The sequence below is a fragment of the Salinactinospora qingdaonensis genome, assembly GCF_039539445.1.
GTDB lineage: Bacteria > Actinomycetota > Actinomycetes > Streptosporangiales > Streptosporangiaceae > Salinactinospora > Salinactinospora qingdaonensis.
Genome location: NZ_BAABDD010000002.1, coordinates 1 through 57671, shown reverse-complemented (window position 1 = coordinate 57671; position 57671 = coordinate 1). Strand labels below are relative to the sequence as shown.

At 67.9% G+C, this 57671-nt stretch carries 48 protein-coding genes and 1 rRNA gene (1 of these 49 running past the window's edge); 16 read left to right on the top strand and 33 right to left on the bottom strand.

Translation table 11 applies throughout. The features are described 5' to 3' along the window. The 6 genes from tkt to pgl form a co-directional block, all read left to right on the top strand. Positions 1–1275, top strand: partial view of a transketolase gene (gene tkt / locus ABD848_RS02475; protein WP_344966827.1) — the 3' portion only. It extends 846 nt beyond the left edge of the window; the window shows 1275 of its 2121 coding nt (coding positions 847–2121); its start codon lies beyond the left edge, outside the window; its stop codon occupies positions 1273–1275. 194 nt (positions 1276–1469) lie between these two features. After that, a complete protein-coding gene (gene tal, locus ABD848_RS02470) occupies positions 1470–2573 on the top strand; it encodes a transaldolase (protein WP_344966825.1) in 1104 nt (367 codons plus the stop codon). A 179-nt stretch (positions 2574–2752) separates the two neighbouring features. Then, complete coding sequence (locus ABD848_RS02465) at positions 2753–4399, top strand: glucose-6-phosphate isomerase (RefSeq protein ID WP_344966823.1); 1647 nt, start codon at positions 2753–2755, stop codon at positions 4397–4399. Between the two features lie 137 nt (positions 4400–4536). After that, positions 4537–6066, top strand: a complete 1530-nt coding sequence (gene zwf / locus ABD848_RS02460; RefSeq protein ID WP_344967302.1) for a glucose-6-phosphate dehydrogenase — start codon at positions 4537–4539, stop codon at positions 6064–6066. 156 nt (positions 6067–6222) lie between these two features. After that, positions 6223–7158 (top strand): glucose-6-phosphate dehydrogenase assembly protein OpcA, encoded by a 936-nt coding sequence (locus ABD848_RS02455; RefSeq protein WP_344966821.1) that lies wholly within the window; start codon positions 6223–6225, stop codon positions 7156–7158. Beyond that, positions 7155–7931 (top strand): 6-phosphogluconolactonase, encoded by a 777-nt coding sequence (gene pgl, locus ABD848_RS02450; RefSeq protein WP_344966819.1) that lies wholly within the window; start codon positions 7155–7157, stop codon positions 7929–7931. Before ABD848_RS02455 ends, pgl begins: the two co-directional genes overlap by 4 nt. An 87-nt stretch (positions 7932–8018) precedes the next feature. Here the strand turns inward: pgl and ABD848_RS02445 are convergent, their stop codons facing one another. Further along, entirely contained in the window at positions 8019–10271 is a 2253-nt protein-coding gene (locus ABD848_RS02445; protein WP_344966817.1) for a rhamnogalacturonan lyase family protein, read from the bottom strand. Positions 10272–10908: 637 nt separating this feature from the next. Here ABD848_RS02445 and ABD848_RS02440 point away from each other — a divergent pair. Further along, positions 10909–11193, top strand: a complete 285-nt coding sequence (locus tag ABD848_RS02440) for a TFIIB-type zinc ribbon-containing protein (RefSeq protein ID WP_344966815.1) — start codon at positions 10909–10911, stop codon at positions 11191–11193. 555 nt (positions 11194–11748) lie between these two features. On the opposite strand, the gene ABD848_RS02435 is transcribed toward ABD848_RS02440, so the two are convergent. Next, entirely contained in the window at positions 11749–12423 is a 675-nt protein-coding gene (locus ABD848_RS02435; protein ID WP_344966813.1) for a haloacid dehalogenase type II, read from the bottom strand. A gap of 85 nt (positions 12424–12508) precedes the next feature. Here ABD848_RS02435 and ABD848_RS02430 point away from each other — a divergent pair, with 85 nt between their 5' ends. Beyond that, positions 12509–13102 carry a TetR/AcrR family transcriptional regulator gene (locus ABD848_RS02430; RefSeq protein ID WP_344966811.1) on the top strand — a complete coding sequence of 198 codons (594 nt, stop codon included), beginning with the start codon at positions 12509–12511 and terminating at the stop codon, positions 13100–13102. Between the two features lie 628 nt (positions 13103–13730). Here the strand turns inward: ABD848_RS02430 and ABD848_RS02425 are convergent. After that, positions 13731–15323, bottom strand: coding sequence for an alkaline phosphatase D family protein (locus ABD848_RS02425; RefSeq protein ID WP_344966809.1), 1593 nt, complete (start codon positions 15321–15323; stop codon positions 13731–13733). 202 nt (positions 15324–15525) lie between these two features. Beyond that, positions 15526–15984, bottom strand: coding sequence for a DoxX family protein (locus ABD848_RS02420; RefSeq protein WP_344966807.1), 459 nt, complete (start codon positions 15982–15984; stop codon positions 15526–15528). Positions 15985–16486: 502 nt separating this feature from the next. Here ABD848_RS02420 and ABD848_RS02415 point away from each other — a divergent pair. After that, positions 16487–16771, top strand: a complete 285-nt coding sequence (locus ABD848_RS02415; RefSeq protein WP_344967300.1) for a hypothetical protein — start codon at positions 16487–16489, stop codon at positions 16769–16771. Positions 16772–17064: 293 nt separating this feature from the next. Here the strand turns inward: ABD848_RS02415 and ABD848_RS02410 are convergent, their stop codons facing one another. From ABD848_RS02410 to uvrC, 12 genes are all read right to left on the bottom strand, one after another. Further along, positions 17065–18177: a GNAT family N-acetyltransferase gene (locus ABD848_RS02410; RefSeq protein WP_344966805.1), complete on the bottom strand. Its 1113-nt coding sequence runs from the start codon at positions 18175–18177 to the stop codon at positions 17065–17067. Positions 18178–18474: 297 nt separating this feature from the next. Continuing rightward, positions 18475–19134, bottom strand: a complete 660-nt coding sequence (locus ABD848_RS02405) for an alpha/beta hydrolase (protein ID WP_344966803.1) — start codon at positions 19132–19134, stop codon at positions 18475–18477. Then, positions 19121–20101 carry a ring-cleaving dioxygenase gene (locus ABD848_RS02400; RefSeq protein ID WP_344966801.1) on the bottom strand — a complete coding sequence of 327 codons (981 nt, stop codon included), beginning with the start codon at positions 20099–20101 and terminating at the stop codon, positions 19121–19123. The genes ABD848_RS02405 and ABD848_RS02400 overlap by 14 nt, the downstream gene beginning before the upstream one ends. Before the next feature lie 367 nt (positions 20102–20468). Then, entirely contained in the window at positions 20469–20831 is a 363-nt protein-coding gene (locus ABD848_RS02395) for an RNA polymerase-binding protein RbpA (protein WP_344966799.1), read from the bottom strand. 64 nt (positions 20832–20895) lie between these two features. Then, positions 20896–21132: a preprotein translocase subunit SecG gene (gene secG, locus ABD848_RS02390; RefSeq protein WP_344966797.1), complete on the bottom strand. Its 237-nt coding sequence runs from the start codon at positions 21130–21132 to the stop codon at positions 20896–20898. Between the two features lie 320 nt (positions 21133–21452). Continuing rightward, a complete protein-coding gene (tpiA, locus tag ABD848_RS02385) occupies positions 21453–22238 on the bottom strand; it encodes a triose-phosphate isomerase (protein WP_344966794.1) in 786 nt (261 codons plus the stop codon). 9 nt (positions 22239–22247) lie between these two features. Beyond that, positions 22248–23435: a phosphoglycerate kinase gene (locus ABD848_RS02380; protein WP_344966792.1), complete on the bottom strand. Its 1188-nt coding sequence runs from the start codon at positions 23433–23435 to the stop codon at positions 22248–22250. A 97-nt stretch (positions 23436–23532) separates the two neighbouring features. Next, positions 23533–24543: a type I glyceraldehyde-3-phosphate dehydrogenase gene (gene gap, locus ABD848_RS02375; RefSeq protein ID WP_344966790.1), complete on the bottom strand. Its 1011-nt coding sequence runs from the start codon at positions 24541–24543 to the stop codon at positions 23533–23535. A gap of 265 nt (positions 24544–24808) precedes the next feature. Then, positions 24809–25789: a DNA-binding protein WhiA gene (whiA, locus tag ABD848_RS02370; RefSeq protein ID WP_344966788.1), complete on the bottom strand. Its 981-nt coding sequence runs from the start codon at positions 25787–25789 to the stop codon at positions 24809–24811. A 310-nt stretch (positions 25790–26099) separates the two neighbouring features. Then, positions 26100–27092: a gluconeogenesis factor YvcK family protein gene (locus ABD848_RS02365; RefSeq protein ID WP_344966786.1), complete on the bottom strand. Its 993-nt coding sequence runs from the start codon at positions 27090–27092 to the stop codon at positions 26100–26102. A gap of 190 nt (positions 27093–27282) precedes the next feature. Next, the gene (rapZ, locus tag ABD848_RS02360; protein WP_425567390.1) at positions 27283–28167 is read right to left on the bottom strand and encodes an RNase adapter RapZ; all 885 of its coding nucleotides are present in this window, start codon (positions 28165–28167) and stop codon (positions 27283–27285) included. Beyond that, a complete protein-coding gene (gene uvrC, locus ABD848_RS02355; RefSeq protein ID WP_344966782.1) occupies positions 28148–30259 on the bottom strand; it encodes an excinuclease ABC subunit UvrC in 2112 nt (703 codons plus the stop codon). The genes rapZ and uvrC overlap by 20 nt, the downstream gene beginning before the upstream one ends. A gap of 225 nt (positions 30260–30484) precedes the next feature. Here uvrC and ABD848_RS02350 point away from each other — a divergent pair, with 225 nt between their 5' ends. Further along, the gene (locus ABD848_RS02350; protein WP_425567389.1) at positions 30485–31615 is read left to right on the top strand and encodes a mechanosensitive ion channel family protein; all 1131 of its coding nucleotides are present in this window, start codon (positions 30485–30487) and stop codon (positions 31613–31615) included. Positions 31616–31661: 46 nt separating this feature from the next. Here ABD848_RS02350 and ABD848_RS02345 read toward each other — a convergent pair whose 3' ends face one another. From ABD848_RS02345 to ABD848_RS02290, 12 genes are all read right to left on the bottom strand, one after another. Further along, complete coding sequence (locus tag ABD848_RS02345; protein ID WP_344967298.1) at positions 31662–32048, bottom strand: Rieske (2Fe-2S) protein; 387 nt, start codon at positions 32046–32048, stop codon at positions 31662–31664. 142 nt (positions 32049–32190) lie between these two features. Then, the gene (locus ABD848_RS02340) at positions 32191–32829 is read right to left on the bottom strand and encodes an RDD family protein (protein ID WP_344966777.1); all 639 of its coding nucleotides are present in this window, start codon (positions 32827–32829) and stop codon (positions 32191–32193) included. Positions 32830–32964: 135 nt separating this feature from the next. Next, complete coding sequence (gene uvrA, locus ABD848_RS02335) at positions 32965–35799, bottom strand: excinuclease ABC subunit UvrA (RefSeq protein WP_344966775.1); 2835 nt, start codon at positions 35797–35799, stop codon at positions 32965–32967. A gap of 261 nt (positions 35800–36060) precedes the next feature. Next, a complete protein-coding gene (locus tag ABD848_RS02330) occupies positions 36061–37080 on the bottom strand; it encodes a TerC family protein (protein ID WP_344966773.1) in 1020 nt (339 codons plus the stop codon). Between the two features lie 353 nt (positions 37081–37433). Next, entirely contained in the window at positions 37434–38531 is a 1098-nt protein-coding gene (locus ABD848_RS02325; RefSeq protein WP_344967296.1) for a glycosyltransferase family 4 protein, read from the bottom strand. 30 nt (positions 38532–38561) lie between these two features. Then, a complete protein-coding gene (gene murJ / locus ABD848_RS02320) occupies positions 38562–40253 on the bottom strand; it encodes a murein biosynthesis integral membrane protein MurJ (protein WP_344966771.1) in 1692 nt (563 codons plus the stop codon). An 87-nt stretch (positions 40254–40340) separates the two neighbouring features. Beyond that, the gene (locus ABD848_RS02315; RefSeq protein ID WP_344966769.1) at positions 40341–41165 is read right to left on the bottom strand and encodes a hypothetical protein; all 825 of its coding nucleotides are present in this window, start codon (positions 41163–41165) and stop codon (positions 40341–40343) included. Positions 41166–41344: 179 nt separating this feature from the next. Further along, a complete protein-coding gene (locus ABD848_RS02310) occupies positions 41345–42403 on the bottom strand; it encodes a copper transporter (protein ID WP_344966767.1) in 1059 nt (352 codons plus the stop codon). Beyond that, complete coding sequence (steA, locus tag ABD848_RS02305; protein ID WP_344966765.1) at positions 42361–43566, bottom strand: putative cytokinetic ring protein SteA; 1206 nt, start codon at positions 43564–43566, stop codon at positions 42361–42363. The genes ABD848_RS02310 and steA overlap by 43 nt, the downstream gene beginning before the upstream one ends. A gap of 890 nt (positions 43567–44456) precedes the next feature. Beyond that, positions 44457–46157: a DNA repair protein RecN gene (recN, locus tag ABD848_RS02300; RefSeq protein ID WP_344966763.1), complete on the bottom strand. Its 1701-nt coding sequence runs from the start codon at positions 46155–46157 to the stop codon at positions 44457–44459. Between the two features lie 67 nt (positions 46158–46224). After that, a complete protein-coding gene (locus tag ABD848_RS02295; protein ID WP_344966761.1) occupies positions 46225–47211 on the bottom strand; it encodes an NAD kinase in 987 nt (328 codons plus the stop codon). Between the two features lie 364 nt (positions 47212–47575). After that, entirely contained in the window at positions 47576–48376 is an 801-nt protein-coding gene (locus ABD848_RS02290) for a TlyA family RNA methyltransferase (protein ID WP_344966759.1), read from the bottom strand. Between the two features lie 145 nt (positions 48377–48521). Between ABD848_RS02290 and ABD848_RS02285 the strand changes: the two genes are divergently transcribed. After that, entirely contained in the window at positions 48522–48668 is a 147-nt protein-coding gene (locus ABD848_RS02285) for a hypothetical protein (RefSeq protein WP_344966757.1), read from the top strand. A 115-nt stretch (positions 48669–48783) separates the two neighbouring features. After that, on the top strand, positions 48784–49071 hold the full coding sequence (locus tag ABD848_RS24965; protein ID WP_425567387.1) for a hypothetical protein: 288 nt from the start codon (positions 48784–48786) through the stop codon (positions 49069–49071). A gap of 190 nt (positions 49072–49261) precedes the next feature. Here the strand turns inward: ABD848_RS24965 and ABD848_RS02275 are convergent, their stop codons facing one another. Next, positions 49262–50197 carry a hypothetical protein gene (locus tag ABD848_RS02275; RefSeq protein WP_344966755.1) on the bottom strand — a complete coding sequence of 312 codons (936 nt, stop codon included), beginning with the start codon at positions 50195–50197 and terminating at the stop codon, positions 49262–49264. A gap of 354 nt (positions 50198–50551) precedes the next feature. Here ABD848_RS02275 and ABD848_RS02270 point away from each other — a divergent pair, with 354 nt between their 5' ends. The 3 genes from ABD848_RS02270 to ABD848_RS02260 all read left to right on the top strand — a co-directional run bounded on the left by ABD848_RS02270 (position 50552) and on the right by ABD848_RS02260 (position 53445). Continuing rightward, complete coding sequence (locus ABD848_RS02270) at positions 50552–50902, top strand: SCP2 sterol-binding domain-containing protein (RefSeq protein WP_344966753.1); 351 nt, start codon at positions 50552–50554, stop codon at positions 50900–50902. 60 nt (positions 50903–50962) lie between these two features. Continuing rightward, on the top strand, positions 50963–52300 hold the full coding sequence (locus ABD848_RS02265) for a DUF1015 domain-containing protein (RefSeq protein WP_344966751.1): 1338 nt from the start codon (positions 50963–50965) through the stop codon (positions 52298–52300). 140 nt (positions 52301–52440) lie between these two features. Continuing rightward, positions 52441–53445, top strand: coding sequence for an HAD-IIA family hydrolase (locus tag ABD848_RS02260; RefSeq protein ID WP_344967292.1), 1005 nt, complete (start codon positions 52441–52443; stop codon positions 53443–53445). Here ABD848_RS02260 and ABD848_RS02255 read toward each other — a convergent pair. Further along, positions 53430–53789 carry a single-stranded DNA-binding protein gene (locus ABD848_RS02255; protein WP_425567386.1) on the bottom strand — a complete coding sequence of 120 codons (360 nt, stop codon included), beginning with the start codon at positions 53787–53789 and terminating at the stop codon, positions 53430–53432. The genes ABD848_RS02260 and ABD848_RS02255 overlap by 16 nt on opposite strands. Before the next feature lie 455 nt (positions 53790–54244). Between ABD848_RS02255 and ABD848_RS02250 the strand changes: the two genes are divergently transcribed. Further along, complete coding sequence (locus tag ABD848_RS02250) at positions 54245–55234, top strand: MBL fold metallo-hydrolase (protein ID WP_344966747.1); 990 nt, start codon at positions 54245–54247, stop codon at positions 55232–55234. 120 nt (positions 55235–55354) lie between these two features. On the opposite strand, the gene ABD848_RS02245 is transcribed toward ABD848_RS02250, so the two are convergent. The 3 genes from ABD848_RS02245 to rrf form a co-directional block, all read right to left on the bottom strand. Then, positions 55355–55795 (bottom strand): NUDIX domain-containing protein, encoded by a 441-nt coding sequence (locus ABD848_RS02245; protein ID WP_344966745.1) that lies wholly within the window; start codon positions 55793–55795, stop codon positions 55355–55357. A gap of 166 nt (positions 55796–55961) precedes the next feature. Then, the gene (locus tag ABD848_RS02240; protein WP_344966743.1) at positions 55962–56675 is read right to left on the bottom strand and encodes a tetratricopeptide repeat protein; all 714 of its coding nucleotides are present in this window, start codon (positions 56673–56675) and stop codon (positions 55962–55964) included. Between the two features lie 882 nt (positions 56676–57557). Then, positions 57558–57671: ribosomal RNA gene (gene rrf, locus ABD848_RS02235) — 5S ribosomal RNA — on the bottom strand; the annotation flags it as partial.

Below are 57671 nucleotides of genomic sequence, written 5' to 3'. Positions count from 1 at the left end.
GCCGCGCTGGGTGCCGAGGAGGTCGCCGCGACCAAGCAGGTGCTGGGGCTGGACCCCCAAGCGCGCTTCGACGTGCCCGAGGACGTGCTCACCCACACCCGTGGAGCCGTCGAGCGTGGCCGAGAGATGCACGCGGCCTGGGAGCAACTGCTGGACTCCTGGCGCGGCGGTGCGGGCGAGCGCGCCGAACTGTTCGACCGGCTGTCGTCGGGCAAGCTGCCTGAGGACTGGGAGCAGGCGCTGCCCACCTTCGAGGCCAGTGAGAAGGGCGTCGCGACCCGCAAGGCCTCGGGGGAGATCCTGACCGCGATGGCTTCGGTGCTGCCCGAGGTGTGGGGTGGCTCGGCCGACCTGGCCGGCTCCAACAACACCACTCCCAAGGGCGAGCCCTCGTTCCTGCCGCAGGAGCGCTCCACCAAGCAGTTCTCCGGCCACAAGTACGGCCGGGTGATGCACTTCGGCGTGCGCGAGCACGGGATGGGGGCGATCCTCAACGGCATCGCGCTGCACGGGCCCACCCGCCCCTACGGCGGCACGTTCCTGGTGTTCAGCGACTACATGCGTCCGGCGGTCCGGTTGGCCGCGCTCATGCGGCTACCCGTCACCTACGTGTGGACCCACGACTCCATCGGTTTGGGGGAGGACGGCCCCACCCACCAGCCCATCGAGCACCTGTGGGCGTTGCGGGCCATCCCCGGCCTGGATGTGATCCGCCCCGCTGACGCCAATGAGACCGCTGTCGTCTGGCGCACCCTCATCCACAACGACGACCGTCCGGCAGCGTTGGCACTGACCCGCCAAAACGTGCCCACGCTGGACCGCCAGACCTACGCATCGGCCGAAGGCGCCTCCCGGGGCGGCTACGTGCTGGCCGAGGCCAGCACCTCGACACCGACGGCCATCATCATCGCCACGGGCAGCGAGGTCGCCATCGCGCTGTCCGCCCGCGAGCAACTGGAGGCCGAGGGCACCCCCACGCGCGTGGTGTCGATGCCCAGTGTCGAGTGGTTCGCCGCACAGGAGGAGTCCTACCGGCACAGCGTGCTGCCGCCCGCGGTGCGCGCCCGGGTGTCGGTGGAGGCCGGCGTTGCCCTGGGGTGGCGCGAGTTCGTCGGCGACGCCGGAGAGTCGGTGAGCCTGGAGCACTTCGGCGCCTCGGCGCCCTACCAGACGTTGTACGAGAAGTTCGGCATCACGCCCGACCACGTAGTGAGCGCGGTGCGCGCGAGTATCGCGCGAGCCGGCGGCGAGCAGTCAACAACCTCGGAAAGCTGACCGGTCAGGCAAAGGGTCCTCCACCAGGGCGCGGAGGGCCCTTTCGCTCGTCGGGGGCGAGGCGCATCGCGGGGCTGGCGGTGCCCGCCGGCGGCAGAGCGGGGTTTCGCCCTCTGTGTGCGCGGCAGTGACTATGGAGGAGAGTGCGCGGCCGGCTCCTGGTATCGACGACAACGAGGAGATGACGAAACACCATGGTGAACCCGCTGAAGAAGCTCTCCGACGAAGGTGTGGCCGTCTGGATCGACGACATCAGCCGCGAGGCGCTGCGTAGGGGCGAACTCGCCGAGATGATCCGTGACCGCCACGTCGTCGGGGTGACCTCCAACCCCACGATTTTCGAGAAGGCCCTCAAGGAGGGCGAGGCCTACGACGCCCAGGTACGCGACCTCAGACGACGAGGAGTCTCGGTGGAGGAGGCCGCGCGGGCCATCACCACCTACGACATCCGGTGGGGCGCCGACGTGCTGCGAGACGTCTACGAGGCCACCGGTGGGCGCGACGGCCGGATCTCGCTGGAGGTCGACCCGCGCCTGGCCCGCGACACCGAGCGCACCATCGCCGAGGCTCGTGCGCTGTGGTGGCTGGTGGATCGGCCGAATCTGTTCATCAAGATCCCCGCGACCGTGGAGGGGCTGCCGGCGATCACTGCGGCGCTGGCCGAGGGCATCAGCGTCAACGTCACGCTGATCTTTTCGTTGGAGCGCTACCGCGCGGTCATGGACGCTTTCCTCGCCGGGTTGGAGCAGGCCCGCGACAACGGGCACGACCTGAGCACGATCGCCTCCGTGGCCTCCTTCTTCGTCAGCCGGGTCGACACCGAGATCGACAAGCGGCTGGAGAAGATCGGCACCGACGAGGCCAAGGAGCTGCGCGGGCGCGCCGCGATCGCCAACGCCCGCCTGGCCTACGCCGCTTTCGAGGAGGTTGTGGCCACCGAGCGCTGGCGCTCCCTGGAGCGCTCCGGCGCCCAGGTGCAGCGGCCCTTGTGGGCCTCTACGGGCGTCAAAGACCCCTCTTATGACGACACCCGCTACGTGACCGGCCTGGTGGCGCCCGACACCGTCAACACGATGCCCGGCGCCACGCTGGCCGCGGTGGCCGACCACGGCGAAATCACCGGCGACACGGTGCGCGGCAGCTACGAGCAAGCGCGCGCTGACCTGGCCGCGCTGGCCGAGGTCGGGATCGACTACGACGACGTGGTGGCGGTCCTGGAGGACGAGGGCGTCGAGAAGTTCGAGAAATCTTGGGAAGGGCTGCTCTCCGGTGTCTCACAGCAGCTCGACGCTTCCTGAGCCGATATTGCGCCCAGCGGCGAGCGCCGGCTCGCCGATTCGGGTAGAAGAGGAACATGAGTGCCGGCCGGCACGCGCCATCGGCCGTGACAATGGGCCGGCGGGCAACGGTGCCCCTCCGGCGCGCCGTGCCGTCCGGCTTTCCATCACGGGTGCGAACCACGGAAGGATCAGCCGCTTTGAGCAGTGAGCAGGTAAACGCCGCGAACCTCACGGTCACGCTGCGTGCCACGGTAGGAGACGCCGTTAGTGCCGCGTTGCGGACGCTGCGAGGCGAGGGCGTGGCCGCGAAGCTGGCGGCCAAAGATGCGTCGCTGTGGGGGCCGCAGGCCCAATCCGAGGCGGCGATCCGGTTGGGATGGGTGGATCTGGCTCGCTCCTCGCGCGAGCTGCTTCCCGAGATCGAGCGCATCGTCGCGCGGAAACGGGCGGCCGGCCTCGATCACGTCGTGCTGGCGGGCATGGGCGGCTCCTCACTGGCGCCCGAGGTCATCGTAGCCAGCCGTGGCGGGGAACTGACCACGCTCGACACCACCGACCCGCACCAGGTGCGCCGGGCCATGGCCGACCGTTTGGACCGCACCGTGCTCGTGGTCTCTTCCAAGAGCGGTACCACGGTCGAGACCGACAGCCACCGCCGCGCCTATGAGCAGGCGTTCCGCGAGGCCGGCATTGACCCGGCCGACCGGGTGGTGGTGGTCACCGACCCCGGTTCCCCGTTGGCCGATCTGGCGGCCGAGCACGGCTACCCCACGGTGCTGGCCGACCCCAACGTCGGTGGCCGCTACAGCGCGCTCACCGCGTTCGGGCTGGTTCCCAGCGCCCTTGCCGGAGTCGACGTGGCGGCGCTGCTGGACGAGGCCGCGGCGCTGAGCGAAACGCTGGCCGGTGACTCCGACAACCCCGCGCTCGAATTGGGCGCGGCGTTGGGAGGGTTCAGCGGTCACGACAAGATCGTGCTCGCCGGGGAGACGCCGGTGGGCATGGGTGACTGGATCGAACAGCTCGTGGCCGAGTCCACCGGAAAGGAGGGCACGGGGCTGCTGCCGGTCGTGGTCGAAAGCGCCGAGGCCGCTGGTTTCGCGCCGGGACCCGACGCCCACCTCGTGGCCTTCGACGAGAACGCCACCCCCGACGTGCCGCTGGCCGACACGTTGGTCGCCGGCCCGCTGGGCGCGCAGTTCCTGGCGTGGGAGTACGCGACCGCCGTTGCGGGCCGACTGCTGGGGATCAACCCGTTCGACCAGCCCAACGTCCAAGAGTCCAAGGACAACACTAAGGCGCTGCTTGAAAAGTCGCTGGCGGCCGGAGACAGCGACGACCCGCTGGCGGGCGGCGCGCCCCTGCTGGTCGACGGGGCGGTCGAGGTGCACTGCGCCGACGCCGCACTGTTCGCCGACGCCAAAGACCTCACCGAGGTGCTGCAACGGCTGGTGCGCGCGGTTCCCGAAGCCGGCTACCTGGCGGTCATGGCCTACCTGGACCGCTATGGGGACGCCTCGGCGGCGGCGCTGCGGCCGATGTTGGCGTCACTGACCCCCTGCCCGGTCACGTTCGGCTGGGGACCGCGGTTCTTGCACTCCACCGGCCAGTACCACAAGGGAGGGCCGGCCAACGGCGTCTTCCTACAACTCACCGGCGAGGTCACCGAGGATCTCGATGTCCCCGGCCGGGCCTACTCCTTCGGACGGCTACAACTGGCCCAAGCCCTCGGCGACTTCGGCGCGCTCGGGGATCGCGGTCGCCCCGCGGTGCGGCTGCACCTGCGGGAGCGCTCCGCCGGCCTGGCACGGCTCCACGAGGCTCTGGAGCGCGTGGAGCCCTGACACCGCGCTCGTGCGGCCGGCGTCGTGACGGACGCGCCCCACCGTCGCCCCGCCTGGGCGGGGCGACGGTGTCCCTCCACCTATCGGCATAGGACTCACCGCGACGAAGCAGGGAGCACAACGTGAAAGAACCGGTGATGCCCGGGGCGGTGCCCAATCCGCTGCGCAACACGCTGGACCGGCGGCTGCCGCGCATCGCCGGCCCCAGCGTGCTCGTGCTGTTCGGGGTCACAGGCGATCTGGCCCGCAAGAAACTGCTGCCGGCTATCTACGACTTGGCCAACCGTGGCCTGCTGCCTCCCGGGTTCGGCCTGGTGGGGTTCGCGCGTCGGGAGTGGGAACACGAGGACTTCGCCCAAGTCGCCCACGACGCTGTGCGCGAGCACGCCCGGACGCCGTTCCGTGAGGACGTGTGGCGTCAGCTCAGTGAAGGGGTGCGCTTCGTTCCCGGCGAACTGGACGATGACGCGGCCTTCGACCGGCTCGCCGCGACCGTCCGCGACCTCGACGCCCAGCGCGGCACCGGCGGCAACTACGCCTTCTACCTTTCGCTGCCGCCCAAGCTGTTCCCGACCGTGGTTAAACAGCTCAAGCGCTCGGGGCTAGCCGAGTCCACCGAGGACGGTTGGCGACGTGTGGTCATCGAGAAGCCCTTCGGCCACGATCTGGAGAGCGCCCAGGAGCTCAACGCCGTCGTCGACGAAGTTTTTCCGCCCCAGTCGGTGTTTCGCATCGATCACTACCTGGGCAAGGAGACGGTGCAAAACACGATGGCGCTGCGGTTCGCCAACACCTTGTTCGAACCGCTGTGGAACCGCAGCTACGTCGACCACGTGCAGATCACGATGGCCGAGGACATCGGCGTGGGGGGAAGGGCCGGCTACTACGACGGCATCGGGGCCGCCCGCGACGTCATCCAAAACCACCTGCTGCAACTGCTGGCGCTCGTGGCGATGGAGGAACCGGTGTCGTTCAACGCCGACGCCATCCGCGCCGAGAAGGAGAAGGTGCTTTCCGCGGTGCGGCTGCCCTCCGATCTGGCCACCGGGACCGCCCGAGGCCAGTACGCGGCGGGGTGGCAAGGCGGCGCCGAGGTCGTGGGTTACCTGGAGGAGGACGGGATTCCCGCCGATTCCGACACCGAAACCTACGCCGCGGTGAAGCTGGAGGTCAACACCCGACGCTGGGCGGGAGTGCCGTTCTACCTGCGCACGGGCAAGCGGCTCGGGCGGCGGGTCACCGAGGTGGCGCTGGTGTTCCAACGGGCTCCGCACCAGGTGTTCAGCCAAACCGAGACCGAGGAGTTGGGGCAGAACGCACTGGTGCTGCGGATTCAACCCAACGAGGGCGTGACGCTGCGGTTCGGCTCCAAGGTGCCGGGAGCGGCCATGGAGGTGCGCGACGTGAGCATGGACTTCACCTACGCCCAGTCTTTCACCGAGTCCAGCCCGGAAGCCTACGAGCGGCTCATTCTCGACGTCCTCATCGGGGACCCACCGCTGTTCCCCCGGCAGGAGGAAGTGGAGCTGTCGTGGCGCATCCTCGACCCGATCGAGGAGTTCTGGGCCAAACAGGGGCAGCCCGAACAGTACGAGTCGGGCGGGTGGGGGCCGCAGTCGGCCCACGATCTGCTGGCGCGCGACGGTCGACAGTGGCGACGCCCGTGACCGCGAGCGCACCGTCCACCCGGCGCACCGGCCCCGGCAGGCGCGCCCATATCCGCCGGCGCCGCCCCGCGCGCCACGGCGAGTAGGCCCGGACCTCACGAAAGGAGGCGGGCGCGGTCCCGTCGCCGCGAACCGGCGGGAGCGCCCAACGATTCGATGACGCTGTACCTTCCGCGCACCACCACCTCCGAAATCACTGAAGCGTTGGCTGCCGAGCGCCACAGCATGGGCGGCGGCGCGATGAACATGGTCCTGACGTTGGTCATCGTCACCGACGAGGCCGACCACTACGACGCGGTGCGCGCCGCCACCGAAGCGGGCCACGAGCACCCTAGCCGGGTCCTGGTGCTCATCCGCCGTGACGCCGACGCCGAACCCAGCATCGACGCCGAGATCCGCAGCCCCGGAACCTCAGGGCCGGGCGAGGCGGTGCTGCTGCGCCTCTACGGGCCGCTGCGCGACCACCCCGACTCGGTCGTCACTCCTCTGCTGGCACCCGACGCGCCGGTCGTGGCGTGGTGGCCTGGCGTGGGGCCGACGAACCCGGCGGGCGATCCGGTGGGGCGGCTGGCCCAGCGCCGGATCACCGACGCGCTACGTGCCGCGGACCCGGTGCGTGACCTGCTCGCACGGATCTCGCACTACCGGCCGGGCGATACCGACCTCACCTGGACCCGGCTCACGCCATGGCGCTCGCTTTTGGCCTCGACCATGGACCAGCCGTGCGGATGGGTGAGCGCGGCCGAGGTCACCGCCGAACCCTACTACCCCAGCGCCGACCTGCTCGTAGCCTGGCTGTCGGAACAGTTGGAGGTACCCGTGGAGCGGCGCGAGTCCAACGGTCCCGGCATCACCAGCGCCACACTCGTCACCGAAGGGGGCGACATCACCATCAACCGTCTCGACGGACGGGTGGCCACCCTCTCGCGGCCGGACCGGCCCAGCCAGGCCGTGGCGCTGGCGCGGCGGCGCGCCAGCGAAGCGCTGTCGGAGGAGTTGGGCCGCCTCGACCCAGACCAGATCTACGAGAGCACCGCCAAGCACATGGGCACGCTGCTCAAGCAGGCGAACCAAGCGGGAGTAGGGGGTTGAGCGCCCCCGCCGTGGTGGTCCACCGCGACGCCGACCTGCTGGCCAAGGCAACAGCGGCGCGCGTGATCACCACCCTCGTCGACGCCCAGGCCGCCCGAGGCCACGCCGCGATCGCGCTCACCGGTGGCACGATCGGCATCGCGGTGCTGGACCAGGTGCGCCGCGAGCCCGCCCGCGACGCGGTCGACTGGCGGCGCCTGGACGTGTGGTGGGGCGACGAGCGTTTCCTGCCCAGCGGAGACCGCGAACGCAACGAGACCCAGGCACGCGAGGCGCTCCTGGACCACCTGGAGCTCGACCCGGCGCGGGTGCACCCGATGCCCGCCGCCGACAGCGCCGCCGACACTCCCGAACAGGGTGCCCACCGCTACGCCGAAGAACTGCGGGCGGCAGCCGAACGCGCGGGCGCCCCGACGACGCCGGCCCTGGACCTGGTGTTGCTGGGGGTGGGACCCGACGCCCATGTGGCCTCGCTGTTTCCCCAAGCACCGGCGCTGGCCGAGACTGAACGCACGGTGGTGGCGGTGCACGGATCGCCGAAACCTCCGCCGACGCGCGTGACACTGACCGTGCCCGCCATCAAGGCGGCGCGCGAGGTGTGGTTGCTGGCTTCCGGCACGGCCAAGGCCGAAGCGGTGGGGCTGGCGCTGCGCGACTCCGGCTCAGCAGGGGCGCCCGCGGCGCGGGCACGGGGCCGCTCGCGGACGCTGTTCCTGCTCGACGAAGCGGCAGCGGGACAGGTGCCGAGCGAGCTGCCCCCGGCGCGAGACTGACTCGGACCGTGGGGTGTCGGCCGCTGGCCGGCACCCCACGGCGTTGCTGGTGTTGGCTCGGGGCCGTACGGCCCCGAGGAGCGGCGATCAGGGAGTGTAGACCTCGGGCCAGGTCGGGGCCGCCATGCCGTCACCGAGGAAGAAACTGGGGTGCGGCGGCTGGTTGTAGGCGGTGTTCTGCCAGGCGATGGCCACCCGGTACTGGGTGTCGTGCATCAGGGTGGGCAGTCGCATGTCGGTGGTGATCGGGGTGGCGTAGATGCGCAGCGCCCGGTTGTCGCTGGTGCGCCACATGACTTCCTCACGCCAGTCTCCGAGGATGTCGCCGCTCAAGGACGGCGTGGCCTTGGTGCCGTTGTTGGAGGCCACCCCCGATCCGGTGAGCAGTCGAGTTTCCCCGCCAGGACCGTACTTGTCGATGCGGGTCTGGTCGAGCAGCTCGCGCACGGGGTCACCGTCCCACCAGCTCAGGAAGTTCGTCGAGGAGGGCTGGCGGCCGATGTCGTTGCCTTGGCCGTCGAACAGACCGCTGATGCCGCCGCCGGCGGCCCAGAATTCCGCTCCGGGGTTGTCGGCCCAGATGTCGGCGGCTACGCCGCGCCCGGGCCCCTCTTCGCCACTGTTGGTGGGCTTGCGCCACAGCGTGGTACCGGTGGCGGCGTCGTCGAGGTGTGCCCCGGCGCTGCCGCCATGGCGTTCTTGGATGTTGAAGACCTCCAGCCCGGACCGGTCGGGGAGGAAGTCACTCACGTGCAGCGCGTCGCCGTGGCCGTAGCCAGTGCTCCACAGCCCACTGCCGTCGTGGTCGACGGCCATCGCCCCGTAGATGACTTCGTCACGGCCGTCGTTGTCGGCGTCGGCGATGCTCAACTGGTGGTTGCCCTGCCCGGCCCACTGCGAGCCGGCCTCGTCGCTGTCGAAGGCCCAACGCTGGGTGAGCTGGCCGTCGCGCCAGTCGTAGGCCACGATCACCGAGCGCGTGTAGTAGCCGCGGGCCATGATCAGGCTGGGCCGGGTGCCGTCCAGGTAGGCGACGCCGGCCAGGAACCGGTCGACACGGTTGCCGTAATCGTCGCCCCAGGCCGAGACGTCACCGCGGGGCGGATGGTAGTCGACAGTGCTCAGCTCAGCGCCGGTCTGGCCGTCGAAGACGGTGAGAAACTCCGGTCCGTCCAGGACATAGCCCCCGCTGTTGCGGTAGTCGGCGCCGGCGTCGCCGATGACGGTGCCGGTGCCGTCGACGGTGCCGTCAGCCGTCTTCATCGCCACCTCGGATCGGCCGTCGCCGTCGAGGTCGTAGACCATGAACTGGGTGTAGTGGGCACCGGAGCGGATGTTGCGGCCCAGGTCGATGCGCCATAGCCGGGTGCCGTCCAGCTCGTAGGCGTCGACGATGGTGGGGCCGGTGTAGCCGGACTGGGAGTTGTCCTTGGCGTTGGTGGGTTGCCACTTCAGCACGATCTCGTAGCTGCCGTCCCCGTCGAGGTCTCCGACACTGGCGTCGTTGGCCTCGTAGCTGTAACTGTCATCGGGGGTGCTGCCACCGGCCGGGATATCGAGGGGCACATCCAGGTAGCCGTTGCTGAACGCCAGCGAGGACTCCGAGGCGCTCTGCTCAGTGCCGTCCACGACGGGGCGTACCGTGTAGCTGGCCCCGGCGGAGGCCCCCTGATCCAGGTAGGAGGTGACGTCGGTAAGCGGCGTGGAGTTGAGGCGGGTGCCGTCGCGGTAGACGTTGAATGCGACGTCTTGGGGGTCGGTGGCCAGCAGCCGCCAGCTCACCAGGTTGGCGTCACCGGTGCGGACGCTGATCAGTCCGCGTCCCAACTCCTCGACCTGGCGCCCGTCTCCGCTGCCGCCGTCGTCTCCACCGTCATCTCCACCGTCGTCGCCGTCGTCGCCGCCGTCGGTGGTGCCGTCGCAGGTGGTGCCGTTGAGGGTGAAGCTGGTGGGGGCGGTGTTGGTGCCGGTGTGGGTGGCTTGGAACCCGAAGGTGACGGTGGCGTCGGTGGCGATGGTGGCGTTGTAGGAGACGTTGCTGACGCTGACGCTAGAGCCGGACTGACTGGTCTGGCCGTTCCAGGTGTTGGTGATCTGCTGGCCGTTGGAGAACTCCCAGTCGAGGCTCCAGCCGTCGATGGGATCGCCCAGGTTGGTGACCTCGACATTGGCGGTGAAGCCGGAGTTCCACTGGTTGACCGAGTAGTCGACTTCGCAACCGGTGGCCGCGGCGGCAGGGGCGGCCACGCTCAGTAGGGAGCCACCAAGCACTACAGCGGCAGTGATGGCCGGCGCGGGTCTCTCCCCTGCACGGCGGGGAGTATGGGGGGTTGTTTTCATGCTCCTCACTCCTCGCCCCGCTCGGAGGAGGCGGCGTGCGCCTGAATCGAAGCGGGGCAATTGTGCGGGTGGTCGTCGCGACGCGCGGGGACGGGAAACCGTCCCGCCGCGTCGCGGGGGGATAACGACAGCGCACCGGAAACGCAATTGGGAGCGCTCCCAATGTGGTGCACGCCACAAAAGGTAACACGGACGACACAGCGACAACAGAGGGTGAAATAAAACGATTCATAATCCCCGGTGGGACGCCCCGCCACCGTGGGGCTGACATGGGTGAGCGGCTACATGCAGCCGCTCCTCCGCGAGCCACCGGACGAGCGTGGGCAGCGCTGACCGCGCCGCTCACTGACGCGAAGAGACGACACCGGCCAGGCGCCGAAGCGGGGACACGCGGTGGTAGCACCTGACGGTGCGCTCCAGTGTGGCACGGTCGACGCCGCTTCGACGCCCCCTGGCCGCCAGAAAAGGCGAACGTTTTTGCCGGTTGTGGCCCGTAGCCCGCGCCGTGCCGCTTCCCCACCCGTTGCCTTGGGGAAGCCTCGGTGGGCTCGGAGAGCGGTCGCTGCGGCGGGCTATCAACGGAGGAATCCCGGTGAATCGGTGGAACCGACGGGGGCGCTGCGATATCCAAGTGGCCATGAGTGATGTGAAGTGCCCCAAATGCCCTGGCACGCTGGCGCGACAGAATCTGGTCGGCGTCACTATCGACCAGTGCGACTCCTGCCGAGGGATCTTTCTCGACCGCGGTGAACTGGAGGAACTGCTGGAAGCCGAGCACCGCTGGAGCCGTGGCCACAAGACCGAGTACACCGGCGGCCGGCGCCGCCGCGCAACCGATGAGGAGGACGCCTACGAATCGACCGACTACCACGGGGAACGACGTCGTAGGCAGGCCAGCTTCCTCGCCGAAATCTTCGACTAGCCCGGGCGGGTTCCGGTGATACCGGCCGGGACGCTGTCTTGACTCTCGACCAGCGCTGTAACGACGGGGGACGACGCTGTGGCGATGCACGGCAGGAAACCAGGTGGCCGCCCCCTCCTCGCAACCTGGTCGAAGGAATTTTCCGACTTCCTCGACCGATTCGACCGCGGCTTTCCTGGCGGGTAAATCCCGCCGCCAAGCCGACTTCTCCCCGCACGGACTGACTCAGCGAACTGGAACGCAGGAGCGGGTGGAGCCTGGCTGAAACCACCGGCGAGAACAGCCCCGGTACCTACTCGACTTCTAAGCCTGGGACACCGATGGTCTGGGCGAGGGCACCCGCGCCTCCGCCCAGACCATCGCGACGCCCAGCGCGCACACTCATCTCCGACGACACAGAACTCCTCGGGACGGGCGCGAAATTGGCCGGGGCGCCCGCCAGTACTTCGCAACCGTCCCGCCCACGATTCTTCGCAGACTCTGGGAAGAGAACCTTGTCAACTTCACCCGAGCCCTGAAGGGCCGGGTTCCTTGCTGGATCGTGTCGAAGGGACCTCAGTCGGAGGAGAGTCGCACCAGGGCTTCGGCAACCTCGACAAGATCGGAGCCGCTCACGTCCGGTGCTGTGAAGACGTCCCCGTAGCGACCTTCCAACCGCTCACACCAACCAGCGAGACAGCCGGCACGTTTGGCTCCATGGCAGTCCCAGGCGTGCACCGCGACCAGCGCCATGTTGTCCGGTGACGTCCCGAGTTCGTTGGCAGCCACGCGGTAGATGGACGGCGCGGGTTTCCAGGTACCGGCCTGCTCCGCAGTGACCACGTGATCCACGTAGCGCGCCAGTCCCGCCTGTTCCAGAAACCGTGCCGTGTTCTCCACGCTGCCGACGGTCAAGCACCCAACCCGCAGCCCGGCTTCGGACAACCGGCGCAACGCCGGTTCGGCATCGGGGTAGGCCGGCAGATGGCCGAACCCCTCCAATACGTAGTCGATGTCGTTCTCGGTGGCGGTGTGCTCGGTGTCGGTGCGTAACGCTTGTCTTGCCACCGACTCGAACGTCCCGAAATCCCCGCTGAGGGTCAGGGCCATCGAGTCGCGTTGAAAGCGCATGAACCACGGCTGCAACAGATGCGCGGGTTGGCCGATCCTCTCCAGACGCGCGCGGAGCGGCTCCAGATTCAGCAGAGTTTCGAGCACATCGAAGGCGACGGCGTGCGGGCGAGCAGTCACGAGAGCCCCCTGTGTTGGCGATTCAGCTTCCGAACGATACTGTACATACCGGTTTGTATGGCACCAATACCGGGAGGAAACAACGGTGGCGGCAGCACAGCAGCCGAAGGCCGAAAGCGGACTCTCGGCAGCGGATCGCATCCTGGCCACTGCTTCGATGCTGTTCTACGAGCGGGGAATCCGAGCGACGGGGGTCAACACGATCGCCGAGCGAGCCGCGGTTACGAAGGTCACTCTCTACGCCCACTTCGGTTCCAAAGACGGACTGGTGGCAGCGCACCTGCGCGCCCGTAACCAAAGGTGGTGGAGCGAGTTCGGCGAATTCCTCGCCGAGTGTGTCACCACCGAGGAACGCCTGAAAGCGATGTTCGACGCCTACCAAGCCTGGACGTTGGCGGGTGGGTTCCGCGGGTGCGGCTTCGTCAACGCCTCCACCGAGCTCACCGCCCCCGACCATCCCGGCCACGCCATCATCAGCGACCACAAGGAAGGTGTCCGGCGTTACCTCGAAGCCTTCGCCACCGAAGCCGGATGCCTGCGTCCGGCGGATGTGGCCGAGGAATGGTTCCTCTTGCTGGAAGGAGCCATGGTGACCGCGTCTCTACGGCACAGCACCGCCCCTCTTGACCACGCTCGCCAAGCCGCCCTCCGCTTGCTGCCGACCGTGCCCCCGGAATAGCCATCGCGTGCTGTCATGTACCGAGATGGTTGGGACTCGGCGCTTTTTTTGGGAGGTGCTTCTATGGGTTTGTCAAGCCGGGGGGTGGGCTGTGCCTGGAGGGTTTGCCGTTGGCTCGTGCCTCGATCGCTGCGCGATCTCAGCAGCCCGGGGCGGGCTGTGCCTGAGGTGGCACGGGTACCACGACAGGGGCTGGGGCCGACGTGGAGCCACCACCGCGACAAGGCAGGCGGAGGCCGGGGCCGACGCCGTAACCGGGCAGACGGGAACGAGACCACCACCACAACCGGGCAGACGGGAGCGGGGTCGACGCCGTGACGAGGCAACCAGGAGGCGAGCACCACGACAAGGCAGACGGGGCGGCTCGGCGGGTTCCGGCGTGTTCTCAGCCACCACCCCACCGGCATACCCCCCACCAGCAGCACCCGGCACAACAGCGGTGCGTCAAAGACACAGCGCCCCCGTCAAAGCTGCCGAGATCGCGAAGCGATCGAGGCACGAGCGACGAAAAACCCCGCACGCTCTCCCCAGACCGAAGCCACACCCCGCCACATTGCCCCCGGGGGGCGCCATCGGTCACAGCAGCGTCCCGGCCGGTGCTCCCGGCCCCGCCTTCGTTCTCCGTTGCTCACCCGCGTTGCAGTCCCGGTCGACCGGCCTCGGTGACGAACCTAGCGGCCGTGGTGACTGTTCCACGGTCGTCGGCCTCCACGTGGTCGACCGTCATAAACTCCGCCTGCGCCTGCTCGTGGGTCAGGGTGAGCCGCACGTAGCCACGGCGGGCCGCGTAGAAGTCGACGTGGTCGTTACTCAACCAAATGGGGGCGTAACGATCGGTCTCGGCGCCGTCGCCATCGGAGGAGATCGACGTCGTGACCACTTCGGTACCGATCGTGGCCGAGTCGGGATCGGCGAAGTCGGCTTTGAGATCGATCGCGGCGTGGCGGTGGATGTCGCCGGTGAGCACCAGCGGGTTGGCGACCTCATGGCGGGTGAGGGTGTCGAACAGCCGCCGCCGGTTGGCGGTGAAGCCGTCCCACTGGTCCATGCTGTAGCTGGTGCCGGCACCGGTGTCACGGTCGATTCGAGCCATCACCACCTGCTGGGCGAGCACGTTCCACGTCGCGCTGCTGTCGCGTAGGCCGCTGTAGAGCCACTGTTCCTGCTCACGGCCGAGGATGCTACGGCTGGGATCGGTGTGTTGCCCCCCGGGTTCGCCACCGTCGGCCGGTACGGGGTCTCGGTATTGGCGGGTGTCGAGCACATTGATCTGGGCAAGGCGGCCAAAGCTCAACCGCCGGTAAAGGCGCATGTCGGGGCCTGCGGGCAGGAGCCGTTTCCCCACAGGCTGGTTTTCGTACCAGGCTCGGTAGGCGGCGGCGCGCCGACGCGCGAATTCCTCGGCACTGGCACCGTAGCGGGAGTCACGGTCGGCGTAGTTGTTCTCGACCTCGTGATCGTCGGTGGTCACGATCCAGGGGGCGTGGGCGTGCGCGCGCCGCAGGTGGGGATCGCTCTTAGCGAGCGCATAGCGCAGCCGGTACTGCGCCAGCGTCTCAGCGGGCACCGCATAAGCGGCTCCCGGCAGGCCGACGCCCTGGCGCCACAGATTGTCGTCGGTGATGGCGTTCTCGTAGATGTAGTCACCGAGGAAAAGCACGGCGTCCAGATCCTGCTCCGCGAGATCGCGGTAGGCGGTGTAGTGGCCGTGGTACCAGGCTTGGCACGAGGCCATGGCCAAGCGCAACCTGTCGACGGTGCCCTGGTGCGGGGGTGCGGTCTTGGTGCGACCCACGGGGCTGAGCTGGGTGCCGACGCGGAACCGGTAGAAGTATTCGCGCCCCGGTTGGAGACCAGTGACCTCCGGGTGGACCGCGTGGGCGAGCTCGGGCGACGCTACGGCGGCACCGCGGCGTACTGTATCGGTGAACCGCTCGTCGGTGGCGACCTCGTAGTGCACGGCATAGTCGCGCTCCGGCATCGCGGCACGACCGTCCTCGGCTCGTGGCTGGGGAGCGAGCCGGGTCCACAGGACGACGCTGTTGGGGGTGGGTTCGCCCGAGGCGACTCCCAGTTGGAACGGGTCGCTAGGGGCACGGGTGGTGGTGGGCGCGGCGTGGGCCGGGGTACCCGTGCCCAGGACGAAGGCGGCGGTACTGATGCCGGTGAGAGTGAGGAAAGTGCGTCGGTCAGGGGGCGAAAGACCGTCGTCACAAAGCATTCATCGCATCCATCCGCTGGGGAAACACGGCCGGCTCGATGGTCGGCGCCCCACTTTGAGAGCGAATGGCCAAGCGATGAGGTGAACGTGGCCACTGGCGGACGAGTTCGGTGACGCGCCCACCAGTGGGCCCATGGGTATGCCAGGGGTGTAACGAGGTTGGCGGGCGGCTGGCGAGACGGTAAACCGGCTCGCGGAGCTGTTAGGCGGCCGGAGCGGTCGAGGTAGGCGTCACCGATTGGCGGTGGGGCCGTCCCCAGGGGAGCAGCCGATCTACGGCGAGATCACCGCCGCGAAAGCCTAGCGCCAAGGCGGCGGCGCCCAGGACGAGTACCAACTCATAACCGCCCAGCAGCGGAGTTCCCAGGTGGGCGAAGAGGTAGGCGGCTGCCATCTGGGCGGCCAGCACGATCCCGACCACCGGCAGCGCAAAACCGATGAGCAGCGCGATACCGCCGCTGACCTCGACGAGGATCGCCACGACGGCGCTCACCTGGGGCAGGGGCACCCCCATGCCGGCGAATCCGCCGGCGGTACCGTCGATTCCAGCGGTCAGCTTCTGCCCGCCGTGGGCGATGAAGACGGCGCCCACGGCGATGCGGGCGATGAGCGTGGCGACGTTCGCTGTCACGCTGATGGCGGGGGAACCCGGTTGGGACATGGTGGCTGTCTCCTTGGTGGATGGGAGGAACACGACGGAACACCGAAAAAATAATCCAGCAAGTATCTTATTAGAAAGAGAAATCGTGTCTCGTCCTCCCGGCGAACACGTACCACTGGCCACACTCGCCTACAGCGACGTCGGCGAGCGGCAACGCCCCTCTCCCCCGCCGGGCGTCGCGCACCACGTCGCGACCGAGTACATTCTGTGCCTTGACCCACGCGCGATAGGCTTTCCCTTCTGCCGGATGCGCCCCCGTGCCACAGGGAAAGGACGCCAAATTCGCGGCCTTTCCGGCGCGAGAACACGTTCTATACTCCGCTAAGCTCGTAATATCGCCCCGTGCCAGCTAGCCGGCCCAACCGAGGCGCTTCCCTCCGTCCCGCACGATGAACGGTATGCCGCCGCATACCGGAAATCGCATAGCACGGAACCCCACTTCGAACGCGTGTATGATTCACTCGCGAGTACCTGTAACGACTACCGAAGGGATGCCACCGCCGTGGTCACCGAGGTCTTCACGCGCAAGTATTGCGATCTGCACGCCGTCAGCGATGAGAAGGTCGAGGCGACCGAGGTCATCCAGTTCGCGTGGGACGGCGCTCTCCGCGAGATCGACGCATGCAGCGAGTGCAGGAAAGAGTACGACGCCCGGTTCGAGCCGGTGGTCGATCAGTCCCGCCCGGTGAAGAAGCGCCGCACCACCAAGTCCAAGAGCCAGGACGAATCCACAAAGACCGCCGACAATTCACAGCAATCCGAGCAGGAGGAGTCGGCGGAGGGCTGACGGGCTCCGCGCGATCACCTCGGTCGTAGCGGCGGGGCCGCACCTAGCGGCCCCGCCTCCCCTCTACCACGAGGTGCACCCGAGAGCCGTCCCAGGGCCGCAGCGGCCAGTGGTACGTGGCTACCGTACGCTTTCCAGACCGCCCAGGGTGGAATGACCGGCTGATCCACACGTGAGAGCAGGCGCCGAAGCGCGGCAGGACGTACTACGTCCCCGCGCCGCCGACAGCGCAGGGACGTAAGAACACTATGGTAGGCTGGCCCGCCCCCCTTTTTGCTGGGTCGGCCTACCCCCTACCAGGCGGGGGCTCCGGACAACGGCATACCCGGCGCTCCCGTTTGGGACAGCAGCGTCATCAGGCGCCCAGGGCGACGTTCGGGCACGGTGCCCCCGATGGGCAGGCGTGCTTGAACCACACCGTCCTTGGGCGGACGCACGGTCGCCCCCAACCGCCGCATGACCCGTTGCATCGGAGCATTGTCGGGCACGGTCTCGGCCCGCACCTCGGCCAACCCCCAGTCAGCGGCGATAGCAGTGAGCACCCGTGCCATGCAGGTGCCGATCCCCTGGCCCTGCCAGGCATCCTCCACCAGAAAGGCGATCTCGCCGACGCCGGGGTCGAGGGTGTACATCAGGTGCGCCAACGCCACCGGAGCGTCGCCGCGCATCGGCCAGGCCGCCAGAGTCAACCCATGTTCGGGGTCGCAGAAGACACCGAGCGTTCGAGGACTGAGCTCACGAACGGTCGAGAAGTAACGGCGATGCACAGTCTCGGCTGAACAGCGCTTGTGCAGTCGCTGAAGAGACTCGGCGTCGGCGGAGCCGACCTGGCGCACGGAAAGTTCGAGGCTGTGGTGGGTGGTGACTAGACCATCGGTGGGCGCGGGCCCCGTGGGCGGCATAACCGAACGCACCAGGGCGTCGGCACGCGCTGACTCGGTCCAGGTGAAGGGCCGGTCGGGACGGCGTACCCGGACAGCGCGCATCGGTCCCACGGGGACGAGCATCGTGCTCTCGGGCTCTTCGGGGAACTCGGGAGTGGCACCGAGCCCTGACCAACTGGCCGAATCGGCGTGCAGCAGCTCCCGCAGGGCTTCGGGAAGGCGGTTGGGTTCACTGCGCAACCGCGTGGTCAGCAGGAGCGCGCGGGTGAGATCGTCACCGAGCTCGCGGGGCGCGGCGGGAACGGCCACAACGTCGCCGTCGCGACTGCGGTTGTCGAGTTCGGCCACAGCGCAGCGGTGATCCCCAGGGAAGTCGACGACGAACTCGTCGACGACCCCTACAGCATCGGTGTGGATGGACAGCCCCAGAATGTTTCCACCGTGCTCAGCGAGAACGCCGACGACCTCGGCCAACCGGCCCGGCCGGTCCTCCACAGCGGTTCGGATACGCCAGAGTGCCATGTCCCCCCCTCCAGGAATCATGTGATTCGCCCCAGCTTGGTGGTGCTCCGCACTTTGCGTATTTCTCTCGTCATCGTGCCGCTCAGACATTTCCGGGATGCTACGCGGCGGTTAGAAGTGGACTATCATCCTGGCGCGTCCGTTACCGTCCGGTGTTGGGGGCAAGCAGGTCGACGGGCGCCTGCTTGTCGAGCCGCGAAACGCAGGCATTCTGGCCCGAGCGTGGGACGGACACGCACGGGGTGGGCGACAAGGACCGTGCGTGCGATCCAAGGCGCCGTGGACACCTACCGTGGGCTAGGTGGCGGGTGCCGACACGAGTTGCGCCAGCCATGTCCGCGCAGCGGTGAGCACGTCGGGCGGCAGCGTATGGCCGCCGGGGTGCTGGGCGAACTGGGTGTGTGCCCCACGCCGGCTGAGCTGGTCGGCCAGAAGCCGCGCTTGATCGATGGGTGTGATGGGATCAGCGGTCCCCGCCGCTATGAACACCGAGGCCGCGGAGAGATCGACGTGCTCGGGTTCGCGTCCCTGGAGCGGGGCGGCTGCGGCGAACAAGGCTGCGCCGCGCAACAGTTCTGGGTGCAACAGCAGCAGGGCGGCAGCGATGTTGGCGCCGTTGGAAAATCCCACGGCGATCAGCCGGTCGCGATTCATGCCGTAGTGCTCGGTGGCCGCGGCAACGAAACCGGCGAGTTCGTGGGCCCGAGCAACCACGTCGTCGACGTCGAACACGCCTTCGCGCAATCGACGGAACCAGCGGTTGGCGCCGTTCTCGTCGACTCTGCCGCGCGGGGACAACAGGGCCGCTCCCGGGGCGAGAGCGTGGCCGAGATCGAGCAGGTCACGCTCGTCAGCCCCGGTACCGTGGAGCAGCAGTAGGGTGGGCGCCTGTGCCGTGTCGGCCGGTACTGCCACGTGCTCCCACTGCTGCCAGTCGCGAGACTTAGGTGCGTTCATGTTCGTCTCCCAACCGAACGGCCGGCAGGGCACGCTCGATGTGGTCACGGCTGGGCTCCAGCCACGGCGGTAGTTTGAGCGACCGCCCGAGCTGGAGCAAGGGCTCGTCGTAGTCGAACCCGGGCCCGTCGGTGGCGATCTCCAATAGCACGCCGCCAGGTTCGCGGAAGTAGATGGACGTGAAGTAGGAGCGATCGCGCACCTCGGTGACCGAGACCCCCTCGTCGACAAGGGCACCGCGCCAGGCCACCTGCGCCTGAGCATCGGGGGCGCGGTAGGCGACGTGGTGCACCGTGCCTGCGGCCACCAGTCCCCGCGGTGCCGCGCGGTCGGCGACGACGTCGACGATGCTGCCCACACCGGCCCCGGAATCGCCGGGCGTGGCAGTGCGGAAGCGGTAGCGACCGCCGTCCTCAGCGTCGAGGGTGAAACCAAGGTTTCCCGAGAGCATCCGCGCCGTGTGCTCGTAGTCGTGTTCGGTGAGTGTGACCGAGCGTATCCCCCGGATGGCGTGCTCGACGGGAACCGTGCCGCCGTCCCAAGGCTCGGTGTCGTGGTAGTCGGCACTGGCCACGAGTTCGATGATCAGACCATCGGGATCGCGCAGCGACAGTACGTCCTCCGCAAGGCGTTCGGCGGGCCGGGTTGCCTCGACGCCCATGGCGGAGAGGTGGCGGTGCCACCACCCCAGCGAGCCCTCGGGCACGGAGAACGCGGTAACGGTGGCCTGTCCAGCGCCGATGCGCCCCTTGGGGGCGTCCGGCCAGGGGAAGAACGTCAGAATCGTGCCCGGGGTGCCGGCCCGGTCGCCGTAGTAGAAGTGGTAGGTGTCGGGAGCGTCGAAGTTGACGGTCTGCTTGACCAGCCGCATGCCCAGCGCATGGCGATAGAAGTCGGCGTTGGCCTGCGGGTCGCTTGCGATGGCCGTCACATGGTGAATGCCGGTAGGGCGTACGTTCGTGGTCATTGGGTCGCCTCCTTGGAATGACCGTCCGCACCCTACCAAACTGTTTAAGATTCAACTATATTCCGCGAGTTCTCCCCACCCGCTAGCAGCGCCGCCCCATCAGCAGAGCACTCGGGAGCGGCGCGCGGGCGCGAGCGAGCAGCCACCTCACGACCATTCGAGAAACTACGGTGCGAACTAAAATCATCACTCTTCGTGTTTCCTATGCCCAGGTCAGGGCCTCGGTACTCTCGGTAGCCACGGTGAACGCTAACGCACCTCTACTGGCCGTTGCGACGGACGGCGGCAACGGCCTGGGAGACAACAAAAACGCCCGCCGATCCTGGCGGGCGTTGGTCATGGTGGGCGCGCTGAACGGAAAACCGGCTCAGTTGTCCATCGCGGCCTCAATCGCTGCGCGGTCGGCGCGCAGCTTGGCTAGAGCCTCATCGAGAATGGCCTGACCGTCGGCATCGCTGCGCCGTTCCTTCACATAGGCCAGGTGCGTCTTGTACGGCTCGGTACGCGGCGGCGCCGGAGGGTTATCGGGGTCCTTGCCGGCGGGAAACCCACAGCGCGGACAATCCCATTCCTCGGGAACCTGGGCCTCCGAGGCGAAGCTGGCAAACACTTCGTGCCTGTTGGCGCAGTAGAACGGAACCCGGACGCGCGGCGCCGATTCGCCGCGTTCAGCCTCGCCCATCGGACCGGCGCCCACGCGGCTGCCACGTATGGCACTGCCACCACCCACGAAACACTCCTTCGGAGAACATGCCCCGATGAGGGGAGAAAACCTGCTAGGCGAGCTCGAAAGGCTACGCGCCCCGGTTGATCAGGAGACCCAGTCCGACCACGCCGACGATCCACAGCAGGCCCGTAATGATGGTCAACCGGTCAAGGTTGCGCTCGACAACAGACGAGCCGCCGAGGGAAGAGGTGACACCACCGCCGAAGAGATCGGAGAGGCCGCCGCCCTTGCCCTTGTGGAGCAGCACCAGAAGGATCAGCAGCACGCTGAGTAGCATCAGGACGATGGAAAGACCGAGGATCACACGCTCACCCGTACTTCAACCCCGGCGAGGGGGACATGGACTACCTGAGGCCCTGCCACGTTCGCGCCGTCTACTTCCGACGCCGCTGGTCGTGAGCAACGGACCGGGGACATTTCTCAATTTTACCGCCTGGCACGGTAGCGCAGTACGACCATCACGAAAAACCGCGTCCGTGGGCGGCCTTCCGGGCAGTGTAGCGCTTTCGGAAGGTTATGGGGGGCACGGCGACGATTCCTCTGGCACGATTTGGTGCCCGGCCCATCTACCGTGTGATCCGGGTTCGCGTTCGCTGCGGACGCGAACCCGGATCGCAACAGACGTTAGCCCTGCTCGCGGAAACGAGCCAGCTTGACGAACTCATCGGCCTTGAGGCTGGCGCCGCCCACGAGAGCACCGTCGACATCGCTCTTGGCCATGATGCCGGCGATGTTGTCGCTCTTGACCGAACCACCGTAGAGAATCCGCGTCTGCTGTGCGGTCTCTGCCGAGTACAGCTCGCCGAGACGCTCGCGCAGCGCCGCGCAGACCTCCTGGGCGTCGTCGGGAGTGGCCACCTCACCGGTACCGATGGCCCACACCGGCTCATAGGCGACGACGAGACGACGGGCCTGCTCCTCGGGGACCTCGCTCAGCGCGCCGTCAAGTTGAGCCACAGTGTGGGCGACCTGGTTGCCGGCCTTGCGCACGTCGAGACCCTCGCCCAGGCACAGAATCGGGGTGATGTCGCTGGCGAAGGCCGCCTTGACCTTGGCGTTGACGGTGGCGTCGTCCTCGCCGTGGTGTTCACGGCGCTCGGAGTGCCCGGCCAGGGCATAGGAGCAGCCCAGCTTGGCGAGCATGGGCCCGGAAATCTCTCCGGTGTAGGCACCGCTCTCGTGTGGGGAGATGTCCTGGGCACCGTAGCCGATCTTGAGCTTGTCGCCCTCGACGAGGGTCTGCACGCTGCGCAGGCTGGTGAACGGCGGCAGCACAGCGATCTCGGCCGCTTCAAAATCGTCGTCGGTAAGGGAAAACGCGATCTGCTGAACGAGGCGAATGGCCTCCAAATGCGTGTTGTTCAGCTTCCAGTTTCCCGCGATCAGCGGCGTGCGCTTGGCGTTGGCCATGTCGGTTTCCTACTTCTCCAGTGCCGCGATTCCGGGCAGAGTCTTGCCTTCCAGGTACTCCAGGCTGGCGCCGCCACCCGTGGAGATGTGGCCGAAGGCGTTCTCATCGAAACCGAGCGCGCGCACAGCCGCCGCGGAGTCGCCGCCGCCGACCACGGTGAAGGCGCGGGAGTCGATGAGTGCTTGGGCCAGCGCGCGAGTACCGCCGGAGAACGCCTCCATTTCGAAGACGCCCATGGGGCCGTTCCAAAAGACGGTCCTGGTGTCGGCCAGCTTGGTGGCGAACAGTTCGCGCGTAGCCGGGCCGATGTCGAGGCCCATCCGCTCGGCCGGGATCGCCTCAACCGGCACCGGGGCGTGCTCGGCGTCGGGAGCGAACTTCTCGGCGGCGATGATGTCGACGGGGAGCACGATCTCGACTCCCTGCCGCTCGGCCTGAGCGAGGTATTCCTTGACCGTGTCGATCTGCTCGGTCTCCAGCAGGCTGGCCCCCACCTCGTAGCCCTTGGCCTTGAGGAAGGTGTAGGCCATGCCGCCGCCGATGATGAGCCGGTTGGCGGTGCCCAACAGGTTGGCGATGACATCGAGCTTGTCGGAAACCTTGGCGCCGCCGAGTACGACCGCGTACGGGCGCTCCGGGTGCTGGGTGAGTCGACGCAACACGTCGACCTCGGTGAAGACCAGCCCACCGGCAGCGTGGGGCAGGCGCTCAGGCAGGTCGTAGACACTGGCGTGCTTGCGGTGGACCGCGCCGAACCCGTCGCCGACGTAGAGGTCGGCAAGCTGGGCGAGCCGGTCGGCGAACTCGCCGCGCTCAGCGTCGTCCTTGCTGGTCTCCCCCGGCTCGAAGCGCAGGTTCTCCACCAGTGCGACCTCGCCGTCGGACAGCCCGGCGCTGAGGGCACGAGCGGATTCGCCGGCGGTGTCGGTGGCAAAGCCCACCTCGACGCCGAGCAACTCACCGAGCCGGCGGGCGACGGGCCGCAGCGAGAATTCCGGAGCCACCTGGCCCTTAGGGCGCCCCAGGTGCGCCCCCACGACCACGCGGGCGCCGCGCTGGCGCAGCTTGTCGATAGTGGGCAGGCTGGCCCGGATACGGCCGTCGTCGGTGATGCTCTCACCGTCGAGAGGCACGTTCAGATCGGCCCGGACGAAGACGCGCTTCCCAGCGACGTCGAGATCCTCGATCGTCCGCATGCTGACGTCCCTTTCTGGGAGTAGCTGGTACATGGACAGTGACGCCGTCCCCGGCCAACGGGGACGGCGTCACCGGTGGCTGCTCGTCGCAGATGCCTCAGAGGCGGGAGCCGACCAGCTTGACCAGGTCGACGATGCGGTTGGAGTAACCCCACTCGTTGTCGTACCAGCCGATGACCTTGATCTGGTTGCCGAAGGTCATGGTCAGACTGGAGTCGAAAGTGCACGAGGGCTGGGTCCCGACGATGTCAGAGGAGACGATCGGGTCCTCGGTGTAGTGCAGGTAGCCCTTGAGCGGGCCCTCGGCCGCGGCCTTGAACGCGGCGTTGACCTCCTCGCGGGTGACCTCACGCTCGACCTCGACCACGAGGTCGGTCACCGAGCCGTCGGGGACCGGCACGCGCATGGCCATGCCGTCGAGCTTGCCCTCCAGCTCAGGCACCACCAGGGAGGTGGCCTTGGCCGCGCCCGTGGAGGTGGGGATGATGTTCTGCGCCGCGGCGCGCGCCCGGCGCAGGTCCTTGTGCGGGAAGTCGAGGATGACCTGGTCGTTGGTGTATGCGTGCACCGTGGTCATCAGGCCCTTGACGAAGCCGAAGTTGTCCAGCACCGTCTTGGCCATCGGCGCCACACAGTTGGTGGTGCAGGAAGCGTTGGACAGCACGTGGTGCTTGGCCGGGTCGTACTGGTCGTCGTTGACGCCCATCACGACCGTGATGTCCTCACCCTTGGCCGGAGCGGAAATGACGACCTTCTTGGCCCCGGCTTCGATGTGCTTCTTGGCGTCCTCGGCCTTGGTGAAGCGACCGGTGGACTCCACGACAACGTCGACCCCCAGTTCACTCCACGGCAGGGCGGCGGGGTCGCGCTCGGCGAGGGTCTTGATGGAGGTGCCGCCGACGGTGATGCCGTCGTCGCTCACCTCGACCTCCCCTTCCAGGGTGCCGAGCACGGTGTCGTACTTGAGCAAGTGCGCGAGCGTGGCATTGTCGGTGAGGTCATTGACCGCGACGATCTCAACGTCGTTCCCCCCAGCGGCAGCCTGAACCGCGCGCCAGAAGTTACGGCCGATCCGACCGAAGCCGTTTACGCCTACACGGATGGTCACGGAAACCTTCTCCTCACGTCTTCGAGTGTCGCTGACGCAGTCCGACACGGCCGCGCCGAAACGGTTGAACATGCATATGAGGTCTCAGGACTGAGCCTATCGCCTGTGCCAACAGGCGACCGCCCGCCCTGACAGCCCCGACGCGCGCGAGGCCAGTAGGACATACTGGCATCATCACGCGGCAAAGGTATAGACCATTCAGGTGTATAGCCTACATTTCCCCTACCGGCACGCGAACCGGGGCCGGCCACAAGCGAGTCTTGACCTAGGGCACGAGCATGTCCGGCGTAAGGTTGGCGTCGGTGCCCGCGATCCCCAGGTCGGAGGCGCGCTTGTCGGCCATGGCGAGCAGGCGCCGGATGCGTCCGGCGATAGCGTCCTTGGTCAACGGCGGATCGGAGAGCTGCCCCAACTCCTCTAGCGACGCCTGCTTGTGAGACAGCCGCAACTGCCCGGCAGCCACGAGGTGCTCGGGCGCCTCGTCACCGAGGATCTCCAGCGCCCGCTCAACCCGGGCGCCGGCGGCCACAGCGGCACGGGCGCTGCGCCGGAGATTGGCATCGTCGAAGTTGGCCAGCCGGTTGGCCGTAGCCCGCACCTCGCGCCGCATCCGGCGTTCCTCCCAGGCCAGCACACTCTGGTGAGCGCCTAGCAGGGTCAGTAGCGCCCCGATGGAATCGCCGTCGCGCACCACTACCCGGTCGACGCCGCGCACCTCACGCGCCTTGGCGTGCACCTTCAGCCGCCGCGCCGCGCCCACCAGCGCCAAGGCCGCTTCGGGGCCGGGACAGGTGATCTCCAACGACATGGAACGCCCCGGCTCGGTGAGCGACCCGTGAGCGATGAAGGCGCCCCGCCAGGCCGACTCGGCATCACAGGAACCGCCGGCCACGACATGGCGTGGCAACCCCCGCACCGGTCGACCATTGTTGTCGATCAGGCCGGTCTGGCGGGCCAGACTCTCACCGTCTCTGATGACGCGGACCACGTAACGGTTGCCCTTGCGCAACCCGCTGGGAGCGAGGACGACCACCTCGGACTCATGGCCGAAAACCTCGGAGATGTCCTTGCGCAACCGGCGCGCCGCAGCTCCAGTGTCGAGTTCGGCTTCGATCACGATCCGCCCGCCCACCAGGTGGAGGCCACCGGTGAACCGCAAGATCGTGGAGACCTCGGCCTTACGGCAGCATGGCTTCAGAACGGTCAGCCGGCTCAACTCGTCCTTCACCACGCCGGTCATCGCCATGAATGTGACCCTCCCCTTGGAACTCGCTCCGCATGGCGCCGCGCCGTCGGCACCCCTTCTGGGCAGACTACTGTCCTGACGCGCCTGTGCCACGCCCTGCGACCGCGTGTCCGACCTCGCCTTTCGCTAGATGGATCGTATGCTTCGCCGCCCAGCCGAGGCGGCACCGGTTCCGCACACCGTAGTCCACGCCCGGTGCGAGCTAACGCTGGGTGGGACCGCGCCGCCGGTGGCTCCGTCGACCGCGGCCGGTTTTCCCAAAGCTTCATGCCAACCGGCCCACCCAAGAGATGGTGGTTGGATGACCGGGTCAGTGCTGGAAGACGTGATCAAACGCAGCGGCGAGGAGGTCGTGGTCGTGGCGGGGGATACCCTCGCCGGCGGCCACGTTGGACAGCACCAGGCGCGCGCCAAGGCCGGCAGCGGTACGGCGCAGCAGATCGTGCTCGACGGGGCCGCCCACGACGGTGGGGTCGGCCAGCACCACATCGACCCGGAGCCCAGGAGCGTGAGCGGCGAGCACATCGAGATAGGTGTGGGCGGCGAAACCGTCGGTCTCACCTTTTTGCGGTGAGAGGTTGAGGGTGACCACGCGGCGGGCCTTGGTGTGGACAAGCGCCTCGGCGAGTTCGGGCACGAGCAGGTGAGGCAGCACGCTGGTGAACCAAGAGCCGGGACCGAACACCACCCAGTCGGCCTCACGCACCGCCTTGACCGCCTGCGGAGAAGCGGGCGGCGACTCGGGGACCAGCGAAATCGACTGCACGCGCCCGCGGGTGCTGGCACAGGCGACCTGGCCACGCACCGTCGTCACCTCGTCCGGGCGGTTTGGGTCGATACCGGCGACCTCGGCGACGATGTCGAGGGGGATCGACGACATCGGTAACACTCGACCGTGGGCTCCCAGCAGTTGGCCCACCCAGTCCAGCCCGGCGACGGAGTCGCTGAGCAGCTCCCACAGGGCCACGATCAGCAGGTTGCCCACCGCGTGGCCGTGCAGTTCCCCCTGCGAGCGGAACCGGTGCTGGATCACCTCGCTCCACGTTCGGCCCCACTCGTCGTCCCCGCACAGCGCGGCCAGGGCCATGCGCAGGTCTCCCGGCGGCAGCACACTCAGCTCGCGACGCAGCCGGCCACTGGAGCCGCCGTCGTCGGCCACGGTGACCACACCGGTTAGGTCGGTAGTGACCCGACGCAACGCCGAAAGGGAGGCGTAGAGGCCGTGGCCGCCTCCGAGAGCAACGACCCGCGGTGGCGGGCGGTCGTCCTCGCACTGAGCGCCCGCATACTGGTGTCCCGGCATGTGCGTCTGCGTTCCCCTGTCCGATCCGTGACCGCGCCCTGCCGCGGCACCGACGCCTGGAGTGAGGCGATGGTACGCACCGCGCCCGGTTTGGGCCACTCACCGCTTGTCCCTCGGTAGCCCCGCGCCCGGCCGCTGCATAGCGCAACCGTGTCGCAGGTGCACCGGCTCCGTGCCGGCCCGGCGAGAGCTACTCGCGCCCCAGGTCACGGTGGACGACGTGCACCTCTAGGTCGTCCTCGTGGAGGCGCCGACTGAACTCCTCGGCCATGGCCACACTGCGGTGCTTGCCGCCGGTGCAGCCCACAGCCAGCGTCATGTAGTGCTTGCCTTCGCGCAAGTAGCCGGCCACGAGCAGGCGCAGCACCTCAGTGTAGGCGTCGAGCAACTCCTTGGCGCCACGCTGGGCGAGCACATATTCGCGCACGGGGGCGTCCCTACCGTTCATGGGGCGCAAGTCGGGCACCCAGTGGGGGTTGGGGAGGAACCGGCAATCGATGACGAGATCGGCGTCCACCGGCAACCCGTGCTTGTAGCCGAAGGAGACGATGTTAGCGCGCAGGTGGGCTTCCTCGGCATCGCCGAAGAAGCCGATGACCTTCGTCTTGAGCTGATGGACGTTGAGCTGGGAGGTGTCGATGACGAGATCGGCCTCGCCGCGCACTGCGCGCAACAGTTCACGTTCGCGCGAAATCCCGTCGGTGAGCCGGCCGTCGCCTTGGAGGGGGTGCGGGCGACGCACTGCCTCGAAGCGGCGCACGAGGGAGTCGTCGCTGGCTTCCAGGAAGACGATGCGGGCGAGAATGCCTTGACCGCGCACTTCCTCCACCGTCGACAGCAGGTCCTCGGTGAAGGCCATGCTGCGCACGTCGACGACGGCGGCGACTCTGGGCACCGCCCCGTGGGTACGTCCGGCCAGCTCGATCATCGTTGGCAGCAGCCCCGGGGGCAGGTTGTCGACGACGAACCACTCCAGGTCTTCCAGCGCCCGTGCCGCCGTACTCCGGCCGGCTCCCGACATGCCCGTAACAATGACGATCTCCGGCGGGAGGTCGCTACTGCGAGTTTGCGTCACCTGTTCGTTCCTCATCGCCTTGGTCGCCCCCGTGATATGACTGGTTTGCCGCCGTGCTCTGCTCGGGTGAGGGGGCGGCGCCCGATAGCCGCTGCGCGATCGTGGCCGCCGTGCGTTCCCCGATGCCGGGCACCTGGGCGATCTCGTCCTCCGAGGCCGCAGCCAGACGACGCAGCGACCCGAAATGTTTCAACAGGGCGGCGCGGCGGGTGGGGCCCAGACCGGGAACCTCGTCGAGCTCGCTGGTGGTGAGGGCTTTGGCCCGCTTGCGGCGGTGATAGGTGATCGCGAAGCGGTGCGCTTCGTCGCGTATGTGTTGGAGCAGGTAGAGGCCGTCGCTGGCGCGTGCCAAGATGACAGGGTCCTCGTCGTCGGGTAGCCAGACCTCTTCGAGGCGTTTGGCCAGGCCACACACGGCGATGTCGTCGATACCCAATTCGTCCAGCGCTTGTTGCGCAGCCCGAACCTGTGGACGGCCACCGTCCACGACTACCAGGTTAGGGGGGTAGGCGAAGCGCTGCGATCCCGATCCGGCATCGTGACCGGCTGTTCGCCTGTTGTTCTCCGGTTGCTCACCGTTCTCTTCTTCAGATGCGGCTGCTGTCGCCACCTCATGCGCCATGTGCTCCACTTCTCCGGAGCTTTGGCTCTCCTCTAGGTAGCGGCGGAATCGGCGGGTGATCACCTCGGCAATAGCGGCCACATCGTTGTGCTCGGCGCCCGCAGCGGAACCGCCGCGCACGCTGAAGCGGCGGTACTCCGACTTGCGTGGCATCCCGTCCTCAAAGACCACCATCGAGCCCACGACGTGGCTGGCTTGCAGATTGGAGATGTCATAGCACTCGATGCGCAGCGGCGCCTGCTCAAGGCCCAACGCCTCCTGGATCTCGCCCAGGGCGCGGCTGCGGGTCGTCAGGTCGCCGGCTCGGCGCGTCTTGTGGCGGGCCAGGGCCTGTTCGGCGTTCTTGGCGACGGTCTCCAGCAGGCTGCGCTTGTCACCGCGCTGGGGTACCCGCAGGTCCACACGCCCGCCCCGATGCTCACCGAGCCAGGTGGTGACGGCTTCGGTATCAGCGGGGGCGTGACTGACCAGCACTTCGCGGGGCACCACGGGTGCGGCGGCGTCCTCGACGGCGGAAGGGGAGGCATGGGGTTGGGCACCGCCGTAGACCTGTGCCAGGAAGCGCTCGACGAGCGCGTCGGTACCGACGTCCTCAACTTTGTCGACGACCCAGCCACGTTGCCCGCGGATGCGGCCGCCCCGCACGTAGAACACCTGGGCAGCGGCCTCAAGTTGGTCCTCGGCAACGGCGATGACGTCACAGTCGGTGCTGTCGGGGAGCACGACCGCCTGCTTTTCCAGCGCGGTGCGCAGGGCTTGGATATCGTCACGCAGGCGGGCGGCGCGCTCGTACTCCTGCTCAGCGGCGGCCGTACCCATCTGCTCTTCGAGCTGCTTGATGAACCGTCCTGTATCGCCGGCCATGAACGCGCAGAAGTCCTCAGCTAGCGCACGGTGCTCCTCGGTGGTAACACGCCCCACACATGGCGCGGAGCACTTGCCGATGTCACCGAGCAAACACGGACGACCGCTGTTCTTGGCCTGCTTGAACACTCCGGCTGAGCAGGTGCGCACGGGAAAGACGCGCAGCAGCAAATCGACGGTCTCGCGGATGGCCCAAGCGTGGGAGTAGGGACCGAAGTAGCGCGCGCCGCGGCGTTTTGCGCCGCGCATCACCTGCACGCGCGGGAACTGCTCATCGAGGGTGACAGCGAGGTAAGGGTAGCTCTTGTCGTCACGGTAGCGCACATTGAACCGAGGGTCGTACTCCTTGATCCAGGAGTACTCCAGTTGCAGCGCCTCCACCTCGTTGCCCACAACCGTCCAATCCACGTCCGCGGCTGTGGCGACCATGGTTTGGGTGCGTGGGTGCAGCCCGGCGAAGTCGGCGAAATAGGAGGACAGCCGGGCTCGCAGGTTCTTGGCCTTGCCAACGTAGATCACCCGCCCGTTGGAGTCACGAAACCGGTACACCCCCGGCGAGGTGGGGATGGAACCGGGCTCGGGCCGGAGTTGAGGTCGAACCGCCATGTCACCCATTGTGCTGGTCGTGTCCCCTGTCGCGCACCTGTCGGGGACGGCAACGTTGCCCTGATGGCGTGGCGGCGCAGCGTAAAATCAACGTTACCGACACCGGCACCGCACCAAGCCATGAGGTTCCCCACCCGACAAACGTCACGATTTGGTATATAAATGCCCTAGATTGTGCTAAGTACTTCGACCAGTTTCCTACCTGACGAGGGGAGCCCCCCACCTGTGGGAATGGAACATCTGATCGCCATCGGGATCGCGGTGGCAATCGCCGTGCTCGTCGTCTCCGTGGCGCACTGGCTGCTGGCGCACAAGCTGTCCAAAGTGTGGCAGGTGGCCCCGCCCCTGGTACACCGCTGTCGGATCTCGGCCTACGCCGCGGCAGTGGTCCTCGGCGTCAACATCGCGATCCCCGACAGCGACGGCATCGACTACGCGACGTACGGCGTCTTCCGGCACGCGATGGGTATCGCGATGATCGCGTCGGTGACATGGCTGGCGCTGACCATCGCCTACGCCATCACCGATGTGGTGCTGGACCGACTCTCGCCCTACAACGGCGACTCCGATCTGCGTGCACGGCGGTTGCGTACCCAGGTTCGCCTGTTACGCAGAGTCGTTGCCACGATCATCGGCATCCTGGCGACGGCGGCGATCCTGTTCACCTTCCCTTCGGTGCAGGCCCTGGGGGCTGGGCTGCTGGCTTCGGCGGGGTTGATCGGTATCGTCGCCGGTGTGGCCGCCCAATCGGTGCTGGGTAACCTGTTCGCCGGCTTGCAACTGGCGTTCAGTGACGCGCTGCGGCTCAACGACGTCGTGGTGATCGAGGGCGAGTGGGGCCGGATCGAGGAACTGACGCTGACCAAGGTCACGGTGCGGATCTGGGACGAGCGCCGGCTGGTCCTGCCCGTCTCTCACTTCACCACCACCCCCTTCGAGAACTGGACCAAACAAAACACCGCGCTGACCGGCTACGTGAAGCTGTATGTGGACTGGGAGGTCCCCGTCGAGCAGCTCCGCGAGGTCGCCGGCGCGTTCATCACCAACCACCCCCTTTGGGACGGGCGCCGCTGGTCCTTGCAGGTCACCGACGTTTTGCAGAACGGTCTGGTGGAGGTGCGGGCCGTGATGACCACCGCCGACTCCGACGCCCGCTGGGACCTGTGCTGCGAGTTGCGCGAACACCTGGTCGGCTACCTCGCCACCAACTGCCCCCTTGCACTGCCGCGCAACCGCACCGAGATCAGCGAGTTCGGCGGCGGCAACGAAGAACGTTACGCGACGATATGGCCCTCCTCGGCGTTTCGCCGCCCCGTAGGCCACCCCACCCACACCGGTCCGCACGAGGCGGGCTAGCGCGCTGTCACCGCCGCGCGGCGTGCCCGTGTCAAACACCACGGGGTCACACCAAGGTGATGTCGGTGCCCTCGACGGTGACCTCCAACGCTTGGAGGGGCTCGGTGGCCGGCCCTTCCAAGACCTCACCGTTGGCGAGGTCGAATCGGCTGCCGTGGCACAGACAGTGGATATCCTCGGTCACTTCCTGGATGGTGCAGCCGGTGTGGGGACACACGGCGTTGAACGCCTTGAACTCCCCCTCCTGGGGCTGGGTGAGGACGAGTTTGGCGTCGACGACGACCGTGCCGCTGCCCACAGGGACTTCGGAGGTCTGGGCGACCACCCGACCGTGCAGGCTCTCCTGGGGGGCGGGCTTCTCGCCACAAGCGCTCACCCCTGCCACGGCGGCACCGGCCACCCCCGCGGCACCGAGTAGGCGCCGCCGGCTCATCGCGCAGGCGCACCACTGTCCTCGCGTCATGCCACAGTTCCTTCCTGTCGACCCCACTAAATACTACAAACTGTAGTACTTATGGGCGCCTGCCCAGCCCAGCGGGACTCTTGAGGGTCTGCCCTCCGACGGTCGAGGACGGTTAGGGCCCCTGTACGACGACCGTGCCCGCGACCTTGTCGTGCATGCCCTGTCGGTTGGGCTTGTCCCACAGCGGCCACAGCCACAGGAACACGACGTTGAGCATGAACACCAGCATGACAAGGCCGGAAGAGAGCCAGTTGAAAAGGTTGAGCACATTGAACACAGCGGCCCGTACCAGCACCCGGCCCAGCGGGACCGAGGTGTGGCCCGAGGGGTCGCTCAGCGGCACGACCGTGAGTCTCATCGCGGACTTGCCCAGCGTACGGCCCCAGCGGGCGATACACACCGAGTCGTAGCCAGCCCAGACGAGGAACCAGACGACCGCGGCGATGATGGCGAAGGTCCGGCTGGCCTCCGCAGCCGCGATCTCGCCATTGAGTGCCCGGCTTCCCACGGCCATCACGCCAAGGAGGAGCGCCAGCCCACCGGCCGGGATGAGCAGGATCGCGAAATCGATGAGCCGTGCCAGGGCGCGCTGCCCCCAGTCGGCGAGCGGGTAGGAGCCCGGGGGGAAACCGGAAAAGCCCGCTCCGGCAAAGGGAGGATTGGGCTGGGAGGTGGGCCAGGAGCTACTGGCCGCCCCAGAGGAGGGGGAGGAGTTCGCGGGCTCGCCGGCGGAGGAGGATGGGTAGCTCATAGGGACTGCTCTCCTGGCAGATGGGCAGGCACGCTCGGCGCCGTATCGTCGAACACGGTCGACGATACCGGCAACGGCCCTCCACGAGCGGACTTGGCCGGCCGGCTGACGACCGAGCCGCCTCGTGCCTGGCGGTCAGAGGATCTTACGCAGGAACTGTCCGGTGAAACTGTGCTCGACCGCGGCGACCTCCTCAGGGGTGCCGGTGGCAACCACGTCGCCGCCGCCCGATCCGCCTTCCGGGCCCATGTCGATGAGGTAGTCGGCGCTTTTGATGACATCGAGGTTGTGTTCGATGACGATCACCGTGTTGCCGGTGTCGGCCAGCCGCCCCAGCACGCCCAGGAGCTTGTGGATGTCCTGGAAGTGCAGGCCGGTCGTGGGCTCGTCGAGAACGTAGACGGTGCGGCCGGTGGAGCGGCGCTGCAACTCGGAGGCGAGCTTGACGCGCTGCGCCTCGCCTCCGGAGAGCGTGGTGGCGGGTTGGCCCAGCCGAACATAGCCCAAGCCGACGTCGCACAGGGTCTGCATGTGGCGCCGGATCGCCGAGATGGGCTCGAAGAACTCCAGCGCCTCCTCGATGGGCATATCGAGGACGTCAGCGATGCTCTTGCCCTTGTAATGGACGTCGAGGGTCTCGCGATTGTAGCGGGCGCCGTGGCAGACCTCGCAGGGCACGTAGACGTCGGGCAGAAACTGCATCTCGATTTTGATGGTGCCGTCACCGGCGCACGCCTCGCAGCGTCCCCCCTTGATGTTGAACGAGAACCGGCCGGGCTGGTATCCGCGCACTTTGGCTTCGGCGGTCTGGGCGAACAGCTTGCGGATGTGGTCGAAGACACCGGTGTAGGTGGCGGGGTTGGAGCGAGGGGTGCGGCCGATGGGGCTCTGGTCGACGTGGACCATCTTGTCGACCTTGCCGACACCGTTGACGCGGGTGTGGCGTCCCGGCACGGCCCGCGCACCGTGCAACTCTCGGGCGAGGGCCTTGTAGAGGATCTCGTTGACCAGGGTGGATTTGCCCGATCCCGAAACGCCGGTGACCGCGGTGAACACGCCCAGCGGAAACGCGACGTCGAGCCCGCGCAGGTTGTGCTCGCGGGCTCCCTTGACCACCAGCTCGTGGCCCTTGGTGCGGGAGCGGCGCGTCTGGGGGGTGGGAATGGCGCGCCGGTCGGCGAGGTAGTCGCCGGTGATGGAGTCGGTGTTGCTCACCAGTTCGTCGACCGTTCCCGAGACGACGACGCCTCCGCCGTGCTCGCCGGCTCCGGGACCGATGTCGACCACCCAATCGGCCGAGCGGATGGTCTCCTCGTCGTGCTCGACGACGATGAGGGTGTTGCCGATGTCGCGCAGCCGCCGCAGCGTGTCCAGCAGTCGGGAGTTGTCGCGTTGGTGGAGCCCGATGGAGGGTTCGTCGAGGACGTAGAGCACGCCGACCAGGCCCGAGCCGATCTGAGTGGCCAGCCGGATGCGCTGGGCCTCGCCGCCCGACAGCGACCCGGCGGGACGCTCCAGATTGAGGTAGTCCAGCCCCACGTCGAGGAGGAAGCCCAGCCGGGCGTTGATCTCTTTGAGGACCTGGGCCGCGATGACCTGGTCGCGCTCGCTGAGCTCCAAGCTGCGCAGGAACTCGGCGCACTCGTCCAGCGGAAGCCTGCTGACCTCGGCGATCGACTTGCCTCCGACGGTGACGGCCAAAATCACCGGCTTCAGCCGCGCCCCCTCACAAGCGGGGCAGGGCACCACCCGCATATAGCCTTCAAGGCGTTCGCGGCTCGTGTCGCTCTCGCTCTCGGAGTGACGGCGCTGCACCCACGGAATGACACCCTCGAACTCGGTGTAGTACGAGCGGGAGCGCCCATAGCGGTTGCGGTAGCGCACGTGAACCTGGGTCGGGTGGCCGTGGAGCAGCGCCTTGCGTCCCTGGCGGGGCAGCTTCTCCCAGGGGGTGTCGAGGTCGAAGCCGACGGCGTCGCCCACCGCAGCCATGAGCCGGCCGAAGTACTCGCTGGCGTGCCCGCCCGACCAAGGGGCGATGGCCCCCTCGGCGAGGGTCTTGGCGGGGTCGGGGACGAGCAGCTCGGAGTCGACCTCCATGCGGCTGCCCAAGCCCGCGCACTCGGGGCAGGCGCCGTAGGGGGAGTTGAACGAGAACGACCTCGGCTCCAGCTCCTCGAAGGAGAGGTCATCGTAAGGGCAGAAGAGGTGCTCGGAGTAGATGCGTTCTCGGTTGGGGTCGTCGGCGGGCAGATCGACGAAGTCGAGCAGGATCGTGCCGCCGGCCAGGCGCAGCGCGGTCTCGACCGAGTCGGTGAGGCGCTGCTGAGCCGAGTCCTTGACCACGAGGCGGTCGACGACCACGGCGATGTCGTGCTTTTCGTACTTGCGCAGCGTGGGTGCCTCGTCCAACCGCACGAGAGCACCGTCGACCCGAGCGCGGGTGTAGCCCTTGGCCTGGAGATCCTTGAACAGCTCGACGTACTCGCCCTTGCGCCCGCGCACGACCGGCGCCAACACCTGGAAGCGGGTGCCCTCGTCAAGTTCCAGGACGCGGTCGACGATCTGCTGGGGAGTCTGCCGCGCGATCTCGCGGCCACACTGGGGACAGTGCGGCTTACCGATGCGTGCCCACAGCAGCCGTAGGTAGTCGTGGACCTCGGTGATGGTGCCCACGGTCGAACGCGGGTTGCGGCTGGTGGACTTCTGGTCGATGGAGACCGCCGGCGACAACCCCTCGATGAAATCGACGTCGGGTTTGTCCATCTGGCCCAGGAACTGGCGCGCATACGCTGACAGTGACTCCACATAGCGCCGCTGGCCCTCGGCGAAGATGGTGTCGAAGGCCAGCGATGACTTACCCGACCCGGACAGGCCCGTGAACACGATCATCGCGTCGCGTGGGAGGTCCAGCGAGACATCCTTGAGATTGTGCTCCCGGGCGCCCCGGACGACGAGCTTGTCCGCCATGAGTCAACCAGCCCTTTCGGCATCGGCTATCGCGCGGCGCGGCTGGACGCGATGGTGTGACTGCCGGCGCCACGTGGAGAAGTATGGCCTGCGCCGGATGACCGCGGGACGCACTTTGGTCACCGCGCGGCGTCTGACCTCTTACAGTAACGACTGTCGACGGTGGATACTTCCACCGTGCGTCGCGGGCGGGCCCAGTGTTGAGCCGCTACCGTGAACGCAACCGCCCTTACTATAGCCGAACAGGCGTTCGACGGGGAGTCATTCGCGTGTACCGGAGGTATCGCGGTGCGTCTCGCCTTCCATCTCTGACTGGGCGACGCCCCCCGAGCGGAGCAGACTGGCGACGACGGTGACGGTCATCACACCGACGATGACGACCAGGGAGGCCACAGTGCCGATCTCAGGGACCGCGACCCCATTCTCGTGGAGGGCGTGCAGGATCATCTTGATGCCGATGAAGACCATGATCAACGCAAGTCCCCAACTGATGAAGGACAGCCGGTCCATCAACCCCGCCAGCAGGAAGTAGAGCTGACGTAGGCCGAGCAGGGCGAAGGCGTTGGCGGTGAAGACGATGTAGGCGTTCTGGGTGAGACCGAAGATCGCTGGGATGGAGTCGACGGCGAAGACCAGATCGGTCACTCCGATGGCCACGATGACCATGAGCATGGGGGTGACGTACCGGCGACCGTCGAGCTTCACCGTCAGGCGGGCACCGTGGTACTGGTCGGCGACCGGCCAAACCTTCTTGACCATGCGCACAGCGAAGCTGTCGGTGTAGTCGGTGTCCTCGTCGTCGCCTTTGATGTGGTCATGGATGATCTTGATGGCGGTGTAGATGAGGAACGCGCCGAAGAGGTAGAACACCTCACTCCAGGCGTTGATGGCCTGGGCACCGATGGCGATGAAGATACTGCGCATGAGCAGCGCGATCACGATCCCCACCAGCAGCACTTCGTGCTGGTACTTCTTGGGCACGGCGAAGCTGCCCATGATGAGGTAGAAGACGAAGAGGTTGTCGACGCTGAGACTCTTCTCAGTGAGGAATCCGGCGAAATACTCACCCGCCACCGTGCCACCGGCGAAGAACCATAGCCCGAAGCCGAAGACGATGGCGATACCGATGTAGAAGACGGCCCACCAGGTGGCCTGCCGCAGCCCGAACTCCTTGGGGCCCTGCTTCTTACTCCAGGGATGGTCGACGATGGCCAGGTCGACCGTGAGCATCACGACCATCGCGCCGATCGTGACGAACCACACCCAGGCGGGAACATCCATAGGGCAGTCTCCTCCGGTTGCCGCACCCAATGACTACAGTATGGGTACAGATGATCACCGGAGGTCTCTCCCGCCCGCGGGCACCGCCTACGGCGAGCACACAGGCCGGCGGCACCGGGCTCGCTACCGTGCGATCCGTGATGACGACACCGCCGCGGAGGGATACTCCCCTCGCTGTTGCGAATGACCCATTTCAGGGAATGTATTCCCTTACTCCGGTCGCCTTCATCATGCCATCCCGACAGCGCTGGTGCGCCCCCGTGCGGCAAGCTTTTTTAGCCTAACCTTGGTGGCAACACTCACACCACCCTTATGGCAGCGCTCTCCCAACGAGAGGGCCCGGCCCGGCGCCGCTATGACGACCGAGCCGCGGCACTGTGGGCGAGTCGACGGTAGTGCGCCAGCGCCGCTTCGACCGCGTCGTCTTCACCGGGCAGCGTGGCTGCCCGCCGCAGCGAGCCCTGGCGCATGCGATCGGCCAGCCCGGGCTCGTCGAGCACCCGACGAATAGCGTCGGCCAGAGCGGCGGCGTCACCGGACGGCACGAGTCGGGCAACGCCGGCGTACAGTTCGGCGAGTGCGCCCACCCGCGTGGCCACGACCGGAAGTCCCGCCCGTAGCGCCTCCATGATGACCAGTGAGGGGCCCTCCCACCAGCTTGGCAGCACGAAAACGTCGGCCGCTGCGAGCAAGTCGGCGATATCGCGACGATGCCCCAGCAGCCGCACGGGCAACCCCCGTCGAGCCACGGCCGCCGCAAGCTCGGGACGCAGCGGACCGTCCCCGGCGACAGCCACCAGCGGCACGGGAGTGCGGCCGGTGAGGGCCTGGGCGGCCTCCAGCAAAATGTCGAGCCCCTTCTGAGGGGCCAGGCGGGCGATGACCAGCAGCACCGGGCGACGTTGGGAGGCGCCCAACTCAGCGCGCACACGTGCGACGGGACGACTGGGTTCCCCTTGCGGCGGGGCAGCGATCACAGCCCGCCCCAACCGGCGAGCGCCACGGCGACGCATACGCTCGACGAGGTCGCCCGAGACACCGAGCACGGTGTCGGCCCGCCAGGCCACCACGCGCTCCAGTGCGGGAAACAGCGCCGCCAGCGGACCGTCGCACTGCGGCGGAGCGTTGTGCAGCGTCACAATCAGCGGAGCCAGCCCCGCCAGAGCACACAGAGCGCCGGCCCGCACTCCGTGGGCGTGCACCACGTCGGCGCCGCGCAGCAGGCGCCGCAGCCGCACCACGGCCGCGGCGTCGCCGGTGGGGCGCGGACCGGCACCGATGTCGACCACGACGAAGCGCGCGCCCGCCGCGGTGAACCCGAAACGGTCAGCGGTACTGGCGGGACCGGCCACGACCACGTGATGGCCCCGTATGACCAGCCCCCGGCACAGCGAGCGCACGTGGCCCCCCACTCCCCCGGTGCTGGTAGCGACGACCATAGCGATGCGCAACGGCTGCACGTGGGTCCCTCCGCTTCTGCTTCACGAGTCGGGCGTCTCCGGAGAACTGGCCGCTGGCTTCCGACTGAGTACCGCACGGAGGGCCCGACCGTCGATCACCAGCGCGACTGCGCCGAACACGAGCAAGGCCGGCACAGCGCCCAGCGCAGCGGCACCGGCATTCGACCATAGGCCGTCGGTGGGTACCGCCGTGGCCACCGACGCGCCCACGCCATAGCCCAGGGCGCTACCCAACGCCGCCGCCAGGGCCGCACGCCCCACACCGGTGAAGGCGCCGCGCCCGTGAGCGCTCACGACCGCGGCGAACAGCAAGGCCATCCCCACGGCGAGCCCGATGGTGGTGCCGGCTCCCAGCGCCGCCACCGCCCAGTCGGCGGGCACTGCCGCCACCAGGGCCACCTCGGCTGCCATCACGACCAGCCAGCCGCTTACCTGCGACAGCGCCGCGGCGCGACCGTGATGGGAGGCGTACAGGGCACGGCTGAGGAGCGCGACCAAGCCGAAGGCGACCACGCCGGGGGCATAAGTGAGCAAGGCGCGCTGCAACGGGAGGGGGTTGGTGCGGGCGAACACGTCAGCGATCGGCATGGCCGCAGCCGCTAAGGCGGTGGCCAAGGCAGCGGTGGCGAGCAGGCATGCTCGGGCGCTCATCGCCAACACGGCACGGTAGCCGCGCGGGTCACGCTCGCTGTGGCGCACCGACAGCGCCGTGAAAGCACTGGTCGCGATCGGTATGGCAACGACGCCGTAGGGAACCGTGAACAAACTCCAGGCATAGCTGTAGAGCACGCCGGCCCCCAGCCCCCCGCCGCGGTTGGCCAAAGCCAACGCCACGAGCATGCTGAACTGCATACTCGCCAGCGGCAGCAGAGCGGCCACGGCCAGTGCGCGCACCCGCGCTCCCACTCCGGGCGGGAACGTGAGGCGGGGACGGAGCCCCAGCCCAAGCCGTGCCGCGGGCACCGCAGCGGTGATCACCAGCGCGAGGACCCCGGCCGTGGTCCCTAGGCCAAGGACGAGCTCAGCGGGCAGGGGCAGCCGCGCCACGTCGTTGCGCTGCTCCGCCCCCAGGGGCACGAAGGCGACGTAGCTGGCGATGACGACGACGCTGGAGACGAGAGGGGCCAGCGCGGGGGCGAGGAACCGGCGGTGGGCCTGCAAGATTCCGTAGAGCACAGCGGCCAGCCCGTAGCACAGGATCTGGGGGGCGAACATCCACACGAAGCGCACCGCCTGGTCGAGCACGGCCGCGGTGTCGCAGCCGCCGGCGGCGCCAAGCATCAGGGTCATAGCCGGCGCGGCTGTGGCCGCCAGCGCCACACTCAACGGCACCGCCACGATCACCACCCACGTGACCAACGCCGAAGCGGTGTGGCGCACGTGGTCGTGGGCAGCACGGCGGGTGCACTCGGCCACCTCGCTGCCCTGACCGGACTCCACTGGCTCCGCTCCCGGCGCGGCGCGGCTGACGGCACCGGCGAGCACCGGCACCACCATGCCGCTGAGGGCACCACCGATCACGATCTCGAATATCACCGTGGGCAGTTGGTTGGCGGTGACGTAGGCGGTGCCCAGGCAGGTGTCACCGACCGTTTGGGAGAAGGCGACCGTACGGCCGAATCCAGCGAGGCGGGCCAGCGTGGTGACCGCGGCGATGAGGAACGCCGCACCGGCCACTCCCGCGCTCCAGCGCCGGATTCGATCCCAGCTCACGGCTTAACTGCTCCACAGCTCGAAGGCAGGCGGGGCGAGCGAGGCGCGGGCGGCGAAGCGCGCCCCGGCGTCCCCCACCGTGACGGCTCACTCTGGCCGACGGCCCAACTCGTCCAACCGCCGCAGTGGCGGCGTGGCGCGAATAAGGCGCGAGAGGCTAACGCGCTCGCTGGCGGCGGTGAGCACGGCGATCGTGGCCACCGCTCCCATACGCGCGCGCCGTGACAGCCGAGCCGCGGCGGTCACCCCGAGTACGGCTCCCAATGCGTTAGCCCCGGCGTCTCCCAGCATGGCACGCTCCCCGAACTCCTCAGGGAGCAACGCCACCGCGCTGCCTAGGAGGGGACCGGCCACAGCCGCCGCCTCAGCATCGGCCAGGGCCGGTGGCCCGGCCAGCAGGACGACCTTGGCTGCACGGCCGGGGCGCAGGTCGAACAGGTTGAGCACATTGGCCGAGCCCGCGATGAGCAGCCCGTCGAGGACGATATCGACCCCAGTGGCTCGATGCCGCAGCAAGGCAGCCGCCGCGAGCCCTGTGACGCCGATCCCCGCGCTCTTGACCGCCCCCGTGGTGACCTCCCCTTGTCTGAGCGCGCGGAGATGGCCGGTAAAGCCGCGCGCACCAGCCGATCCCGAGACGTCGTCGTAGGCCCCGAAAGCTCCGGCGCCGATGGCGGCGGTAACGGCTGCGGCACGCAGCCGATGGGGCAGGCCAGGGGCCGTGGCGACGGCGACACACAACCCCGTGGCCACGGCCGGCCCCGCCAGCAGGGTGACCTGCCTGCCACGGAAGTTGTACCGGAGCCACTTTTCGGCCGGCTCCCCAGGAACCACAACAGTCTCCCCCACCGCCTGCTGCGGGCCCGACCGCGTCAACGCCGTGTAGGTGAGTCGGGCGACCACGGCAGCCACGGCGCTGCCCGATGCTCCCTGGCGCACCGGTCGAGCACGCCAGGCCGGAACCGCAGCAGCCGTAGCGATGGCACCGTGCCGGCGCACCGTACGCCTCGCCGCGCCGCAGGAGAACCGAGACAACACCCGCCCCCTCCACGCGCGGCAACGGGCACCGATGAGCGGTGCGAGCGCGGCGCTCATCCGTTCCCCCCGGGGGCGGCACTGGGCGAGGAGGTGGCCGACGGTGAGGCTATGGGTCCCGGCAGCGGGTCGGGCAGGAAACCGTCAGCCCCGCCGCCGATGCCGTAGTGGCCGTTGTGCCCCGCGAGGCTGGCGGCCAAGGCGAGCACTGTCACCACGTTGCCGGCTGCGCCGCCGGCGCTGTCGACGGTGGTGAAGCGCGCCCCTTCGGTGCGTGCTTGGGTGACGAGGCCGCCGGTCTCCAACGAGCTGGGGCTACCCGCCAGCGTCATCCCCTCGCTTGCCGCGCCCAAGGCGCGCGCCAGCTCCAGGAGCGTCGTGTTCTCCGGCGAGGAGACGGCGTCGGGCGAGGGGGCGGTGGCGGCGGCGAAGGGCTCGGCCGGTGCCAGCACGAGGACGGCGTCGGCGGCGCGGACCGGCTCGCCGCGAACCGTGAGTAGCCCCGCCTCGGCGAACTCCTCCAGTAGCGCTTCGGATTCGCGGGCGGCGGCAGTGTCCGCACCGCCGTCGCGCTCATCCTCGGCAGCGACGAGGGCGCGAGCCAAAGCGGCGCCGGCCCGCTTAGCGGTGGTGCCGTCGGGTAGGTCACCGGCGTCGACGGTCTCATCCAAGAGTTCCTCGACGGAGTCGGCGCGCTGCGGGTCGACGTAGCCACCGGTGAGTGTCAGCCGTCCCACGACCGTGGCGCCAGCCTGCTCAAGCCGGGTCGCCAAGGCGTTGCGCAACTCGGGGGCACCACCGGGGGCCTCCACGATGACGACACGGGTGTCGGCGAGACGGTCGTGGAGCATGTCGTCGGCGCGGCTGCTGATGACGTGGTTGGCGCTGGCGTTGAGCTGTTCGGCGGTGTCCTTTTCCTCACGCAGCCGCTCCGCCTGATCGCGCAGCCGGTCGGCCTCAGCTTGCAGCGTATTGAGCACTGGGTCCTGCAACATGGTGCTGCCCAGGACGATCCCGACCGTCAACGCGAGGAAGACCGCGATGATGGATACCAGGTGGTAGCGGAAGTCGATCACGAGAACAGTCCGGTAAGCCAGTAGAGGAACGTGTCCCACCGCGCGGCGATGAAGTCGACGTAGAGCTGTCCGGCGGGGGAACTGTAGGCGGCAACCACGATCGTGAGCAGGCAGGCCGCCACCAGGGCCAGAACGGTCAACGGCGAGATACGGCTGCGGTAGAGGTGACTCACGCCTTTGGCGTCGACGAGCTTGCCGCCCACGCGCAGCCGGGTGAGGAACGTGCTGGCCATGCCGGCGCGCCCCTTGTCGAGGAACTCCTCCAAGGTCGCGTGGGTACCGACGGCAACGATGAGTTCGGCACCGGCGTCGTCGGCGAGCATCATGGCGACGTCCTCGCTGGTGCCCGTAGCCGGGAACACGATCGCCGTGTGGCCCAGCTCGTTGAGACGCCGTAGGCCAGGGGCGCTACCGTCGCGGTAGGCGTGTACCACGAGTTCGGCGCCGCAGGTCAGGGAGCGGTCCGAGACGGAGTCGAAGTCGCCGACGATCATGTCGGGCCGGTATCCGGCCTCCAGCAGCGCATCGGCGCCGCCGTCGACCCCGATCATGACCGGATGGTATTCACGGATGTAGGACCGCAGTGTGGCAAGGTCCTCGCGGTAGTGGTAGCCGCGGACCACGATGAGGACGTGTCGCCCGTCGATACTGGTGGTGACCTCGGGCACGCCGACACCGTCGATGAGTAGTTCGCGTTCGCGTTTGAGGTACTCCATGGTGTTGGTGGCGAACGCTTCGAGCTGGACCGACAGCCCAGCGCGCGCTTCGGCCATGGCAGCGGCCATGGACTCCGAATCCTGTGGTCGGCCTTTGGCGACGATATCCTCACCGCGGTAGAGCACTCCCTGCGCGAGCCGCACCTCTTCCCCTTCCTGCACCCGATCGAAGACTTCGGGGTCGACGGCGTCGACGAGGGGCACGCCTGCGTCGACGAGGAGCTGCGGGCCAAGGTTGGGGTAACGGCCACTGATGCTGTGGGCGACGTTGAGGACGGCGTGGACCCCGGAGCTGAGGAGGGCGTCGGCGCTGACGCGGTCGAGGTCGGTGTGGTCGATAATCGCGATGTCGCCGGGGTTCAGACGTTTGGTGAGGTCCTTGGTGCGACGGTCCAAGCGTGCCGGTGCCGTAACGTCAATAGCTCCGTCGTCCTTGGTTCGACGGAGTATCGGAAACTTGGCGGCCAGCGCCGTCGAAACCTTCATCAGTCGCATACTGCCAGAGTCGCGGTAAGATTCCCGCTTATCCGGAAAATACGGCGTGTTCCTCATGCCAATAGATCGGACTTTTCCAAACTAACTAAAAAAACGGCTAATATTTTTCCCTACCCGAATAACTTCAGGTAACACAACTTTCCTCTGCACCTGGGTCTCGCACGTGGGTATCCGGACATACGGCAGTCGGCGACGCTGGGATGCCGCGCCCACCGGCGGGCTGTCAGGCGAGGATGTGGGGCCCAGAAGCCGCGACAAGACGGCTCACGTATGGGATCAAAAAATGCCCCCGCTGTCGCACACTGGGACACCACAGCAGATGAACACAGCGGAAACGACTCCATCAAGGCGACCGGGTTCCCCACCGGCCGGTCGCGGGTGGAGCGAAAGTGAGGCGCGGGGCGACGGTATGAGAACGGAAGCACACGGCACGCCTCCGCACCGAACTCCCCAGCACGGCCCGAGAACCGTGAAGGCAGATATTCACACCGCAACGCGGCATTAAAAGAAGAGGAGTGCCACGGCAGCACCACGCGAGAAACAGATGTTTAATTCGCCCGGGAAGAGGATGCCGGCCTTGAGCCAGGAGGGCATAGCGCCACACAGGCATGGCCACTCCCGGCAGCAGCCGGACCGCCCCACCACCGCCCTCGCCGCCCTCTCAGCCGGCTCTCGCCCGAACCAACGGCACCAACGGCGACGGCCCCACCCAACTCTGACCGTCGCTGCGGGGTGGCTTTACCTCTCCCCCGCTCCTCCCCTACGACGCTCACCCCCGCATCCCCACTACGGCCGTTCTCCCACCTCCCCGTGCCAGACCTCCCCCGCCACAGGAGGCATGGGAGCGCTAAGGGGCCCGAGAGAGCCAGGGGGGATGGGTGTCAGGCGCGGTCGGCAGCGGCCAGGGTGAGCAGCTCCTCGGCGTGGGCGCGACCGAGTTCGGAATCTTCGAGTCCGGCGAGCATGCGAGAGAGTTCGCGGACCCGGCCACTGCGGTCCAGCAGGTTCACCCCGCTGGCGGTCACCATACCCTCGCTGGACTTCTCGACGACGAGGTGGGCGTCAGCGAAGGCGGCGACCTGGGGCAGGTGAGTCACCACGAGCACCTGGGCGTTGCGGGCCAGCCGGGAGAGGCGACGGCCGATCTCGACGGCAGCCTTACCGCCTACCCCAGCGTCGACCTCGTCGAAGACGAACGTGGGAACCGGGTCGGCGCCGGCGAAGACCACTTCGATGGCGAGCATGACGCGGGACAGCTCACCACCGGAGGCGCCCTTGTTCAGCGGTAGCGGCGGCGCACTGGGGTGGGGGGCGAGCAGGATCTCGATGTCGTCGCGGCCGTGCTGCCCGAACTGTTCGCCGGTGGTGACGTTGACGCTGACCCGAGCGTGGGGCATCGCCAGCGCCGTCAGCTCTTCAGTGACCGCGGTCCCGAAACGTTGCGCCGTCTCGGTGCGGATCTGGGTGAGCTGGTCAGCGCTCTCGGTCATCTGCGCGTGCAGTTGCGCCTGCTCCTCCTGGAGCTGTTCGATCCGTTCGTCGTCGCCTTCGAGTTCGGTGAGGCGCTTGGTGGCGTTCTCGGACCATGCCAACACGTCGGCGGCGGTCTCACCGTACTTGCGGCAGAGCTGGGTGAGCTGGGAGCGGCGTTGCTGCACAGCGGCCAGCCGCGCCGGATCGGCCTCAACGGACTCGGCGTAGGAGGCGATCTCGGTGGCGGCGTCGGTGATGACGTAGCTGGCCTCGTCAAGACGGTCGGCCACGGCGGCGAGTTGGGCATCGTGCTCGCGCACGGCGGTGAGGGCCTGGCGGGCGGAGGCGAGCAGCCCCACCACGTCGGCGGTGGCTTCGCTGGCGGCGGGATCACCTGTGAGCGCCTCGTGGGCGCTGGTGGCCGCTACGCGCAGCGCGTCGGCGTGGCTAAGCCGGTTCTCCTCCTCCAGAAGCTCGGCGTCCTCACCGGCCACGGGGGCGACCTCGGCGATCTCCTCCAAACCCAAGCGCAGTAGCTCGGCTTCTTGGGAGCGTTCGCGCGCGCGGGTCGTCAGCTCCTCCAGGAGTTCACTGACTTCCTGGTATCGCCGGTAGGCGGCACTGTAGGCGCCGGCGACCTTGGACAGTTCCTCACCAGCGTAACGGTCGAGGGCGGCACGCTGCCGGTCAGCGCGCAGCAGCCGGTGCTGGTCGGACTGGCCGTGGACGGCGACCAGATCATCGGCGAGGTAGGCAAGAGTACTGACCGGCGCGGAACGGCCGCCGAGGGTGGCGCGGGAACGCCCCTCTGCTGAGACGGTGCGGTTGAGGATCAGCACGTCCTCGTCGAGTTCCCCACCGGCGTCGGTGACACGCTTAGCGGCTCGGCTGTCGGGGGCGACGGTCAACCTCCCCTCGACCATGGCGCGGCTGGCCCCCGGGCGCACGCGCTGGGGGTCGGACCTGCCGCCGAACAGTAGCCCCAACCCGGTGACCACCATTGTCTTACCGGCACCGGTCTCGCCCGTGACGACGGTCAATCCCGGCGACAGCTCCAGCACGGCGTCATCGATGACACCGAGGCCCTGAATCCGAACTTCTTCGAGCACCGGCCTCTCTCCTGATCTCGCCTATGGCTTCCGTGGCGTCGCTTGGCGTGTTCGTAACAGCACGGCTTCAGCGGCCGTCCGGATCGGCGAGTTCGGCGCGCCCGCGCCACCCTGCCACGGACAAGCCGAACTTGGCGACCAACCGGTCGGTGAACGGAGCCCGCTGCAAGCGGGCCAGTCGTACCGGCATTTCGCCGCGCGAGACCTCGATTCGTGCACCGGCCGGCAATTCGACCATACGGCGTCCATCGCACCACAGCACGCCCTCTGGTGTGTTGGGCACGACCTCCAAAGCGATGGTGGTCTCAGGAGAGACTGCGATTGGGCGTGCGAAGAGCGCGTGTGCGCTGATCGGGACGACGATCAGCGCCTCGACGTCGGGCCACACGACCGGCCCTCCGGCGGAGAAAGCGTGCGCGGTCGAACCGGTAGGAGTGGCACATACCACACCGTCGCAGCCCCACCGTGAGAGAGGACGGCCGTCGATTTCCAGCACGATCTCCAGCATCCGCCGGGCAGCGGTCTTCTCCAGCGTGGCCTCGTTAACCGCCCAAGTGCGAACAGGAGGCCGGTCGGCGTCGCGACCGCCGTCGTAGACGGCGACCTCCAGTGTCATACGCTCTTCGACCTCGTAGTCGCGCACGACGACACTGTTGACGGTGGCGGTGAGATCCTCCCGCTCGGCTTCGGCGAGGAACCCGACATGGCCGAGGTTGACTCCCAGCAGCGGGGCGCCGGCGGGGCGGGCGATCTCGGCGGCACGCAGTAGCGTACCGTCCCCGCCGAGCACCATGACGAGTTCGACGCCGCGGGCCGCTTCGACACCGGAAGGGACGACATCGACCGGGTCGAGTTCGGCTCCGGCGTGTTTGAGGTCTTCGGCTTCAGCGGCGAGCATGCGCACCGTGAGCCCAGCGCCGGTGAGACAGTCGTGAACGAGCTTCGCGCTCCGAATCGCCGCGGGCCGCCCGGTGTGAACCACGAGCAGCACGCTACGCGAGACCGCCGGGGGATTCGTGGTCACGGCGCGCCCGAAAGCGCCCGCGGTGGTCATTGCGGAACTTCCTCCTCACTGCCGTCGCGGCCACCACGCGGGGGCCGCTTCGGATCGATACCGGCCGAGTTACGGTACCCCACACGGCCTCCTGGCACCGCGCCCTGTCCCGGTGATCCTGAACAGATGAACGCGCACCTACTAGACCGCTGCCACGGTCCCCTCACCTTATGCAACCCGAACGGCGAGCAGAGACACCGTCGAGGGCCACGCCTTGGCGCAACCCCGGCACTGAGGTGGTGTGGCCAGCGGCCCCACAGCCACGGCAGCGACACCACCGACATCATGGATAGCGTGCGCACGGAACCAGCGGATTCCCGTCCCCTCCCGCCAGAGCACGCCCTGAAGCCCGAGCGCGACGAAATCACGTCGGCCCCGCCGCAACGGCGCGTCGCAAGGCATCCTCGTCTAAGGGGGCAGCTCCCGAACGCAGCCACAGGAAGTACTCGACGTTGCCAGAAGGCCCCGGCAGCGGGCTCGCCGTCACACCCTCGACGCCCAACCCCCGTGAGGCGGCGTGGGAGGCGACAGAGCGCACCGCCTCGGCACGCAATTCCGGGTCACGCACAACACCGCCGGCGCCGACCCGCTCCTTGCCGACCTCGAATTGGGGCTTGACCATCATGACGAAGTCGGCCCGCCGATGCACGCAAGCGGCCAGGGCCGGCAGCACGAGCGTGAGCGAGATGAAGGAGAGGTCCCCCACGACGAGATCGGGGGCGGGCTCACCCACCTGCTCGGGCGTCAACTCCCGCACATTGCACCGTTCCCGGACCGTAACGCGGTCATCGGTCCGCAGCGACCAGGCGAGTTGGCCATAGCCCACGTCCACCGCCACGACGTGGGCAGCCCCGCGCCGCAGCAGCACATCGGTAAACCCGCCTGTGGAAGCACCAGCGTCTAGACAGTGCCGGTGGGCGACGTCGATCGCGAAGGCGTCGAGCGCCCCGACGAGCTTATGGGCGCCGCGGGAGACGTAGTCGGGCTCACTGGCGGGGGCGACGACCACGATCGGCTGGTCGACACCGACCTGGGTCGCGGCCTTGGCCGCCAGCACACCGCCGACACGGACATGGCCGGCGTCAATCAGCTCGGCGGCGTGCCCGCGGGACCGAGCGTGACCGCGCCGGACGAGTTCGGCGTCCAGCCGACTGCGTTTTGCCATGTTTCGACGGTGCCTATCGGTGTTTGTGGTTTCCAGCGGCGAGGGTCGGCGAAAAATGCACGAGATACGCGCCGGAGTCACGTACGGGCAGAACCCCTCCATTATCGCGCGACACAGGGCCGCTCCGGGACGGGGACACAACGCCATGGGGCACGAACACCGAACAAGCAGCGACCGGGGCCACGCCGTCGGCGCGGGCGCTCTCCCCTGCCGCGGTAAGGCTCAGCGGCACCGACTGAGCCTCGGAGTGCGCCAGCGACTATGGGCGATGCTGGCCGCCGCGCTGCTGTGACGGCCATGTGAGGCGCTCAGCCGGGACTGCTGCCGACCGAGCGCCTGACTGCGCCCCTCAACCTCCTGGCCTGAACCACGTTCGTGGGCCGGCCCTCGGGGCGTTGGTGGCGTCGTTGACCGACGACGGCCATTGCGGCCCTGCCGCCGGCGCGTGGGATCGCTTTTCGTCACCCGCGCCAGGAGGGGGCCGGGCGGCGTCTTCATCTCTGGCCCTCAGAACCCTGGTGGGGCTGTTGCTCGTGGTGCTCCTGCTGGGCAACAGAGCGTTCCCGGTCGAGCCGGTCGAGCACATCCGACAGTTCGCGATGAATGTCGTCAAAGACCGCGACATGTTCAGAGACGGGCCGATGGTCGAGCGAGGCGAGGCGCTCGCGCACGTCAGCGATGGTGCGCTCGGCTAAGCCGGCTTCGTCTGACGGGGTGGACGCGGGACGCGCCTCGGTTTTTTGGTCGGTGAGGGGGTGAGGCTCATCGTGGCCGGTCACGAAATCCTCCGTCTATCCATCGTGCGTCGTGATGCGTGGGGCCCGGCCGGCTCTCCGAACGCGGTGGCGGGAAGCGCGGCGGGCGATGGGGCCCGCAGGCCCTGCGTCAGTTGGGTTTCTTGGCCCCGGTTCCGCTGCTTTTGCCGCCTCCGGAGGAGGTACTGCGCTTGCCGCCCTTGCTTCCGGAGCGGGAGCGGGTGGCGTTGGATTTGGGTTTGCCTGAGCGCGAGGCCGTGTTCTTGTTTGCGGCGGCGGTCGTGGTGGACTTCGGCGCCGTGGCCGAGGACGTCTCCGACTGCGGTTCGGCGGCGGCGCTCTCAGCCTCGACCGGTGCGGCTTGTTCCCGCTGCTCCGTCGAGTGAGGTGGGTCGGCGGTGGCGGTCTCCCCGCTAGGCGCTGCGGGAGCGGGTGGCTCAGCCACGGGGGTGGAGGCGGTGGACTCTTCCCCTGTGTCCTCGGAAACGGATGAGTCGCGCCCGGCCTCAGGGCCCGTTGCGGCGGGTTTCTTGGGAGCGGGCTCAGGCTCGGCTGGGGCCTGCGGAGGCGGGGCGACTGCGGCAGCGCCAACGGTGGGGGCGGCGGGCTCAGGCTCGGACACGGCGGGCGTACCGGTAGGGACCGTGCCCGTAGCGACGGCGGCATGGCGACGGGTGGCGGGCTGGGCGGCAAGTCTGCGCTCCAGCTCAGTGACGCGACGCGCCAACCGGTCGTAGTCCTCGCGGCGAACGAGGTCGAGGCGGGAGAGCACACGGTCGACCTCGCTTTCGACCAGGTGTGTCAGTGCGGCGCGGTTGGCCTCGTTGGTTTCGATGAGTTCGGTGGCCAGCGACTGGATGCTGTGGCCCACGCGGGACTGGCGCCCGGTGCTCTCAACAGCGTCGGAGGTGGTGCCGGCAGCTTCGCCGGCACGGGCCGCTGTGCTCCCCGACCGTTCCTCGCCTTCCTTCAGAAGGGCCTTCGCCGCCGCGACGGCACGTCTGCGAGTCAGCTCGGTGAGGCCACTGGCGGCATCGAGATAGGTGCGTACCGCGTCGACGACCATTGCACTGCGCTCCTCGTGATCTGGAATTGCTGCGGGGAAGGCTCTCCTGCGAAACGCTACCCCGATCGGGGCGCCGATGTCGCAGAAGTCCACAGTTCACAGGGGTGGGTTTGACCGCCTCCCCGGCAGTCCCACCAGCCCCACCGCACGGCAGCTTGGGGCCGTGCGGTGGGGCTGGTGGGACCGGGACGGTGGCCGGCGCCGCTGCCGGATCGTCGGATATGGGGTCCTTCAGGGCAGTGGCATACGTCGGCGACGTCGCGCCGCGGTGTCGGGCAAAGTTTCACGCACGCGACGCGGCTGGATCTCATCGGCGTGGTCGGGAGGACACGCGGCTAGGGCATGATGGTGGCTATGGCCACCGTTGAGCAATGCCGCGCGGCGATCGACAAAGTCTCCGATCGCATCATGGAGGTCGACGAGGCGAGCCGGCGCAAACACCTTGTGGAGCGCACGGTCAGCGTGACCGTGCGCGACCTCAACCACGTGTTCAGCATGCGCCTGACGATGAACGGCCTGACCAACGTCACCGACTCGACCGAAGCGGCAGCCGGCGAACGCGCCCAGGTGCGCATCACCGCCTCCAGTGACGACCTGGTCGCCCTCGCCGCAGACCAGTTGGACTTTGGCCGGGCGCTGATGTCTAGACGGGTGCGGCTCGATGCCAGCTTCAGCGACATGATGCGGCTGCGTAAGCTGCTGTGAACGCCGCCGGAAGCCGACCATCTCAGCGTCTCGTGGCCCAGGCAGCGGTATCGTGCGAGCGTGGGCGCTGACAACTCAGGCGAGGTGCTGGAGCTGGCACCGTTTCGTGGCCTGCGCTACGCCACTCGAGACGCGCGCGCCCTCCTCGACTCTCCCTTACTCAACCTGGCACTGGCCTTGGCACCGCCCTACGGCGTGATCGACGCGGCCGGCCTCACTCGCCTGATGCGCGCCGCTTCCCATAACGCCGTGTGGCTCACCGTGCCGCCAGCGGGTCAGGGGTGGGCGGGATACCCGCCCGGCCTCTCAGGCCCGGACCGCTACGGCAACGCAGCGCGCACGCTACAGGCGTGGATCGCCGCCGGTGTACTGGTACGCGACTCTGTCCCGGCGCTGTACGTCTACGAGCAACGTCTCAGCGACGGTACGCAGCAGCGGGGGCTGGTGGGCGCCTTACGGTTGCCCGAGCCCGGCAGCACGACCGTGCGTCCCCACGAGGAGGTTATGGAGGGGCCGGTGGTCGACCGCACCCGGCTGATGCGGGCCACCCGAGCCAACCTGGAGCCGATTCTGCTGCTGTACCAAGGGGGCCACGGCGCCGAGCGCGGCGCAGCCTCGCGTGTCGCCGAGACCATTGCCTCCTCGGATGGCACACCCCTGGTCGACACTGTGACCGACGACGGGAGGACTCACCGACTGTGGGCCGTCGACGACGCCGCAACTGTAGCCGCGATCAACACTGACCTGGCCGGACGCAGCGCGCTGCTCGCCGATGGACACCACCGCTACGCGGCCTACCAGCGTCTTCGTGGCGGTGCTGGCGCAGGCCCGTGGGGGTATGGGCTGGCGCTGCTGGTCGACTCCGAGGCGTACCCGCCCACGCTGGGAACGATCCACCGCGTGATCTCTAACCTGACACCGGCGAGCGCCGCTGATGCGGCCCGTACGGTAGCCGAGGTCGCAGAACTGGCCAGTGGCCGGCTCAGCGCGGCGGTGGAGACGCTGCACGCCGCCGCGGCGACCGGGCCGGCGCTGCTACTCGCCGGATCGCACCGCTTTTATCTGCTACACGGTTTCTCCGCTTCCGGCATCGCCCAAGCCATGCCAGGCCACTCACCGCTGTGGCGCGAGCTGCCCACTGCCGTCCTGGAGCATCTCCTCCTTCCGTTGTGGGGCGCTACTGAAGCGCCACCACGTTTTGTGCACGACGATCCTGCTGCGGCGTTGGCCGCTGCCCGGCAGGATCGTGATTGCGCGGTGATCGTGCCGCCGATGCGGGTGGCAGACATCTACACGCTGGCCGGTCGCGGCGAACTGACCCCCCGGAAATCAACCTCCTTCGGCCCCAAGCCACGGACCGGCTTGGTGATGCGCACCATCGATGAGACGACGGAGTGAGCAGTGACACCACAACCACCGGAAACACGGCAGGTACCGGCTCGGTTGGCCGTTGGACCGATCTTGATATTCGCTGCGGCACCGACGCCGGAACCGACACCACAGAGAGGCAGCCACGCGCCCCGATGACGATGATGCCGATGCCACTGCGCTCCTCCGAGCAACCGCTGGACACGATGTACGATGCGGCCCTCCTCGACCTCGACGGCGTCGTCTATGTGGGCACGGCCCCGGTGCCTGCCGCGCCCGAGGCGATCGACAAAGCGCGCATCGCCGGGATGCGGGTGGCGTTTGTCACCAACAACGCCTCACGTACTCCGGCGGCGGTCGCGGAGAACCTGATGCGCATGGGGGTGACGGCGAGCGTCCAGGATGTCGTGACTTCGGCGCAGGCCGCGGCACGCCTAGTGGCCGAACGCTTCGCGACCGGAGCGAACGTGTTGGCGGTGGGAGACACGGGACTGCGTCAAGCGCTGCGCGTCCACGGGCTGCGGCCGGTCTCGGTGGCTGCTGAGAAACCCGTGGCCGTGGTGCAGGGGCATTCACCCCGCATGGGCTATGACCTGATTGTTGAAGGCGCACTGGCGGTGGAGGAAGGGGCCCTGTTCGTGGCCACCAACGGCGACGCGACGGCGCCGTTGGGACGCGGCGTGCTTCCCGGCAACGGGTCGTTCGCCCGAGTGATCGCCCACGCGACCGGTGTTGAGCCGATCGTGGCCGGCAAACCACAGCGGCCACTACACGAAGAAGGTGTGCTGCGTACCGCAGCAGAGCGCCCGCTGGTCGTAGGCGACCGTCTCGATACCGATATCGAGAGCGCCACCACACGCGGTGTCGCGAGCATGCTAGTCCTGTCGGGCGTGACGACCCCCGCGGAACTGGTCGCGGCTGAACCACAGCACCGTCCTTCCTATCTGGCGTTCGATTTGAGTGGATTGACCGCGCGCCATCCCGCCGTCGAGGTTTCTGGGGAGGGCGCGCGCTGCGGTGGCTGGGTCGCGACCACACGTGGGGGCCACCTGGAACTCAGCGGGGACGGCCCGCGACTGGACGGGTTGCGGGCGCTGTGCGCTGCCGCCTGGAGCGGCCCCGAGAACGTCGATACGGTGACCGCTCAGGCAGCAGTGGCTCAGCTTGGCTGGTGACCCCCTGACGCCTCGGACTGTGCGGCTGTAGGAGCGTCGGAGGCCGTTTCGGCTTCCGCGGCGAGATTGATCCGGGTGGCGGTCTTGGCCTCGACCTCGAAGACACTGGAGGAACCGTGCGAGGAGCGCCAGAATCGGCGCCGTAGCGCTCCCGTGACCTCGATGACATCGCCGATACGCCAATCGCGGGCGGCCTGCTGCATCGAGGGATCGAAGCTGACACAGGTGATGGTGTCGGCCGGTTGTTTGGGACGCTGCTCGGCGATCGGTCGGGTCACCGAGATTCGCCAGATCACTAGATGATCACCACTGGGCAGTTCGCGCACCGCAGGCTCGGCGGTCACGCGACCGGCCAAGAGCACCTCGTTACGGTGTCCTCGACAGGATTGGGAGCGTGGGGTGCGCCCCCTTCGACCGGCAAGCGTGGTGGGGGTGGCGGATTCCTCCGACCGGCGAGCAGAAGCGTGGGGGTGGCGGAGGGGTGTAGGACTGGTTGGCGACTGATGCATGCTGCTCCTCCCGTATGTGGGCGGGGACGCGCCCGGTGGTGCTTCCCCGCGTGCTGGGCTCACCTCCAGGATCTCCCTGGCGCCACACTCGCCGAAAGAGCGATCTCAAGCCTGTGGATAACTCGCATTTGTGCAGCTCACAGTCGTGAAAACGAGTGGCGGCTGCATACTTGGGCGCACGTCAGGCATCAGTACCCCTTAGCACACGTTTCACCCTGTGCCGGTGAATGTGGGACTAGAGGAAGCGCATCGAACCCAGCCGGCTGCGGCTGGCGTAAGGAGACGGGAACGTGGACGACGCAGTGGACGTGACCAAGCTGCCCGACACCATCAGGCCCCTTGGCGACGAGATTTTCGCCATCGACACCAAAATGGCCGGGTACGAGACCATCACGTCGAGCTATCTGATTCGGACCGAACGCCCTTGCGTGATCGAGACCGGAACCGCCGGTTCGGCTCCGGTGCTGCGTGACGCCCTTGCCACCCTCGGCATCGGGGGGAGCGACCTCGCCACCGTTGTCGTCACGCACATTCACCTTGACCATGCAGGTGGGATCGGTGACATCGCTTCGATGTTTCCCAACGCCGAACTCGTGGTGCACGAACGCGGCGCGCGCCACCTCGCTGACCCTTCCCGCCTGATGCGCAGCGCGCGGATGGTGTGGGGCGACCACCTCGACACGCTCTTCGGCGAGATGCGCCCCACGGAGGCCACTCGGATTCGCGCCATCACCACCGACGACGAGATCAACCTGGGGGCCGGACGCCGGCTCACTGCCCACTACTCCCCTGGTCACGCCAAGCACCACGTCAGTCTCGTCGACTCGGACACAGGGGATCTCTACGTCGGAGACGCCGCAGGCGTTTACAACCCCTACACCGCCGACATCCGACCGGCAACCCCTCCCCCGGACTTCGACTTGGCGACCGCTTTGGAGTCGCTGCGGCTGTTCACCGATATAGGGCCGCAACGGCTGATGTTCTCCCATTTCGGGGCGGTCGACGAGGTGGAAGCCACGTTAGAGCGAAGCGTCGCGGAGCTGCATGCGTGGGTGGAAACCGTCCGTGAGGCGCACGGCACCAGCGACGATCTCGACCACGCCATCGCGATGGTGCGTGAACAGGTGATGACGCGCTACCAACCCATGCCCGAAGACGCACCCAAGGAGTCCCAGCAGGTCCTCGACCACCTCAGCGGCGTGGAGACCAACGTTTCCGGCATTACACACTGGTTGGAGCGTGTGAAGGAGGAACAGCGCGCAGCCGCGGCCGAGGGATAACCGCGCCCGACGAACAGCGGGAGGGGAGGGCCGGGGGAAGTACCGATGGATCGACGCTCGGGCGCGCGCCGAACAGTGCCGTCTAACGGTGTGCGCCCTTGGAAGCCGACCGGTTTCCCGTCAGGGCGTTCCCGGTAGGCCAAGGCGGGCGAGTATATGGGCATAGATGTCGTCATCCCAGGAAAGCGCCGTGGGAAGCACGTTGAAGGCGCGCACCTCGACGGTCTCGAATTCACCCGTCAACGGTGCCAGCGAGCGAACCTGAGCGTGAGTGATGACGGTTGTATGGCCGTTGGAGAGCACGTAATAGCCGTCGACGTGGACCTCCTCTGCCAATTCAGCCCCCGCCTCCTCCCGGGCTTCGCGGCGCGCGGTGTCGACGATGCTCTCGCCCGGCTCGACGTGACCACCCGGAAACTCCCATGCGCGGTCGCGGTGGCGGACGAGAACGGGCTGCTCGTCCCGGAACAGCAACACGACAACGGAGTCATGCCTCGCGGGAAGCCCCCCTAGGCGCACAGTCGCGCCGTTGAGCCGGGACTCCGGAGAGGACGCGGGCATCAAGGTCACTCCTGAAAACGGGGGTGAGGGGGAGGCGGCGGCAGATTATCGCCTCAGGGCCAGGGGTCGATGACCGGCGATGGGACAGGCGAAACTGACCAAGGCGAGCGTGTCGTGGCTCGAACAACGAACCTGTCGCGTCTTGCAGCGCTACAGGTTAGTCCGTCTAGTCCGTCGTGGAGGTGTCTTTAGGCGAAGCACCGGCGGCAGGGCCGCCGCTCTCCTCTTCGCCTGCCTCGGTGTCCTCGGCGTCGGTCCAGACGACATCGTCATCTACGTCAACGATCTCCAGACCTTCCAGCTCGGCCACGCGCTCGTCGGCGTCGGTGACCCCTTCTTGGTCTACCGCCGAAGCGTGAGCGAAATAGTCGCGGGCCTCATCCTCTCGACCAAGCAGGAGCAGCGCGTCGGCGTAGGCGTAAAACAGCCGCGCCACCCACGGCTTAGCTCGCCGCTCCTTGAGCTCTGGCCCCTGCAACTCGACGAGGGCCGCCTCGTACTCGCCTAGATCGCGGCGAGCCCCCGAAGCCACGATGCGCAGTTCGATCTGCTCGGCGGTCGGGAGGTCGGCAGCATCAGGGCTGTGGGCCAACTCCAGCGCACGCTCCGGCCGACCAAGACCACGCTCGCAGTCAGCCATAAGGGGAAGGTAAGTGTTGCGACCACTCATCCGACGGGCGGCGCGCAGATCCGAGAGCGCTTCTTGCCACTTGCCCAGATGGTAGGCCGCGACGCCCGAGGCTTCCCGTACGGCTCCCACACGTGAGGCTTTACGGCGTGCGTAGACGGCATGCTGGTAGGCACGTTCGGGGTCTTCGTCGAGGAGCCACCCCACAGCGACCAGATGGCCGCCTACAACCTGCGCGAGAGTCTTGGGCATCGTCAATAGCTCTTCGCGGATAGGGCGGTCCAGGCGATAGTATTCAGCGCCCTGTGGTAGTTCTGGCGCTTGGTCGCGATCGGTCTTCTTGTGCTGCTGAGACTGCTCTTGGCTGCCCTGCCGCTGGGTGCTCTGCTGGCGGCTGCCTTGCTTACCTTGCGAATCGCGCGAGGAACCGAACTTGCCTGAACGTGTCTCGCTACCACGGCCACCGCTACGGAAGGGGCGTTCATCGCGGCCTTGCGCCTTCCCCTTGCGTTCGCGGCCTTCACTGTCGTCTCGACGGCCGCGGGAATCACCACGGCGGTCGGAGGTGAAACGCTTGTCGCCCTGTCCTGCTCCTTCTCGTCGACCGGAGCGACCGCCCTCAGCGTCGGAGCGTCGACCTTGCCCCTGGGAGCGGGAATCGTCTTTGCGGCCTCTCCGGCCGGAACCTTCGCGATAGTTACCGCGCGCGCCATCGCGGGAGCCGGAGCCGGAGCGGTTTCCGCCCTGGGCTCCTCGTCCTCCCGATCGTGGGCCTCGGTGGTCGCGGGAGCCGGAACCGTTACGGTCCTCCGGCCGGCTGTCGTCAGTCATTTTCCGTCCGTATACATGAAAAATGCGCCACTCACACCAAGCAGCGCATGAGATTCTCAGATCATCTTCACTCTACGGCATATGGAAACAGCCTCGGCCCTGTACCCTGAAAGGCTCACCTAAAGTGAAAGATAAATACGGAAAGTAATGACCATAGAGACAAAAAGGAGCGGCAACTCGCCGCTCTGATACTTGTTGGGGCTGCGCATGAAAGTGGGGGCGGCTGAGGGGGTCCGGCCCCGGGGAAGGAAAACCTCTCGGGACGGGACCGCTGCTCAGCCGCCCCCCACTGTTGGGGATTGTGTGCGGCGGTGTCCTACTCTCCCACCCCGCACCATGGAGGCAGTACCATCGGCGCTGGTGGGCTTAACGACCGGGTTCGAAACGGGACCGGGTGTTTCCCCACCGCTATCACCA

Excerpts from the sequence above, each read along its gene's own strand:
- ABD848_RS02340 (WP_344966777.1), bottom strand. The coding sequence starts at position 32,829 with ATGAGCTACCCATCCTCCTCCGCCGGCGAGCCCGCGAACTCCTCCCCC.
- ABD848_RS02330 (WP_344966773.1), bottom strand. The coding sequence starts at position 37,080 with ATGGATGTTCCCGCCTGGGTGTGGTTCGTCACGATCGGCGCGATGGTC.
- ABD848_RS02400 (WP_344966801.1), bottom strand. The coding sequence starts at position 20,101 with ATGACCACGAACGTACGCCCTACCGGCATTCACCATGTGACGGCCATC.
- tal (WP_344966825.1), top strand. The coding sequence starts at position 1,470 with ATGGTGAACCCGCTGAAGAAGCTCTCCGACGAAGGTGTGGCCGTCTGG.
- steA (WP_344966765.1), bottom strand. The coding sequence starts at position 43,566 with ATGAAGGTTTCGACGGCGCTGGCCGCCAAGTTTCCGATACTCCGTCGA.
- ABD848_RS02425 (WP_344966809.1), bottom strand. The coding sequence starts at position 15,323 with ATGCTTTGTGACGACGGTCTTTCGCCCCCTGACCGACGCACTTTCCTC.
- ABD848_RS02345 (WP_344967298.1), bottom strand. The coding sequence starts at position 32,048 with ATGAGCCGGCGGCGCCTACTCGGTGCCGCGGGGGTGGCCGGTGCCGCC.
- ABD848_RS02455 (WP_344966821.1), top strand. The coding sequence starts at position 6,223 with ATGACGCTGTACCTTCCGCGCACCACCACCTCCGAAATCACTGAAGCG.
- ABD848_RS02270 (WP_344966753.1), top strand. The coding sequence starts at position 50,552 with ATGGCCACCGTTGAGCAATGCCGCGCGGCGATCGACAAAGTCTCCGAT.
- ABD848_RS02440 (WP_344966815.1), top strand. The coding sequence starts at position 10,909 with ATGAGTGATGTGAAGTGCCCCAAATGCCCTGGCACGCTGGCGCGACAG.
- ABD848_RS02290 (WP_344966759.1), bottom strand. The coding sequence starts at position 48,376 with ATGGCAAAACGCAGTCGGCTGGACGCCGAACTCGTCCGGCGCGGTCAC.
- uvrA (WP_344966775.1), bottom strand. The coding sequence starts at position 35,799 with ATGGCGGACAAGCTCGTCGTCCGGGGCGCCCGGGAGCACAATCTCAAG.
- zwf (WP_344967302.1), top strand. The coding sequence starts at position 4,537 with ATGCCCGGGGCGGTGCCCAATCCGCTGCGCAACACGCTGGACCGGCGG.
- ABD848_RS02260 (WP_344967292.1), top strand. The coding sequence starts at position 52,441 with ATGCCACTGCGCTCCTCCGAGCAACCGCTGGACACGATGTACGATGCG.
- ABD848_RS02420 (WP_344966807.1), bottom strand. The coding sequence starts at position 15,984 with ATGTCCCAACCGGGTTCCCCCGCCATCAGCGTGACAGCGAACGTCGCC.
- ABD848_RS02405 (WP_344966803.1), bottom strand. The coding sequence starts at position 19,134 with ATGAACGCACCTAAGTCTCGCGACTGGCAGCAGTGGGAGCACGTGGCA.
- whiA (WP_344966788.1), bottom strand. The coding sequence starts at position 25,789 with ATGGCGATGACCGGCGTGGTGAAGGACGAGTTGAGCCGGCTGACCGTT.
- ABD848_RS02245 (WP_344966745.1), bottom strand. The coding sequence starts at position 55,795 with ATGCCCGCGTCCTCTCCGGAGTCCCGGCTCAACGGCGCGACTGTGCGC.
- ABD848_RS02240 (WP_344966743.1), bottom strand. The coding sequence starts at position 56,675 with ATGCCCAAGACTCTCGCGCAGGTTGTAGGCGGCCATCTGGTCGCTGTG.
- ABD848_RS02365 (WP_344966786.1), bottom strand. The coding sequence starts at position 27,092 with ATGCCGGGACACCAGTATGCGGGCGCTCAGTGCGAGGACGACCGCCCG.
- ABD848_RS02295 (WP_344966761.1), bottom strand. The coding sequence starts at position 47,211 with ATGACCACCGCGGGCGCTTTCGGGCGCGCCGTGACCACGAATCCCCCG.
- ABD848_RS02285 (WP_344966757.1), top strand. The coding sequence starts at position 48,522 with ATGGGGCACGAACACCGAACAAGCAGCGACCGGGGCCACGCCGTCGGC.
- tpiA (WP_344966794.1), bottom strand. The coding sequence starts at position 22,238 with ATGGCCAACGCCAAGCGCACGCCGCTGATCGCGGGAAACTGGAAGCTG.
- ABD848_RS02275 (WP_344966755.1), bottom strand. The coding sequence starts at position 50,197 with ATGGTCGTCGACGCGGTACGCACCTATCTCGATGCCGCCAGTGGCCTC.
- ABD848_RS02445 (WP_344966817.1), bottom strand. The coding sequence starts at position 10,271 with ATGAAAACAACCCCCCATACTCCCCGCCGTGCAGGGGAGAGACCCGCG.
- ABD848_RS02380 (WP_344966792.1), bottom strand. The coding sequence starts at position 23,435 with ATGCGGACGATCGAGGATCTCGACGTCGCTGGGAAGCGCGTCTTCGTC.
- uvrC (WP_344966782.1), bottom strand. The coding sequence starts at position 30,259 with ATGGCGGTTCGACCTCAACTCCGGCCCGAGCCCGGTTCCATCCCCACC.
- ABD848_RS02410 (WP_344966805.1), bottom strand. The coding sequence starts at position 18,177 with ATGGCACTCTGGCGTATCCGAACCGCTGTGGAGGACCGGCCGGGCCGG.